This window comes from Mycobacterium sp. (assembly GCF_040509115.1).
GTDB lineage: Bacteria > Actinomycetota > Actinomycetes > Mycobacteriales > Mycobacteriaceae > Mycobacterium.
The window spans coordinates 1-51,883 of record NZ_JBEVLO010000344.1; the positions used below are offsets into that span (position 1 = coordinate 1).

Here is a 51,883-nt window from a genome sequence, read left to right on the forward strand (position 1 = left end):
TCGTCGGAGGTCACGCACACCTACGAGGAGCTCATCGAGCGGATGCTGGACGCGGGATTGGCGTACACGGACATCGTCGATCAGCAGACGTCAGTCGTGATCTGCGACGAGCCGCGGCCCGATCAGGGACGTGGCTACCAGGCGATCGAGATGGGGGTGCCGCTGGTCAGCGACGCCGAGTTCATGCGTCTGCTGGACCGCGTGGTCGGCGGCACCGACGTGGAGCAGTTCACCGATGCCACGCTCGCCGGTGATCAGTTCACCCTCTTCTAGGGCTAGCCGCGAGTTCTAGGGCTAGCCGCGAGCAGCCCGGTTCACCGCGGACACCACGGCCCGCAGCGACGCCGTGGTGATCGACGTCGCAATGCCGACTCCCCACACGGTCTTGCCGCCGACGGATGCCTCGACGTACGCCGCGGCCTGCGCTTCCTCGCCCGACGACATCGCGTGCTCCGAATAGTCCAACACCGACACGTCGAATCCGACCGCGCCGATGGCGTCCACGAACGCCGCGAGCGGGCCGTTGCCCGCACCGACGATCTCCCGCTCGACGCCGTTGACCTTGACCACCGCGGTGATCGTGTCGGTGCCGCCGTCCACCTCGGCAGCGTCGACGTGCTGACGGATGCGCTCGAGTGGACGAATCGGAGCCAGATACTCGTCGGCGAAGACGTCCCACATCTCCTTGGGTGACACCTCGCCGCCCTCGCCGTCGGTGATCTTCTGGATCGCCTGGCTGAACTCGATCTGCAGTCGGCGCGGCAACGCCAGACCGTGGTCGGCCTTCATGATGTAGGCGACGCCGCCCTTGCCGGACTGCGAGTTCACCCGGATGACGGCCTCATAGGTGCGGCCGACGTCCTTCGGGTCGATCGGCAGGTACGGCACCTGCCACAGGATGTCTCCAACGTCGGAGCCGGACGAGTCCGCGTCGACCTTCATGGCGTCGAGGCCCTTGTTGATCGCGTCCTGGTGGCTGCCGGAGAACGCCGTGTACACCAGATCGCCGCCGTACGGATGCCTTTCGTGTACCGGCAATTGGTTGCAGTACTCGACGGTGCGGCGGATCTCGTCGATGTTGGAGAAGTCGATCTGCGGGTCGACGCCGCGGCTGAACAGATTCAGGCCCAACGTCACCAGGCAGACGTTGCCCGTCCGCTCGCCGTTACCGAACAGGCAACCCTCGATGCGGTCGGCGCCGGCCTGGTAGCCCAGTTCGGCTGCCGCGACGGCAGTTCCGCGGTCGTTGTGCGGGTGCAGGCTCAGGATGATCGAATCGCGGCGGGCCAGATTGCGACTCATCCACTCGATCGAGTCGGCGTACACGTTCGGGGTGGCCATCTCGACCGTGGCGGGCAGATTGACGATCAGCGGCCATTCGGGCGTCGGATCGATGACGTCGGCCACCGCGTCGCACACATCCTTCGCGTACTCCAGCTCGGTACCGGTGTAGGACTCCGGGGAGTACTCGAAACGCCAGTGCGTACCAGGGTGTTTCGCGGCTTCCGCGACGCACAGCCTGGCGCCCTCGGTGGCGATGGCCTTGACGGCCTCGCGGTCGGCACGGAACACCACTCGTCGCTGCAGGATCGACGTCGAATTGTAGAAGTGGACGATCGCCCTCGGCGCGCCCGCGCACGCCTCGAACGTCCGGGTGATCAGTTCGGGCCTGCATTGCGTCAGCACCTGGATCGTCACGTCGTCCGGGATCGCACCCTCGGTGACGATCTCGCGGACGAAGTCGAAGTCGGTCTGGCTGGCCGACGGGAAGCCGACCTCGATCTCCTTGTAACCCATCCGGACCAGCAGGTCGAACATCCTGCGTTTGCGCTCGGGGCTCATCGGATCGATCAGCGCCTGGTTGCCGTCCCGAAGGTCGACGGCACACCACATGGGTGCGGTCTCGACGACCCTGTCCGGCCAGGTGCGATCGGCCAGAGTGACGGGCTCGACTTCGGCGGCAAAGGTTCGGTACCGGCTGACCGGCATCGACGTACCGCGCTGCGTGTTCCACGCGGGCTGGCCGTGGTGAGGATCGCCGGATGGCGTGTTGATGGTGCGCGCCGACGTGTATGCGTCGATGGAATGGGGGTTGGGGTTGTTCACGGTTCTCGCTCCGGATTCGTCTGGGGGATTTCAGACCGGCGCATCAAGACCACCCGCGACGGGAAGCCAGTCCTGATCAGACCCCGTCGCGGCGTCCGAGGAGGAGCACCCGCTGCACGAAGGTGACTGTACTCCGCGATCCCGCAGGTCCAAAACACCCCAGCGAACGCCCAGCTAGTCGCTGAAGACGTCGGTCGACAGGTCGGGCGAGCGAACCCCTTCCCAGCCCTGCGCGCGCTGGTATTCCGCGACGGAACGGCGGATGCATTCCCCGACTGCGCCGGGATACGTCAGATCGGCACGGTTGAACGGCAGCCCGTTCAGCAACGGTGCGGCGACGATGACGTACCCGGCCTCGATGTCGTCGGCGCTACCGTCGCGCGCCAAGGACAGCTTCAGTCGATACAGGTACGTGCCGCGAGCCGGGTCCGGGTCGGGCATCTGCAAGGCCAACTCGAATCGGTCGGCGCGGTCCGGTGGGATCTCCTGTGCGACGGCGACCGGCACCACGTCGTGCAGCGTCGGGTCCACCGGCAGGGCGACGTCGTACGTCTGGCTCGTCGTCAGCGCGCCCCCGGCTCCCCAACAGATGGGCAGGTGCGTGTAGTCGACGACCTCGAGCCGGGCGCCGGTGATCACCGACACGTGATCGCCGATGTTGCGGACCGTGATCTGCACCGTCGGCGGCACCAACTCCCACGCGCCGTTGTCGGCGTCAACCGCGCGTGAGTCGCCACTGCTGACGGCCAGGTCGACGACCTCGAGGCCGGCGGGCGCCGAGCGGGGCCACCACAACGCGGCAGCGGCCGCCGCGATCACCACGACGACTCCGACGGCGAGGGCCAACACGGTCCGGTTCCGCCACCGCGCATCGCCTTTCGTGGGCCGGTCCTGGGGCATGGCGTCGGACGTGTCATCCCCTGCGGTCGGCGTGAAGAGATCGGTGGTGGCGCCGCGGACGTGCAGTACCGGGGTGACCCACTCGAGGGTGTTCGGCGTGCCCAGCATCGAGATGCGACCGCTACGAATGGCGCCGTCGATGCCGTGGCCGGTGGCGAGCGCTCTGTAGAAGCCGCGGGCGAATGCGAGTGCGGCACCGTCGCTGACCGTGAACTGCATTGCGGCAACGGCGCTCACGCCACTGTGGACCAGAGCAGCAGCGGTGCCGGAGAACAGATCCCGCGTACCGCCAGCCCCGGAGGAGCAGGAGTTGAGCACCACCAGCCGCGGGCTCTCGTCGGCCTGGTCGAGCAAGTCGGCGAGTGCCCTTGCCCCCACCGGGTTCGGCGCCCCGTCGGGACCGACGAGGTCGATCACGCCCTCATCGGTGTCGACGTCGTAGTCTCCGTGGCCGATGAAGTGAAGCACGTGCCAATGGCCGGCGAGCAGCTTCTGGTGTACCGCATCCCAGCTTGCCTCCGGCAGCCACTCCAACTCGATGTCCCCGTCGCGAATGGAGTCGGACAGCGCCTCGGAGAGCCGCCGTTGTTCGGCTGGGACGTCGAGTTCGGGCAACCCGCGTGGAGCGGCCACCAGGCCCAGCACCCTCAGCGGCGGGACGAGTTCCCTCGGTTCGGCCGTGTAGGGCGCATGCACCCGGCGAACGAGGGGCTCCTTCCGACAGATGTAGGCGCCGATCTCGTTGTCGTAGAGCGCCTCCCACGGCAGTGCGGCCAGTTTCGGGGCGGTCAACCGCAGCACGATGCGGAGACGTTCCTTGCGGTCCCCTGCGATCCCCATGCTGGCCCGGTAGGTGCCGAGAACGGGGCCGACGAACAGCGCATCGAACAGTCGTCCGCCGATGTCGCGCAGCTTCTCCTCGCTGCCTGCGAGTCCGCCGTCGCTCGCCGACGCCAGCACGATCTCTTCGAGCGCATCCCGCTCACGGATGAGTCCGTCGACGTCCAGATGTGTTGTGGTCGAGGGTTCTCCGCCGGAGAGGGCGTTGATCACCCGGATCACGAACTCGTCCGGGCCATTGGCAGCGCCGATCTCCAGCTCGATCTCGGACACGTCGGAATCAGGTCCCGGTGCAGCCCTCCTGGCGGGCATGTCGGCTCCTCGGCGTTGCGGGTTTGGCTGTAGTCGATCATCCAGCCCGGGACGGGGAGGCCGTCAGGGTAGTGCGCTACTCGAATCCGGGGAGGCCGCGTCCGTGGTCGCATGACGGAGCTACGTCGATTCGAGTAGGGCACTACTCACGACGAAAGCTGGCCAAACTCCACACCATGAATTCAGAACGGGGCGGGCCTCCGCAACCGCCAATCGTCAACCAAGGAGATTCCAGCATGACGACGACTCGAGACGACTCACTGGATCAGCGGACGGGCTATGACCCCACGTTCGTCGGCGAGGACGTCGCCCCACCGGCGGGGATCGACGCGGACGACGCCGTCCTGGTCGACGGTTCGCCCATCGTGAACTACACGCACTTCTCGCTGGAGCTCAGCAGGAGCCGGCGTCTCTGCCGATGGGTGGCGTGGAACATCGACGGGGCCACCGTGCGGGGCCCAGGCTCCGCCGATCCGATCGGGCGTGACGATCTCGAGTTCGTCACCGACCGCCGCATCGACGTGGACCTGCAGGTCGGCGACGACGCCTACAAGAACAATCGGCTGGATCGGGGCCACATCGCCAGACGCGCCGACCTGTTGTGGGGTGAGCACGACGAGGCCGTGCGCGCCAATGAGGATTCGTTCTTCTTCACCAACATCACCCCCCAGATGGACGACTTCAATCAGTCGTCGCGCCACGGAGTGTGGGGCAGGCTGGAGAACGCGCTTCTCGAACACGTCGACGACGAGAACTCGAAGGTCACGGTGTTCGGCGGGCCGGTACTCGCCGAGACCGACCCGTCCTACCGGGACGAAGTGGCTGTGCCCCTGGAGTTCTGGAAGGTCTTCGTCTATCAGAAGGATGGCGAGATTCGTTCGCGTGCCTTCCTGATCACGCAGTCGTTGCAGGGCCTGAAGGACCGAGACGCGTTCGGCGAGTTCGTCGTGTTCGAGAAGAGCGTCGAGGAGATCGCCGCCAAGGCGAACGTCACGTTCGACCCCAAGCTGCTCGAACTCCAGAAGCGCGGCCGCCCGAGGGGGCGAGGGCCGGTCGGTCCTCGCGCGGTGCGGCGCGAGGACGACGTCGAATGGTGATGCACGCAGGGTCATTCGGAAGGACGGATGGATGACGCGTCGTCGATCGCTTCACATCGGACTGAATCGGGTTGATCCCGGACAGTACGGCGGCTGGGACGGTGCGTTGGATGGCTGCGTGAACGACGCGAACGCCATGCGGGACGTCGCGTCCGCTCGCGGGTTTTCGGCGGAGTCGTTGCTCGACGAGGGCGCCACCATCACCGCGGTGCGTGACCGTCTCGACGACGCGGCCGCGCAACTCGAGGCCGGCGACTTCTTCTTCCTGACCTACTCGGGTCACGGCGGACAGATCACCGACGTCGACCGCGACGAGAACGACGGTTACGACGAGACGTGGTGTCTGTATGACACCGAACTCGTCGACGATTCGCTCTACGGTGCGCTGTGCACCTTCAAGCGGGGCGTGCGGGTCTTCGTCATGTCCGACAGCTGCCACAGCGAGACCGTCATCCGCGGTCGTCCACGGCCGCGGCCCCGAGTGGTGGAGCGGCCCGGCCACAAACCGAAGCTGGCGCCGCTCGAGGCGACCTACGCCGAGTTCGCCAAGAACCGTGAGGTGTACGCCGCGCAGAGAGCCTGGTGGACGCCGCGCGCGAGGGTGCCGAGCGATGCCGATGCGAACGTGGTGCTGATCTCTGGCTGCCAAGACCAGCAGACGTCATTGGACGGTCCGGTCAACGGCGCATTCACCACCGCCTTCCTCGACGTCTGGAAGGGCGATTACCGCAAGGGCTACCGAGACCTTCGCGACGACATCGTCGCTGCGGTGAACAACCCGGACCAGACTCCCGGCATCTTCTACTACGGCCAGGACGTGGCGGGCATGCTGCCGCAGATTCCGCTCAGCGACGAAGAAGCCATGCCCGCAGTGCCGTCGGGGTTCCGGGGGATATTTCCGAACGCCAATCTGCCGCAAGTCAATTGAGTACACGAACAATCGGAGGGATAGAGATCATGAGTACCCGCAAGTCACTTCACATCGGTTTGAACTACGTCGATCCGGAGCAGTACGGCGGCTGGGACGGTGAGCTGGCCGGATGCGTCAACGATGCGAACGCGATGGAGGCGGTCGCCAAGGAGCGCGGCTTCACCACCGACAAGCTCCTCGATGGGGAGGCCACCATCGAGGCCGTTCGCGACAAGCTCAAGGATGCCGCGCGCGAGCTGGGCGACGGTGACTTCTTCTTCATCACCTATTCCGGTCACGGCGGGCAGGTGCCCGATGACGGCGGTGACGAGCCCGACGGCTACGACGAGACATGGTGCCTGTACGACACCGAACTGGTCGACGACACCCTCTATGGGGCGCTTCGCTCCTTCAAGAAGGGGGTGCGGATCTTCGTGATGTCCGACAGCTGCCATAGCGAAACCGTCACGCGTGAGGCCCTGCGCGCCGACCGGGAGAAGCGGCGGGCGTTCGTGGACGAACGTCCTGGCCACATGTCGAAGCGGGCTCCGCTGGAATTCACGGCGAAGGAATATGCGCACAACCTGGATCGGTATCAGGAGCAGAAGACGTGGTGGGCGACGAGGACAACGCCAGGGCTCTCCGATGCGAGCGTCGTCCTGATCTCGGGGTGCGAGGATGCCCAGACGTCGATGGACGGACCGGGCAACGGCGCGTTCACCTACGCGTTCCTGCAGGTCTGGAAGGATGGTGCCTTCACAGGGAGCTACCGCCAACTGAGGGACGACGTGCTTGCCGCCGTCGACAACCCCGACCAGCGACCCGGAATCTTCACCTACGGCAAGGACGTCGACGCGATGTTGCTGCAACGGCCGCTCAGCGACGACGCAGCGTGACCGGTCGCACGCACTAGCGATGCACCAACAGCTGCTCGAAGTCCCCCGTCTGCGTTCCGTAGCGGCTGTCGTACTCCTGCACCACGGCCCTCTTGAGCGTGGCGACGTCGATGAGATCGGCGCGGTTGGGCGCCGCACCCCCTGTGAACGACTCATAGGCGAAGACGATGGCGTCGATGGCGACCGGTCGTCCTAGCTGCTGCGCGCCGATCGCATCGAGGAGTGCTTGAGCAACCGCCGGATACGGCGTGAACTCCGAATTGGCGAGGTACTCGCTGAGTTCGGCGTTCCCGCCGGGCAGGGTGGTGTCCACGCCCGCTGCGGCGAGGGTCCGGACGTAGGGGTCGGCATCCACCGCCTCCGACGTGGTCTCACCCGTGGTGGGCGGGACCGCCACCGACGAGCTCGACGAGGGGCCCGCGGACTCCGTGTGCGATACCGAATCCGGTTGCGGCGAACCGAACACGGCCACCATGACGACGGCGGCGATGACGACCGCTCCGGCGACGGCGGCGATGACGGTCAAGGTGGTCTTGTTCATTCGTGGCCGTACTGCGTCGGCCGACGGTGGGGCGGCCGTCACCGGCGGCGGTGTTGCCGGACCGTTGATGGTGAACAACGTCGAGGTGTCGCCCCGCACGTAGAGCACCGGCGTCACCCACTCGAGGGAGCCCGGGGTACTCAGCAGGCCGACGCGGCCGCTCCCGATGGCGTCGCCGATGCTGCGGCCGCTGGCCAACGCGCTGTAGAGCCCGCGGGCGAACTTGGTGGCACCGACGTCGCTGATCGAGAACTGCATGGCGGCAACGGCGTTGATGCCCCGTCTGACGAGGGTCGCCGCGGTGCTCGAGAACAGATCCTGCGTACCGCTTCGGCCGGACTGACAGGAGTTCAACACGACCAGCCTCGGTGTCGGCCTGGCCTCATTGAGCAGTCCAGCGAGGCGGTCGGCCTCGACCAGGTGGATGCCACCGTCGTCCCCGACGAGCGCGATGACACCCTGGTCGGTTCTCTGGTCGTAGTCGCCGTGACCGATGAAGTGCAGCACGTGCCATGTGCCGGAGAGCATTTCGTCCTGGACGTTCTCCCAGGTGGCCTGCATCAGCCAGCTGAGCTCGATCCGGCCGTCGGCGATCGGTTCGGCAAGCGCCTTGGACAGCTTCTCGCGCTCGGCCTCCACGTCGAGGGCGGCGAGACCGCTGGGGGAGGAGACCAGCACTAGCACCTTCAGCGGCGGGGCGATAGCGAGCGGCTCGGTGTCCGCGGACGCGATGTGGCGTATCAAAGGGTCGGTGAGACTGATGTATTCGCCGTTCTGCGCGTCGTACATCGCCTCCCACGGGATCGCGGCAAGGCCGGGAACGTCCAACCGAAGCACCACTTGCAGCCGCTCGCCACGCGCGCTGGCCGCGTCGGCGCTGGCGCGATACGCCTCGCCAACCGGTCCGCTGAACAGAGCATCGAAGAGTTGCTGACCGACGATGCGTAGGCGCTGTTCGCCGGGTGAGAGGATCCTTCGGCTGGTCACCGCCGAGGCCAGCACCGCCGTCTCCAGATCGTCCCGCGAGTCGACGTAGTACTTCGGGTCCAGTTGCATCGTCGCGGTGGAGTCTCCGCCTGCAACGGAACGCACCACGCGCACGGTGAACTCGCCGTCCCCCGGTGCCGCGGTCACTTGCAACTCGATGACGCTCGCCATGGTGAACCCCTCCCTGCATGATGCCTCACGAAGGCTGATCGGGGCCGCGCATGAACAAACCGACCCAGAGAGCCTGGCCCGGCACGCTGTGACAGCGCACCGGGCCAGGCGAGTCGCTGCGCGCTACGCCGACACCTTCTTCGTCGTCGATCTCTTGGCGGTGGATCGCTTGGCCGTCGATCTGCGCTTCGGCGCGGCAGCGTGCACCTCTGGCACAGCCGATACCTCACCGGATACCTCACCGTTGGGCGCCTCCGCGTGGATGGCCGAGACGTCCTCGACGGCGCTCGTCGCCAGCGGTGCCGATGACGGCGCCTCCTCCGCCGTCGCGGCGAGGAAGTCCACCAGAGACTTGCCGCCGAGCTGTGGCCATCCGTTACCTTCTGGCCCCCGCAACACGGTCCAGATCTCCTCCAGCAGAACGCGATCCGAACGGGGGTTGGCCGGCGCTGGCAGCGTGCACGGGTCGATGACGACGGGTTGCGGCGCCACCGTCGGCGCTGCCTTGCCCCGGAAGTCGCCGCGCATGTCCTTGGCCACCTCTGAGCGGAACCAGTTCATGTCGACGTTGCCGGGATCCCACTTGCCCTGAATTCCCGCGTACTCCTTGTGTCCGATCACCCGTTCGGCGTCGACGCCGAGTCTGAGTGCAAGCGCGGCGCAGGTATCCCGCATCGAAATGATCTGGGCGTCGGGCCACCGCTCGTTCTTGTCGTAACTGCCGCCGGGATGAATTGTCGGCCAGGCACATTCGATGCCGATCATGTGCCAGTTGGCGTTGTTGGTCGGCAGCCACGGGTAGCTTCCTCGGCCCGCATGCCAGCAGACGCCGACCGCGACGATGGTCACGGTGCCGTCGGGTCCGATGTGCAGATTGGCGAGCGGGCCGTCGAGATCGGGCCTGCCGTTGCGGATCGACTGAGCCGACTCACGCGAGTTACCGGTGTGGTGCACCATGATGCCGCGGATGTCCTTGAAGTCGCCGTGACCACTGTTCTGCCATCCCGGCAGCGTCTTCAGCCGATCGCCAAGTGCGGGTCGCAAGGCGTCTTCCAGCCAGGTCGGATCACCCCGGTGGGTACCACGGTGGGCGTCCTTCCTGCTCCGCGTACGCGACACGGGTCCCTGCGCGAGGGCCCGCTGAAGCACGGTCTTCGCTTCGTCCCACTGCTTCTCGTAACGATCGCCGAACCCGCTCTGCTGTACCCTCTGGGCGAATTCGCCTGCCAGCCTTGGGTTGTCGTGTGCGCGGGTGTAGTCACTGGCCAGGGCCGCCAGGAACATGTCCGCACTCTCGGCCAGGTCCATGCGCCTGCGGTTGCCATTGACGTCGCCGAACAACCCACCCCAGCCCCACGGGCGCCCAGGGGCACCGGGGCGCGAGACCTGCTGCTGGAAGTAGCCGGAGGACAGCCCGTCGTCCGACTGGCTGTCGTGGGGAAACATCTCGGACTGCGGATCCTTGCGATTGAACGGGCACCACCACTGCCGGTTGCCCTGGCGATCCTTCGCGCCCACCTCGGTCGAGATGGTCATCAGTGCGATGATGGTGGCGAGCTCGTCGAGTCCGCGCCGCAACGACACCGCGTGCACCTCACGCGCGATCTGCTCGCGGGTCCGCAATGGGCTGTCGTTGAACTTGTTGAAATTCTTCGATTCCACTTGAACTGCACCTCCTGTGTGCGCTCACGGACCCGGTTGGTCGCGACGGTTGCGCTGCAGTGGAGTCGAAGCTAGATGTGTGCACCGCCCAGCACGCGAGTAGTCGACTACCTGTTGCGCGAACGAACCGTGGCCGGGGTGAGCGAATTCGGTTACACCGCAGAGTCGGGGAACGCGACCACCGATAGGAAGCGAATCGGCAGCGCAATGAGGTCGACGGGACCGTGCGCGCCCTCGCCGTCGAGCTGGAGCGAGTCGCCGGGGCTCAGCCGGTACACCGAGCGGCTGTGGCCGTAGTCCATCACGCCGTCGAGCATGTAGATGAACTCGGTGCCGGGGTGCTGGAACAACGGGTACGTCCGGCTCGTCGCCGTGAGCGTGACCTCGAGGCACTCCAGGCGTTTGTGCTCGCCGCGCAAGGATCCCAGCAGCTGGTAGTCGTGTCCCTCACGGCTGCCATTGCGGACGATGCGCGCACCGGTGCCCGCCTTGACGAAGGCCGCCGGGCGTTCGACGTCCGCTCCGCGGAACAGGCTGGTGACGGGCACGTCGAAACCCTTGGCCAGCAGCGCCAACGTGGCCAGGCTGCACGACGTCTGGGCGTTCTCGATCTTGCTCATCATCGCCTTGGAGATTCCGACGCGGGCCGCCATCTCCGCGACCGTCAGGCCCTGCCGCGCGCGGAGCTGGCGCACGTTGCGGCCGATGGCTGCCTCGAACTCGAGCTCTTCCAACGCCTCGCGCGGATCGCGGTCACGGGCGGTCCCTGACTCGTTGCGGAGCAGTGGAACAGCGCTTTCGGGGGACGCGCCTTCGGGCGAGGACACGGTCGCCTCCTAGCGCATCTCGCCGGCGCCGGCATACGGGTATGGGGACTTCAGCAGCTCGTCCTCGGCGAATCGCGACAACCGGAAGTCGGTCTCCGGGATGCGGGGGTCCGCGCTGCGCCCGTCGGTCACCAGGTCGGCGACCAGCCTGCCGACCGCAGGGGCGATCTTGAAGCCATGCCCGCTGAACCCCGCCGCCACGATCAGCCCGTCGACGCCGGCCGGTGAGATCACCGGGTTCCAGTCCGGTGTGACGTCGTAGCAGCCGGCATAGCTGCCGGTGATCGCGGCGTTGGTGAAAGCGGGGAAGCGGGTGCCGACGCGGTCGACCGTGACGTCGATGAAGTCGTCGCCTGCACGGTTCGGGTAGTCGTCGGGGTCGGCCTCCTCGACGTGCGAGAGGTCGCTGTTTCCGAACAGCAGCTGCCCGCCCGGCTCTGGCCGCACGTACTGCAGCGACACCAGGTCGGAGAACACCGGAACCGGACCGAGTTCGACGCCGGGGGCGACCATCACGATCTGCTCGCGCACGGCCCGAATCGGCACGTCGATCCCGTAGGGCTCCAGCAGCTCCCGCGTCCACACCCCGGTGGCGATCACCACCGTCCCCGCCGACACCTCGGTGCCGTCGGCCAGGCGCACGCCGGTGACGCGGCCACCGTCGAGCAGGAGGTCGGTCATCGCGGCGCCCTGGCGGATGCGCACCCCGGCGGCGCGAGCGGACACCGCGAAGGCCTGCGCGGTTTGGTAGGCATCCCCGAAACCGCCGCGGGCCTCGTAGGCGAAGGCGGCGAACGGGTCGAGGTCGGCGAACGGCCACAGCGTCGCGACCTCGGCGTGGTCGATTTCCTCGGTCTGCACGCCGACGGCGCGCTGGGCGGTCAGGCTCTTGCGCAGGGAGCCGACGTTGACCTCACCGACCCCGACGACGTAGCCGGTCTGTCGGAAGCCGATGTCGGTGACGTCGGCGCCGAAGAACTGCTCCGGCCTCTCGAACACCTCGAGGCTGGTCGCCGCCATCGCCGCGAGCGAGCTGACGCCGTAGTGGCAGCGGACGATGCCGGAGGACTTGCCCGTCATCCCCGATCCGACCGTATTGCGCTCGGCGAGAACGACATTCGTGACTCCGCGCTGGGCAAGCGCCCAGGCTGCGGCCGCACCCTCGATGCCGCCGCCCACGATGACGACGTCCGCGGTGTCCGTCACGGGCGCAGTCCAGGAATCCAGTCGGTGCCCGCCAGTGGCACCCGCGCCATCGCGGCCGCTTCGATCGTGACGGCGACGAGGTCCTCGGGCTCGAGGTGGCGCACGTGGGCCTTGCCGCAGGCTCTGGCGATGGTCTGCGCCTCCATCGTCAACACCCGCAGATAGTTGGCCAGCCTTCGGCCGCCCTCGATCGGATCGAAGCGGGCGGCGAGCTGGGGGTCCTGCGTGCTGATCCCCGCCGGGTCGGAGCCGTCCTGGAAGTCGTCGAAGAAACCCGCTGCGCTGCCGAGTGCTTCGTATTCGGCGGCGTAGCGCGGATGGTTGTCGCCCAGTGCGATCAGCGCGGCGGTGCCGATGGAGACGGCGTCCGCGCCGAGCGCCAGAGCCTTCGCGACGTCGGCACCGTTGCGGATGCCACCGGAGACGATCAGCTGAACTTCCCTGCCAGCCGCGCCGCTGCGATGTACGCCGAGCTCGGCCAGAGCCTGCACCGCCTGCGGAATCGCGGCCAGCGTGGGGATTCCGACGTGTTCGATGAACACCTCCTGCGTCGCCGCGGTGCCACCCTGCATGCCGTCGACCACTACCACGTCGGCGCCCGCGTGGACGGCGAGCTTCACGTCGTAGTACGTCCGGGACGCGCCGACCTTGACGAAGATCGGCTTCTCCCAGTCGGTGATTTCCCGCAGCTCGTTGATCTTGATGGTCAGATCGTCGGGCCCGGTCCAGTCGGGATGTCGGCAGGCCGAGCGTTGGTCGATGCCCTCCGGGAGCGTCCGCATTCCCGCAACGCGTTCGGAGATCTTCTGCCCAAGCAGCATTCCGCCACCGCCGGGCTTGGCGCCCTGGCCGAGGACGATCTCGATGGCGTCGGCCTTGCGCAGGTCGTCGGGGTTCATCCCGTACCGCGACGGCAGGTACTGATACACCAGGTACTTGCTCTGGCCCCGTTCTTCGGACGTCATGCCGCCGTCGCCAGTGGTGGTGGACGTGCCCGCCTCGCTTGCGCCGCGCCCGAGCGCCTCCTTGGCAGGTCCGGAAAGCGCCCCGAACGACATGCCCGCGATGGTCACCGGAATGTCCAGATGCAGAGGATGTTTGGCGTTTCGATCGCCGAGGACGACGTCGGTGCCGCAGCGTTCGCGATAGCCCTCGAGCGGGTAGCGGGACACCGAGGCACCGAGGAAGAGCAGGTCGTCGAGGTGGGGTAGGGGTCGCTTGGCGCCCCACCCGCGGATGTCGTAGATGCCGGTCTCGGCCGCGCGCTGAATCGCCGCGATGGTCCGGCGGTCGAACGTGGCGGATTCACGCAGACCCAACTGGGCTCTGGTGTCGGGATTCTCGTTCATCAGTATCTCGATGCGTTGTCGACGTGGAAGTGGTACAGATTGCGGGCCGAGCCGTAGCGCGTGTAGGCGCTGGTGTCGTCGCCCTCGTAGCCTGCGGCCTTGAGCAAGGTGTTGAGTTCCTGGTGATGCTCGGGTCGCATCTCCTTGGCGACGCAGTCGGCACCGAGCGAGGCGACCGACCCTCGGACGTAGAGGCGGGCCTCGTAGATCGAATCGCCAAGGGCGTTACCCGCATCGCCGCGGATGACCATGCGGCCCGCCTGCGCCATGAACGCGCTCATGTGCCCGACGTTTCCCCCGACCACGATGTCGACTCCCTTGATCGAGATGCCGCACCGCGCAGCGGCGTTGCCGTCGATCACCAGCAGACCGCCGTTGGCGGTGGCGCCCGCGGACTGCGACGCGTTGCCCTTGACCCACACCGTGCCGCTCATCATGTTCTCGGCGACGCCGGTTCCCGCATTGCCGTCGATGGTGATCTCCGCCCGCTGGTTCATACCGGCGGCGTAGTAGCCGACGTGCCCGAGCACGGTGACCTTCACGTCCGCGTCCACCCCGACCGCGACGTTGTGGGCGCCTGCGGGATTGGCGATGACGAACTCGCCGGCCAGGCCTGGCGCGTGCAGCGCGGAGTTGACCTCCCGCAGCGGGGTCGTGGCGAGATCGAAGTGGACGGCTGAGGAGCGCTCCCGCGAGGGGTTCGTCACCGCGTCCATGCGTAGACCACCTCCGGCTCCGGTTCCCAGATCTTCGCCTTCTCGACACCCGGCAGGCCGGACAGCGCGCGGTACTCGCTGCCCATGGCGACCCAGTCGTCGGTCTCGGCGATGACGGCGGGCTTGCACGCGATGGCGTCGCGCACCACCGCGAAGGAATCGCGGTTGGACACCAGAAGCGTGTAGAAACCGTCGAAGGTGGCGCAGAGCTCCTTCAACGCGGTCTCCACGTCACGGCCCTCGGCCAGTCTGCTCGCCACGAACCGCGCGCCGACCTCGGTGTCGTTCTCGCTGTCGAATCGCACCCCGGCGGCGCGCAATTCACGGCGGATGGTGGCGTGGTTGGCGAAGGAGCCGTTGTGCACCAGGCACTGCTCGGGTCCCACGGCATAGGGGTGCGCCCCCGATGGCGTCACGGCCGACTCGGTCGCCATCCTGGTGTGCCCGACGCCCTGCCAGCCGCTGGCTTCGCTCAGACCCCACGACGCAGACAGCGTTGCGGGGTCGCCGACGCCCTTGAGCACGGCCAGGTCGGCGCCGAAGCCGGCGACCAGCGCGCCGGGGTACTCGGCCCTTACGGCGGCCAGCAGCGCCTCGGAGTCGACGTCGGCCGTGACGACGAAGGTGTCGCCGACCATCTTCACGTCCACCGATGAGCCGAGCTCGGAACTGACTGCAGCACCGAGGCTTTCGTGGTCCGCGCCGGTGTCGAGAAGTGACACGCAACCTCGGCCCGGCGGCGTCCACCCGGGATGACCGTACACGGCGACGCCTGCGGAGTCGCTGCCGCGGTTGGACATCTCGCACAGCATTCCGCTGAGCAGTTCGCCGAGCCGGGGATACAGGTCGGGCGTGCGCAGGTGCAGCCCCACGATTCCGCACATAGCTTGCCTCTCTTCGGTTTCGGTGGTCAGAATGCGGTCAGGTACTGGTCGACCTCCCACGGGCTGACCGCGCTGTGGTAGGCGAAGAACTCGTCGCGCTTGAGGTTCGCGAAGTAGCTCGCGACGCCGTCGCCGGACGAATCGAGCACCCCGGTGATGATGCCGTCGCGCTCGAACTCGTCGACGGCGTGCAGGAGGGTCGGCGGCAGCGTGGGGCGGTCACCTGCCGTGCCGAGCGGCCCGGGGTCGAGGGTGCGCGCGATCCCGTCGAGGCCCGCGCCGAGTGAGGCGGCGATGGCCAGGTAGGGGTTGGCGGATCCGTCCCCGCCCCGCAGTTCGACGCGCTGGTCGTCGGGCACGCGGATGTAGTGGGTCCTGTCGTTGCCGCCGTAGGTGGGCTGCTTGGGGGCCCACGAGGCTCCCGACGCGGTGGTCAGTGCACCGGTTCGCTTGTAGGAGTTGACGGTTGGGCCGACGACGGCCTGTATGGCGCACGCGTGATCCAGAATGCCCGCGATGAACGAGTAGGCGGTCGCCGACAGGCCGAGGCCGCGGTCGTCGGAGGCCGAGGCGAAGACGGCCTTCCCGTCGCTGGTCAACGACAGATGCAGGTGCAGGCCGGTTCCCGTTCGGTCGCTGAACGGCTTGGGCATGAACGTCGCGATCATGCCGCGGTCGGCCGCGATCATCGACAACAGGTACCGCAGGGTGATCACCCGGTCGGCGGTGGTGAGCGCTTCGGCGAACTGGAAGTTCTGCTCGAACTGGCCGTTGCCGTCCTCGTGGTCGTTGGCGTAGTTGGCCCAGCCCAGCTGGTTCATCGCCGACGAGATGGTGGTCAGGTGGTCGTACATGCGGGTGACCCCGCGGGCGTCGTAACAGGGCTGCGCCGCGGTATCGGCCGGGTCGGCGGTCGCCAGGCTGCCGTCGGGATTGCGGGTGAGGAGGAAGTACTCCACCTCGGCGCCGACCCACGGTTGGAAGCCCGCGTCGGCGGCGCGCTGGATCAGCGACTTGAGGATGACCCGGGGGGCGAACGGCCACGGCTTGCCGTCGACGTGCGGGTCGCAGTGCACGATGGCCAGCCCCTCCTTGATGAAGGGGATCGGGGTGAAGGACGCCGGATCGGGGATCGCCACCAGGTCGGGATCCTTGGGTTCCTGGCCGATGGCGCCGACGGCGTAGCCGGCGAAACCGACGCCTTCGGTCGCCAACAGATCGATGGCCTCGACCGGCACCAGCTTGGCGCAGGGCTTGCCGCGAAGGTCGACGAAGAGCGCGAGAACGAACGTGGTGCCCGCATCGCGCGCGAGCCCCGCGAGGTCGAGGGTTTCGTTGGAGGCCTCGGCAGTCATCGTGGTCCTTGTCTCTTGCAGGGAATCAAAGTATCACGGTAGGAAACCCATCTCGCAACCGGAGGTGGACCCCGCGACTGTGGGTTCGGCACCGAACTGTGTCAGCATCGACGCGTGAGACGGGTGCGGCCATTGACGACGGTGGTGGTGATGGTGGCCATCGTGGTGGGGACCGGTGTCTGGTGGTTGTTCTTCCGCGGTCCCTCGTCAGCGGATTGCGCGCCCGTGCGAGAAATGCTGACGTTCAACAAGACTCAGATCGACGCGCTGAACGCCAAGACTCACGTCCCCGACGAGGGATCCTTCGAGGCGGCGACCGAGCCCAGTGAGCTCGAGTACCGAGCCTGGGTCGACGGGCTGGCCGACCGCGCAGCGAAGGTCACGGCAGAGGGCTTGGCCGCGCAGGCGCACGAAACCGCGCAGGCCGCGCAACGGCTGATTGAAGCCCGACTCGACTACGACGTCCAAAGCGAGCACATCGCGCCCGGGGGCCCGATGCCACCGGCGGCGATGCTGGTCGTCGCGTTCAACGACGACTTCGAGGGCCGCGTCAGACAGCTGGCGACGACGTGTCCGGCGTGAACGCCGACCCCCAGCCGCCGGAGAAGGCGATCTCGCTCAACGGCAACCGCTCCCGGGGGAGCGAGTCGCGCTCGACGATGTCCTGCGGTGCCCCCGCGTAGTCACCGAGTGAGCCAACGGCGACGACCACAAGGGCGCGCACGCCGTCGGGAAGGTCGAATGCGGCCTTGGCGGCATCGGGATCGAACCCGGCCATCGGGTGCACCACCAGTCCCCTGGACACCGCCTCCATGCTCAAGTTGGCCAGCGCCGACCCCGTGTCGAGGGCCGAATACCGTGCCGTGACCTCGTCGGGCCCCTCGTCGGCGGCCAGCAGGACGAGCGCGCTCGCGGCATGCGCGTAGGCATTGCCCCGTTTCAGCGTCCCGGCCAACCGGTCGAAGGTGTCGTCGCCGCGCAGGCCGACCACGAACCGCACCGGCTGGCGTCGACCCCAGGTCGGAGCCCATCTGGCCGCCTCGAGCAGCGCGGCAACGTCTCCCGGCGCCACGACGGCGGCGGGGTCGAAGGCGCGCGGGCTCCACCGTGCGGCGATGTCTCGGTGGATGGGAACGGAGGTGTCGGCCAGCCGGCCGCTGGGATGGTCGGTCACTGGCCCAACGCTACCGCCGGGCAGGAGGGAAAACCGGGTGGGCAGACCCCTTATCCTTTATGGGACTCTCCCCTGGCCGTCGGGAACAGAAGGAAGGCAGACAGTGGCGCTCGTCGTGCAGAAATACGGCGGATCCTCGGTGGCGAACGCCGACCGCATCCGCCGCGTCGCCGAGCGCATCGTCGAGACCAAGAAGGCGGGCAACGACGTCGTCGTCGTCGTATCGGCCATGGGGGACACCACCGACGACCTGCTGGACCTGGCCCGTCAGGTCAGCCCCGCGCCTCCGCCCCGCGAGATGGACATGCTTCTGACCGCGGGTGAGCGCATCTCCAACGCGCTGGTGGCGATGGCCATCCACTCGCTGGGCGCCCAGGCGCGGTCGTTCACCGGCTCGCAGGCCGGCGTCATCACCACCGGCACCCACGGCAATGCCAAGATCATCGACGTGACGCCGGGGCGCCTGCGGGCCGCGCTCGACGAGGGCCTCATCGTCCTGGTCGCCGGATTCCAGGGCGTCAGCCAGGACAGCAAGGACGTCACCACGCTCGGTCGCGGCGGTTCGGACACCACCGCCGTCGCGTTGGCGGCTGCGTTGGACGCCGACGTGTGCGAGATCTACACCGACGTCGACGGCATCTTCACCGCCGACCCGCGCATCGTGCCCAACGCCAGGCATCTCGACACGGTCAGCTTCGAGGAGATGCTGGAGCTGGCCGCATGCGGCGCCAAGGTGCTGATGCTGCGTTGCGTGGAATACGCGCGCCGCTACGACGTTCCGATTCACGTCCGGTCGTCGTACTCGCAGAAGCCAGGCACGCTCGTCAAAGGATCGATGGAGGACATCCCCATGGAAGACGCCATCCTCACGGGAGTGGCCCATGACCGCAGCGAGGCGAAGGTCACCGTCGTCGGGCTGCCGGACGTTCCCGGCTACGCGGCCAAGGTGTTTCGCGCCGTCGCCGACGCCGACGTCAACATCGACATGGTGCTGCAGAACATCAGCAAGGTCGAGGACGGCAAGACCGACATCACCTTCACGTGTGCCCGCGACAACGGCCCGACGGCCGTGGAGAAGTTGACGTCGCTGCAATCCGAGATCGGGTTCACCCAGGTGCTTTACGACGACCACATCGGCAAGGTGTCGCTGGTCGGCGCCGGGATGCGCAGCCACCCCGGCGTCACCGCCACCTTCTGCGAGGCGTTGGCCGCGGTCGGCGTCAACATAGAACTCATCTCGACCTCCGAGATCCGAATCTCGGTGCTGGTCAAGGACACCGAGCTAGACAAGGCGGTGTCGGCGCTGCACGAGGCGTTCCACCTTGGCGGCGACGAAGAGGCCATCGTGTATGCGGGAAGCGGGATTTGATGCTGGGGCGAGCGAAACGACGGGTGATCTAAGTGGTAAACATTGGCGTAGTCGGCGCAACCGGTCAGGTCGGCCAGGTGATGCGTCGCCTGCTCGACGAGCGGGACTTCCCCGCCGACAGCGTGCGGTTCTTCGCCTCGGCGCGGTCCCAGGGCAAGAAGCTGGAGTTCAAGGGTCAGCAGATCGAGGTCGAGGACGCCGAGACGGCTGATCCGTCGGGCATCGACATTGCGCTGTTCTCGGCGGGTGCCACCATGTCTCGCGTCCAGGCGCCGCGCTTCGCCGCTGCGGGCGCCGTCGTCGTCGACAACTCCTCGGCGTGGCGCAAGGATCCCGACGTCCCGCTGGTGGTCTCCGAGGTCAACTTCGAGCGCGACGCCGGGCGACGGCCGAAGGGCATCATCGCCAACCCGAACTGCACCACGATGGCCGCGATGCCGGTACTCAAGGTGCTGCACGACGAGGCAGGCCTGGTCCGGATGATCGCGTCGACGTACCAGGCGGTCTCCGGTAGCGGACTCGCCGGCGTCGAGGAGCTCTTCGAGCAGGCCCGCGCGGTCGTCGAGGACAGCGAGCGGCTGGTGCACGACGGCGCGGCGCTGACGTTCCCCGCACCCAGGAAGTACGTCGCCCCCATCGCGTTCAACGTCGTGCCGCTGGCCGGTTCCCTGGTCGACGACGGCTCGGGGGAGACCGACGAGGACCAGAAGCTGCGCTTCGAGAGCCGCAAGATCCTCGGCATCCCCGACCTCCTCGTCAGCGGAACGTGTGTGCGCGTGCCGGTCTACACCGGACACTCGCTGTCGATCAACGCCGAGTTCGAGAGGGCGATCTCCCCGGAGCGGGCCCGCGAACTCCTCGACGGCGCCCCCGGCGTGACACTCGTCGACGTGCCGACCCCGTTGGCCGCCGCAGGCGTTGACGACTCCCTCGTCGGCCGCATCCGCCAGGATCCCGGAGCGCCAGACGGCCGTGGGCTTGCGCTCTTCGTTTCGGGGGACAACCTCCGAAAGGGCGCGGCGCTGAACACCATTCAGATCGCCGAGCTACTCGCCGCTCAGTTGTGATCCGGGCGGCAGGCGCAGCGCTTTGCTGCGTGCTGATCCTGCCATCGGCCGTCGCGCGCGCCGATCCGCCGTCTCCGATGCCTGGCCCGGTCCTTGCGCCGCTCGCCCCCGGTCAGGTGATCCGCATCGGACCCAGTGCCGGAACCGGCACTCCGACAAGGGATTACGGCATCGGCGCCACTGATCTCTGCGAGTTCGTGGAGTTCCCGAGCGGCCTGCTTCAGGTGTGTGGCGACAGCTTCGCCGGACAGGGCGTGGCATTCGGGCCGCACTTCTCGCCGATCGCCCTGCACGTCGACATGGACTCCGTCGGCGATCCCGGCGGCGTGCGCTACTTCGGCGTCACCGGTACCGACGGACCGCTGCTGGCCGACCCGACTCCTCCCGGGTCGTCTCAGCTACCCGCGGGCGTCGTCGCGATCAACCGCGAGAACTACCTGCTGGTCACCACCACCAAGGATCTGGTGCCCGCCACCTCGCGTTTGGTGAAGGCCTCACCCTCGCAAGGGAATTGGCCGACCGTGCCGAAGTCGCAGCGGCCTGCGGACTTCGCGGGCGGTCGGCAGTCGCAGATCAGCGGGTACTACGACCCGGTTCCGACGCCGGATTCGCAGAGCGGCTGGGTGTACGTCGTCGCCAACGACTTCGACCGCACCGGGCCCGTCGAGCTGTACCGCGCCACCCCGCAGAACTTCACCGACCGGTCCAGCTGGCAGCCCTGGTCGGCGCAGGCGGGCTGGAGTACGTCGCCCACACCGTTGTGGGGCGACAAGGTGGGCGAGATGAGCATCCGACAGATCGACGGCAAGACGGTGCTGTCCTACTTCAACGCGACCACCGGGAACATGGAGGTGCGCGTCGCCAACGATCCCACCAGCCTCGGCGTCGCGCCGGTGACGACGGTGGTGTTCGCGGCCGGCTGGCCCGACGTCCCCGACGAACTGCCGCCACCCGAGGACAACCGCTTGGCTCAGCCATACGGCGGCTACATCTCGCCGGGCTCGACACTAGACGAGGTGCGGGTGTTCATCAGCCAGTGGAACACGTTGCCGCAGGCCGACAATGCGCCATACCGGGTGATCCAGTACGCGGTGAACCCGTTCAAGCCGTAGCGCACAGTCGATTCACGAGCGCGAGCACGATCATGGGCTGATGCCCGAAACACTCGACTATCCCCACGACGCCTTCGTCGGCCCACGCCCCCCTGGGCCGGACGGCCTCGACGCGCCCGTCCCGCAGCCTTACGCGTTCCAGCCGGGTCCGGTGCCCGCGCAGCGCTTTCCGCCCGCCAAGCCGAATCGCCTCACCAAGGCGGCCGCCCTGGTGGGCCTCTTGGCCGGCTCGCTGGTCATCGTCGCCGTGCTGTTCGGCGGAGGCTTCTACCTCGGCCGCGCGACGGCACCCGCACCGCAGGTCCGCACCGATCGCAGCGCGGGGAGCCTTGAGCAGAGTGGGCCGATGATCATCCCGATGCCGCGCGGGCAGTTCCAGCAACAGGAACCCGGCATCACGATCCCCAATGGTCCCACCATCGAATTGCCGAACATCTTCCCGCAGATGCCGATGCCGTCACAGGAGCCGTCGACCCAGGTGCCTGGTCAACCACCGAGGTAGCCGCTCATAGCCGATTCACAGCTGGCTCATGATCGGCGCATCGGGGCCGTCAGCATGATCGGTGACATGAGCGAACCAACGTCAACAAGCGAACCAACGACCACTCCGCTGGACACCGCGACTCCACCGGCCACGACGACTCCACCGGCCACGACCACCGTCGTCGCCGAGCGTGACCGACACCGGCCGAGCAGGCTCAACGTCGTTGCCGCGTGGGTCGGCATCGTGGCGGGCGTCGTGTTCATCGTCGCCGTCATCTTCGGTGCGGGTTTCGTCCTGGGGGCCTCTGCCGCAGGACATCACGGCGGCGGCGACCGCCACCACGACGGTGGTGGCCCGATGCACCACGACGGGCCGATGTTCCGGCCGGGTCCTGGCGGTCCTGGCGGCCCTGGCGGTCCTGGCTTCGGTCCCGGTGGCCCCGGTGGCTTCGGCCCGGGTGAACAAGGCCCCGGTCAGGGCGAGCCCCGCGGTCCCGTCCCGACACCACCGTCCGGTGCGCCCGCACCACCCACCCGCTGACGTCTGCGCCGGTGTGCGCTCAGACCGGGTGGCCGCCGACGACACGCGGTTTTCCTGAGCTGAGGGCACACCTGGTGTCGATCACCGAATGAAAGCCGTCTCGATGGGTACCTTTCTTGGCAGTGGTGAAGGCCCAGTCCCTAGTGGTCGCACCGCGAAAAGAGATGAGGATTCAATGACGGAGAAGATCGCAACAACCGACGGTGGCGCCCCCGTACCGAGCGTCGAGCACTCACTGTCCGTCGGCCCCAACGGCCCGATCCTGCTTCAGGACCACTACCTGATCGAGCAGATGGCCAACTTCAACCGGGAGCGCATCGCGGAGCGCCAGCCGCATGCCAAGGGCGGCGGCGCGTTCGGCCACTTCGAGGTGACCAACGACGTCAGTCGGTACACCAAGGCGGCCGTGTTCCAGCCCGGCGTCAAGACCGAGGGCGTCATCCGGTTCTCCACCGTGGCAGGAGAGCGTGGCAGCCCAGACACCTGGCGCGACCCGCGCGGCTTTTCGTTGAAGCTGTACACCAGCGAGGGCAACCTCGACATCGTCGGGAACAACACCCCGGTGTTCTTCATCCGCGACCCGATGAAGTTCCAGAACTTCATCCGCAGTCAGAAGCGGATGGCCGCCAACAATCTGCGCGATCACCACATGCAGTGGGACTTCTGGACATTGGTGCCGGAGTCGGCGCACCAGGTCACCTATCTCATGGGCGACCGGGGCATCCCCAAGACGTGGCGGCACATGAACGGGTACTCCAGCCACACCTACAGCTGGGTCAACGCGAGCGATGAACTCTTCTGGGTGAAGTACCACTTCAAGACCGACCAAGGCATCGACTTCCTCACTCAGGCGGAGGGCGACAAGCTGGCAGGCGAGGACGGTGACTATCACCAACGCGATCTGTACGACTCGATCGAGGCGGGCAACTACCCGAGTTGGACGCTCAAGATGCAGATCATGCCGTTCGAGGACGCCAAGACCTACCGGTACAACCCGTTCGACTTGACCAAGGTGTGGCCGCACGGCGACTATCCGCTGATCGACGTCGGCAGGTTGACGCTGGACCGCAACGTCGTCGACTACCACGCGCAGATCGAGCAGGCCGCATTCGAGCCGAACAACATCGTGCCCGGCACCGGCCTGTCGCCGGACAAGATGCTGCTGGCCCGCGGGTTCTCTTATGCCGATGCCCACCGGGCCCGACTTGGCGTGAACTACAAGCAGATTCCCGTCAACGAGCCCAAGGTCGAGGTCAACGCCTACTCCAAGGACGGGGCGATGAGGATCAAGCTCGCCACCGACCCGGTGTACGCGCCGAACTCGGTGGGCGGTCCGGTCGCCGATCCGGCCCGTGCCGCCGAAGTGCACTGGACCTCGGACGGCGACATGGTCCGAACGGCGTACACGCTGCGACCCGAGGACGACGACTGGGGCCAGGCCGGGCTGCTGGTGCGCGAAGTGATGGACGACGGTCAGCGGGAGCGGTTGGTCTCCAACATCGTCGGTCACGTCTTGGACGGGGTGAAGGAGCCCGTGTTGTCGCGGGTGTTCGAGTACTGGCGCAACGTCGACCCGGACATCGGCAAGAAGGTCGAAGAGGGCGTGCGCGCCGGCGACGGCTAACGGACGACCCGTCACTGTGAACGTGGCGACGCTTCACCCGCACATTGCGTCGCCACGTTCACAGTCGAGGGGCGACACGCCGTAACGAATCCCAAAGCTGTGATTCTCCTGGGGTCTGTGGGACTATTGAGAACTTTGGGGATTGTGTGGCGTCAGTTCGCGACTCGTGAGAGTGTCGCTAACCATGACGCGCACGCCCTCGAGCCGACTCGTGCTCTTGGCCGTCCTGTCCGCCGTCGCGTTGGCGATCTCGACGGGTTGCTCGCTGAGGGCCCCCGACGCGCCCCAAGGGCTGACGCAGATCTTCTCCGTCGGCGACTGCGTGGAGATTCCCTCGAAGGGTCTTGAGACGGCCCCGCAACTGCGCGCCGACAAGGTGCCATGCAGCGTCGACCCCAGCTACACCGTGGGTGCCATGGCCGACGAGTCGGGCGCCTGCCCCAGCGCTGAATATCAGCATCTGCCAAGCCAATCCGCCGAGGGCTCGACGGCCCGGCTGTGCCTGGTGCCCAACCTCGTCGCCGACCACTGCTACGTCCTCGACATGCCGATCGGCATGCTGCAGCTTGCCGACTGCGCGCAGCGTGGCCAGGACGGTCTGCTCGTCCAGGTCACTCAACGGCTCGACGTGCGAGACCAGAGGGCGTGCCCCGCGGATGCCGGCCACTACGCATGGCCCTACCCGTCGCCCCCGCGCACTTACTGCACCTTGACGTTGTTCTAGATCCGCTGCGCTCGGTGTACTAGATCCGCTGCGCTTGGTGCCTCACCGCACGAAACTTGGCATGATCGAGTGCATGAGCATCGAAGTCGTTTACACCGCTGAGTCCACTGCAACGGGCGGGGGCCGCGACGGCCACGTGACGTCGTCCGACGGAAAGATCGACCTCGACACCCGCCCGCCCAAGGAGATGGGCGGCAGTGGCGAGGGCGTCAACCCCGAGTTGTTGTTCTCCGCAGGCTGGTCCGCGTGCTTCTTGGGGGCGCTGCGGCTGGTCGCGAAGAACGAGAAGGTCTCCATCGACGACGCCAGCGGCATCACCGCCCAGATCGGTTTCGGCAAGGACTCCGAGGGCGGGTTCGGGCTCACCGCCCACCTGATCGGTTACCTCCCCGGGCTCGAGCAGGCCGCCGCCGACGAGTTGATGGAGAAGGCCCACGCCTTCTGCCCCTACTCGAAGGCGACGCGGGGCAACATCGACGTCAAGCTGACGGCCAAGGTTCTTTGAGCCGGATGCCGGTCAAGGCCGGCGCCGTGGCGATCGCCATCGGTGCGGGCCTGACACTCGGTAGCGCCGAGGCCGCGGCCCGCCCCTCCGATCCGGGCGTCGTGTCCTACGCGGTGCTCGGCAAGGGATCGGTGGGCAACATCGTCGGTGCCCCGATGGGCTGGGAGTCGACGTTCACGGCGCCGTTCCAGGGCTTCTGGGTCGACGCCGCGGACTGCAACAACTGGGCCGACATCGGGCTACCCGACGTGTACGCCGATCCGGACCTGGCGTCGTTCAACGGCGCCGTTGCGCAGCGCGCAGCCAACGACGACACCAACCTGGTCAAGCAGGCCGTCGGCGTGTTCGCCACCAACGACGCCGCCAACAGAGCCTTCCATCGCGTGACCGATCGGACGGTCGGATGCTCTGGGCAGACCACCGCGATGCATCTCGAGGACTTCGTCACCGAGGTGTGGACGTTCACCGGCGCCGGGCCGACGGGCAACGACGCGGTGTGGACGAAGCAGGAAGCGGGTACGGATCGGCGGTGCTTCGTTCAAACCAGACTGCGCGAGAACGTTCTGCTTCAAGCGAAAGTTTGTCAGCCTGGGAACGGCGGGCCTGCGGTGAACGTGCTGGCGGGCGCGATGCAGAACTCTCTGGGGCAGTAACGGCCGCCGCTTTCGGAACCACCTACCGGGTGTTCGCAGAAAATTCGCGCGACTTTGTCGGTGCCCTCTGGAAGATAGGAAGGGCACCGGAGGTTGAGGGCGAGTATCGCCGTGCGCGGCGAATGAGAGGGATGGTGACGTGACCACCACCGCGGATCTGTACGGCGCCCGCCCCGGCGACGCTGCGGACACCATAATCGTCGATTCCGACAGCGCGGCCGCACGCATCGGCGCCGAGTGCCTGGTCGACGGCCCGATAGGTCAGGTCGGTCTCGAGATCGAGGCGCACTGCTTCGACGTCGCCGATCCGATGCGGCGGCCCACTTGGGACGAGCTCACCGACGTGATCGCCCAGGTCCCGCCGCTGCCCGGCGGAAGCTCCATCACCGTCGAACCGGGCGGTGCCGTCGAACTCTCCGGGCCGCCAGCCGAGGGCGCACTCTCCGCGATTACCGCCATGCAGGCCGACCGCGCCGTCCTTCGGCAGGCTTTCGCCGGGAACGGGCTCGGCCTGGTGCTGCTCGGCGCCGACCCGTTGCGGGCCGCGCAGCGGGTCAACCCCGGCGAGCGGTATCGCGCGATGGAGCGGTTCTTCGAGGCCAGTGGCACCAGTGCCGCGGGCGCCGCGATGATGACGTCGACCGCGTCGGTGCAGGTGAACATCGACGCCGGGCCACCGGAGGGCTGGTCCGACCGGGTACGCCTGGCGCACGCGCTCGGCCCGACGATGATCGCGATCTCCGCCAACTCGCCGTTGCTCGGAGGCGAGTTCTCCGGCTGGCGCAGCGCCAGGCAACGCGTGTGGAGTCAACTCGATGCAGCGCGCTGCGGCCCGATCCTCGGTGCCAGCGGCGGCGCCCCCGCCGACGATTGGGTCCGCTACGCGCTCAAGGCGCCAGTGATGCTGGTGCAGGGCCCCGAGACGGTTCCGATGACCGAGGTCGTTCCGTTCGCGGACTGGGCCGACGGACGCGCCCTTCTCGGAGGTCGACAACCGACGACGGCCGACCTCGACTACCACTTGACGACGCTCTTCCCGCCGGTTCGGCCCCGCGGGTTCCTGGAGATCCGCTACCTGGACAGCACTCCTGACGACGTCTGGCCCGCAGTGGTCTTCACGCTGGTGACGCTGCTCGACGATCCGATCGCCGCCGACGTCGCAGCGTCGGCGACGGAGGCAGTGTCCACCGAGTGGGACAGGGCCGCGCGGGTGGGACTGGCCGACCGGCGCCTGCAAGAGGCCGCCCTGCAGTGCGTCGAGGCGGCCGCCGAGCGTGCGCCCGTCGAGTTGCACGAGTCGATGCAGCGACTGCTGAGTCAGGTGGAACTCGGACGCAGCGCCGCTGACGACTTCTCCGACCGTGTCGTCGACACTGGAATCGAGTCAGCCGTGCGGCAATTGGCGGAGGGACGGGCGTGACCACTCGGGAGGAGCTGGCCCGCGATCTCACGCTGGCCCGGGAGCGCACGCTGCGACTGGTCGAGATCGACGACGCGGAACTACTGCGGCAGTACGACCCGTTGATGAGTCCGCTGGTGTGGGACCTCGCGCACATCGGCTGGCAAGAGGAGATGTGGCTGCTCCGTGGCAATGATCCACGCAGGCCCGGCATCCTGCCAACGGCCGTCGAGGGACTCTATGACGCGTTCGTGCACTCACGCGCCAGCCGGGCCAGCCTCCCGCTGCTGCCCCCGGAGGATGCCCGGGTGTTCTGTGGGACGGTCCGCGCGAAAGCCCTTGACGCACTTGAGGTGTTGCCCGAGGAAGACGGCACGGGTGTCGACCCGGCGTTCGTCTTCGGGCTGGTGGTCAGCCACGAGAATCAACACGACGAGACCATGTTGCAGGCGTTGAGCATCCGCACCGGTCCGCCGATTCTCGGGCGCGGCGCTCCGCTGCCTCCCGGCCGCGCTGGGGTGGCTGGCACGTCTGTGCCGGTGCCCGGTGGTCCGTTCGTCCTCGGCGTGACGGCAGCCGAAGAGCCGATGTCGCTGGACAACGAACGCGACGCGCACGTCGTCGACGTGCCGTCCTTCCGCATCGGCCGTGTTCCCGTCACCAACCGCGAGTGGCGAGAGTTCATCGACGACGGTGGCTACGGCGAGCCGCGCTGGTGGTCGGACGCAGGTTGGTCGCATCGCGTGGAGGCCGGGTTGACGGCGCCGAAGTTCTGGAAACCCGACGGGACGCGGACGCGGTTCGGACACGTCGAGGACATCCCCGCCGACGAACCCGTCCAGCACGTGACGTACTTCGAGGCCGAGGCGTACGCCGCGTGGGCGGGGGCCCGACTGCCCACCGAGATCGAGTGGGAGAAGGCCTGCGCGTGGGATCCCGCGACGGGGTCGCGCCGCCGATTCCCTTGGGGTGCATCCGAACCCACGGAAGCGCTGGTCAATCTCGGCGGTGAGGCGCTGCGGCCCGCCCCGGTCGGCGCCTATCCGGCCGCGGCGTCGGCCTACGGTGCGGAGCAGATGCTCGGTGACGTGTGGGAGTGGACCACCTCGCCGCTGCGCCCATGGCCGGGTTTCACGCCGATGCTCTACGAGCAATACTCACGCCCCTTCTTCGAGGGTTCCGGCGCCGGCGACTACAAGGTCCTGCGTGGTGGTGCCTGGTCGGTCGCCCCGAGCATCCTTCGGCCGAGCTTCCGCAACTGGGACCATCCGATCCGCCGCCAGATCTTCTCGGGCGTGCGCCTCGCGTGGGATGCGTGATGAGCGCTTGCGCGAAGAGCAGAGGGCCCCGATGAGCGCTTGCGCGAAGAGCGGGTGGGCCTGATGTGTCGTCACCTCGGCTGGCTCGGCCAGCCCGTGTCGCTGGCCTCGTTGATGCTGGATCAACCGTACGGCCTTGTCGTGCAGTCCTATTCACCGCGCAGGCAGAAGCACGGCCTGATGAACGCGGATGGTTGGGGCGCAGGCTTCTTCGACGGGGGTGAGGCGCGGCGCTGGCGCAGCGCGTCACCGCTGTGGGGTGACGCGTCGTTCGCGTCGGTGGCGCCCGCGCTGCGGAGCGGGTGTGTCGTCGCGGCGGTCAGGTCGGCCACCGTCGGCATGCCCATCGAACCGACGGCGTCGGCGCCCTTCACCGGCGATGGGTGGCTGCTGTCCCACAACGGTGTCGTCGACCGGTCGGTGCTGCCTCCGGCCAGTCGCGCCGAGTCGGTGGTCGACAGCGCGGTGCTCGCCTCGCTGATCTTCGAGCGCGGCCTCGACGCGTTGGGCGACACCATCGCCGAGGTGGGCGCCGCCGATCCCAACGCCCGGCTGAACATCATCGCCGCCAACGGTTCCCGGCTTCTGGCCACCACGTGGGGTGACACCTTGTCCGTGCTCCGTCGGGACGACGGCATCGTCCTCGCCAGCGAGCCATACGACGACGACCCGCGCTGGGAGGACGTGCCCGATCGGCACCTGGTCGACGTCGTCGACTCGCGCGTCGAACTGATACCGTTGAAAGGACTCCCGTGAGCGTGTCGCTCTCCAACTTCCTCGCCGCCGACTCAGCCGCGCACGCGCTGCGCGCCGACGTCCGCGAGGGTCTGTCGGCCTCACCGAAGTCGTTGCCGCCCAAGTGGTTCTACGACGCAGTCGGCAGTGACCTGTTCGATCAGATCACCCGCCTCCCCGAGTACTACCCGACGCGCGCCGAGGCGCAGATCCTGAGGTCCCACGCTGCGGACATCGTGAAGTCCTCCGGGGCTGACACTCTGGTCGAACTGGGAAGTGGCACGTCGGAGAAGACGCGGATCCTGCTGGACGCGCTCCGCGACGGCGGCTCACTGCACCGCTTCATCCCGTTCGACGTCGACGCGTCGATCCTCGAGTCGGCGGCCGCTGCCATCGACGCGGAGTACCCCGGTGTCGAGATCGAGGCCGTATGTGGGGATTTCGAAGAGCACCTCGGCAAGATCCCCACGGTCGGGCGCAGGCTGGTCGTGTTCCTCGGCTCGACTATCGGCAACCTCACCGCGGGCCCTCGCGCGGCCTTTCTCGCCGCCCTGTCCGGAAGCCTGCAGCCCGGCGACACGCTGCTGCTGGGCACCGATCTCGTCAAGGACCCCGACCGCCTGGTACGCGCCTACGACGACAGTCAGGGCGTCACCGCGAAGTTCAACAAGAACGTCCTCGCGGTGGTGAACCGCGAACTCGACGCCGACTTCGACCTCGATGCCTTCGACCACGTCGCCCGCTGGAACGCCGGGGAGCAGCGCATCGAGATGTGGCTCAGGGCAAGCACACCGCAGCGGGTGCGGATCGGCGACCTCGATCTGACCGTCGACTTCGCGGCAGGTGAGGAAATGCTGACCGAGGTGTCATGCAAGTTCCGGCCCGACGGCGTCGCCGACGAACTCGCTGCGGCGGGGCTGCGCCGAATCGAGTGGTGGACCGATGAAGCCGGTGACTTCGGGCTGTCGTTGGCGGCCAAGTGACGGAACTCGCCGCGGCCTGGCGGGAGGCCAGACCGCCGGTGGCGGGCCTGCACCTCGACAGCGCCGCGTGTTCCCGGCAGTCCTTCGACGTGATCGACGCGGTGGCCGCGCACGCCAGGCACGAGGCCGAGGTCGGCGGTTACGTCGCGGCCGAGGCGGCGGCACCGGTGCTCGACGCGGGTCGCGCCGCGGTCGCCGCGTTGACCGGATTCGCGGCCGCCGACGTCGTCTACACCACGGGATCGAGCTACGGGCTTGACGTGGTGCTGCGCGATTGGCGCGGACCCAGGACGGTGGCGTGCCTTCTCGGCGAATACGGTCCGAACCTCTCGATCATGGCGCGCAACGGTTTCGACGTTCGGCCGCTCCCGGTCGACGGTGCGGGCCGCCTCGACGTCGCGGCTGCCGAAGACGCGCTGAAGGCCGACCGACCCGCGCTGGTGCACCTCACCGCGCTGGGCAGCCACCGCGGCATCGTCCAGCCGGTGTCGCCGGTCGCGGCGATCTGCCGGGACCTCGGCCTGCCCCTAGTGGTCGACGCCGCGCAGGCCTTCGCGCACCTGGACTGTGCGGCGTTCGATGCCGACGTCGTGTACTCGTCGTCGCGCAAGTGGACGGCGGGCCCTCGCGGCGTCGGCATCCTCGCTGCCAGGGCGGGCGTGCTGAGCGAGGAGGCATTGGCCTGGGTGACCGACGCCGAGGCCAACGCCGCCGCCAGGGTCGGTTTCGCCCTGGCCGTCGGCGAGTACGTCGCCGCCGGGCCCGAGCGGGTCAGGGGACGGCTCGTCGAAGTCGGCGCCACGACGCGCGCCGCCCTGGGGGGCGTGGCGGGCTGGCAGGTGGTCGAACCCCCCGACGAGCCGAGCGCCATCACGACGCTGATCCCTCCCGACGGCATCGACCCTGCCGTCGTGCGGGCCAAGCTGATCGCCGAGCACCGGATCGTCACCACCTGCGCGGGTGTCGTACGCGCCCCCCGCGAGATGACGCGACCGGCGCTGCGCGTGTCCCCGCACGTCGACGTCACCGAAACGCAGCTCGAGACCGTCGCGGAGGCGTTGGCCGCCGTGACGAAGGCCGAGTAGTTCGACCTATCCGATCGGGTAGGGCCGCCGCTGTCCGATCGTGCCGAATTCCACTGTCGATCGATGGGGGTTGGCTCGACGCTGTTCCCTGGATCACACCTGCTGCCTAGCTTTGGGTCCGACACCCGCTAGACCCAGACGCATGTGCACCCGATGCACTCAGCAGGAGAGGACGGCCGCCATGAAGGTCGAAGATCTACTCAAGCCATTCCCCATCAAGGAGTTCCATCCGTTCCCCCGCGCCATGATGGGACCCGGGGCGCACGAGATGGTCGGCCCGGAAGCCCTCAAGATGGGGTTCAAGAAGACCCTGCTGATGTCGTCGGGTCTGCGCGGCACCGACATCGTGCACAACATGGCTGAGTCACTGAAGTGGCACGGACTCGAAGTCGTCGTCTACGACAAGGTCGAGTCCAACCCCAAGGACTACAACGTGATGGACTCGGTGAAGCTCTACCAGGAGAACGAATGCGACAGCTTCATCTCCATCGGTGGCGGGTCAACCCACGACGCCTGCAAGGGTGCGCGCATCTCCGTCGCCCACGATGGTCGCAACGTCAACGACTTCGAGGGCTTCAACATGTCCGAGAATCCCAAGAACCCGCCGCACATCGCCATCTCCACCACCGCGGGCACGGGCTCGGAGACGTCGTGGGCCTACGTCATCACCGACACCACCACCGATCCCGACAACCCGCACAAGTACGTGGCATTCGACGACGCGTCGGTGACGTCGCTGGCCATCGACGACCCGGTGCTCTACTTCGACTGCCCGGTCGACTACACCGCGCAATGCGGTTTCGACGTGCTGGCCCACGCGTCCGAGCCGTACGTCTCCCGACTGAACTTCGAGCCCTCGCTGGGCAATGCGATCCGGGCGATCAAACTGACCGCCGAGAACCTGCGCGAAGCCACCTGGAACGGCCAGGACCTCAAGGGCCGGGAAGGCATGATGTACGCCCAGTACATCGCCGCCCAGGCGTTCAACTCCGGTGGCCTCGGCATCATCCACTCCATCTCGCACGCCATCAGCGCGTTCTACGACACCCACCACGGCCTGAACAATGCGATCGCCCTGCCGCGGGTGTGGGCGTTCAACATGCCGACCGCCTACAAGCGCTTCGCGGACATCGCCGAGGCGATGGGCGTGGACACCTACGGCATGACCGACGTCCAGGCCGCCGACGCGGCCCTTGCCGCCGCCATCCGGCTGCTGCGCGACGTGAACATCATCGAGAAGTTCACCGACGTCAAGCAGGACAGCTACTCCAAGAACCGGTTGGGCCAGGGCCCCACCAAGTTCTACGAGAACGCCAAGGTGATCAAGGGAGACAAGGCCGACGTCGACCGCATCACCAACCACGTGCTCGGCGACGCCTGCACCCCCGGCAACGCCAAGGAGTGCACGTTCGATCTGGTCCGTCCCGTCGTCGAGCACTGCATGAACGGCGACCTCGACGAACTTCTCCCATGAGGCGCAGCGCTGATGTTCGATAGCATCGAAGACGTCCGTGAGTCGCTCGCCGGTGAGGGTTACATCGCCGACGAGCGGCTTGCGACAACGGTTTTCCTGCAGACCAGGCTCGACAAGCCCCTCCTGATCGAGGGGCCCGCCGGCGTGGGCAAGACCGAGCTGGCGAAGGCGCTGGCGGCCGCTACCGGCCGCAGGCTGCTGCGGCTCCAGTGCTACGAGGGTCAGGACGAGACCAAGGCGCTGTACGAGTGGGACTACGGTAAACAGCTGCTGTACACCCAGATCCTGCGCGAAAAGATCGGCCAGCTGGTGGAGGATGCTGCGACGCTGGACGAGGCCGTCGACCGGATTGGCAAGCAGGAGAGCGTCTTCTTCTCCGACCGGTTCCTGGCGTCCCGGCCACTGTTGGAGGCGGTGCGCTCCGAAGAACCGGTCGTGCTGCTGATCGACGAGATCGACAGGGCCGACGAGGCGTTGGAGGCGGTGCTCCTGGAATTGCTTGGTGAATACCAGGTTTCGGTGCCCGAGGTCGGCACGTTCACCGCCAAGCACGCCCCGTACGTGGTCCTGACGTCGAACAACACCCGCGACCTTGCCGCCGCGCTGAAACGTCGGTGTCTGCATCTGTTCCTCGACTACCCCTCGGCGGAAAGGGAATTGGAGATCGTCCGGTCCAAGGACACCGGTCTCACCGAAGCGGTCGCGACCCAGCTGGTCGACGTGGTGCGCGGCCTGCGCGAGCTCGACCTTCGCAAGGCGCCGAGCATCTCCGAGACCATCGACTGGGCCCGCACCCTGGCGGTGCTCGGAGTCGACGAATTGTCGGCGAAGGTGCTTTCGGACACCGTGTCAGTGGTCGTCAAGTACGACAAGGACGTGCGCAAGGCGCTCGATGCCCTGCCGCGCCTGGTCGATCCCAACGCGAAAGTGCCCACGTCGTTGCGCAACAGCCACGACCACGGGCACGGGCACGGCCACGACCACGGTCAGGGACCACACGACCACGGTCACGGGTCACACGACCACGGCGCTCCGCCGTCGGCCCCGCCCCCGCAGCGGGACCCCGAGGAGTCGGGACCGGACGGCAAGGCGGTGCGCGCGGCCAAGGACACCCCGGGCAGGTTCGGCAACGGCTACTACGGCACGCCGAAGAAGTCGCCGTCGCTGGGCCGTCGCAGGCCCTTCTAGGACCTCATCATGGAAGCGACCCTGCACCGTTTCGTGCGGCTCCTGCGTCTCGGGGGGCTGCGTGTCTCCATTCCCGAGGCCCTCGACGCAATGCGGTGCGCTGGGCAGCCCGGTGTGCTCTCCTCCCGGGCTGTCCTGCGCACCGCATTGCGCGTGGCACTGGTCAAGGACCAGCGCGACGAGCCCATGTTCGACGAGATCTTCGACGCGTTCTTCTCGCTGGTGCGCGTGGGTAGTGGAGACGGAGCCGAGGCGGGCCATGGTCACGCGCACGACGAGCTGGTCGACACCGGCGAACTGGAGTCGTTCACGCTCTCCGAGGAGCCGAGCGACAAGCCCGACGAGGGCCACGAACACGGCAAGCCCACCAGCATCAAGGACTACTTCAAGCAGGAGGACCTGGCCCAGCAGTACAACCTGCACCAGGAGGCCAACAAGATCGACCTGGCCGCACTGACCGACCAGATCGTCTTCTCCAAGGAGAGCACCGGACTCGACGACAACAAGTACCGCGTCGAACTCTCCGCCGACCGCCTCCACGGAGCAGGCCCACCGGGAACCCTCGCTTCTGCCTCCGGTCAAGCCGCCCACGCCGACGCGTCGCTCACGATCGCCGAGCAGGACGCCCTGCTGGGCTGGCTCAACGAACTCGAGGACCTCGAGGACCTCGAGGGCGATGGCGACGAGGCTGACGCCGCCGCATTGCGCAAGCGCCTGACCGGCGTTCTGGAGAACCTGCCGGAGGCGCTCAAACGCCACCTCGAGGCGCTGCTGGCGTTGGAGAACAAGATCGTCGAGACGCGCGAGCAGCGCGAGGCGAAAGTGGACCGGATCGGCGAGAACGAACGCGCCGAGCTCGAGGAGTCCCTGCGTCGGTTGGCGCGCACCTTGCACGGCGCCCTGACCCACCGTCGTCGCACGGCTGCGCGGGGCCGCGTCGACTCCGGTCAGACCATGCGGCGCAACATGCGCTTCGACGGCATCCCGTTCGTGCCGGTGACGGTGCGTCGCGCCGAGGACCGGCCGCGGCTGGTGATCCTGGCCGACGTCAGCCTGTCGGTGCGGGCCACGTCGCGGTTCACCCTCAACCTGGTGCACGGCCTGCAGGACCTGTTCACCCAGGTGCGCTCGTTCGCCTTCGTCGCCGACGTCGCCGAGACCACCGAGTTGTTCCGCGACCATCCCAGTGAACGCGCGCTCGGACTGATCTTCGGCGGTGACGTGGTGGACGTCGACGCGAACTCCGACTACGGCAGCGTGTTCGGCGAGTTCCTGGCCGAACATTCCTCGGCGGTGACCCGCCGCACCACGCTCGTCGTCCTCGGCGACGGCCGCAACAACGCCAACGACGCCAATCTCGCTGCGTTCGAGGAGATCACCCGGCGGGCGCGGGAAACGGTGTGGCTGACCCCGGAGCCGCGCTACTCGTGGGGTCTGGGCAGCTGCGACCTGCCCGCCTACGCCGAGTACTGCAGCAGGGTCAGGGTGGTGCGGGATCTCAGCGGATTGGAGCGGGCGGCGCACGAGTTCGCGACCTCCGCGGTGTCGCGATGAGCGCTTGCGCGAAGAGGAGTGTGTCGCGATGAGCGCTTGCGCGAAGAGGAGTGTGTCGCGATGAGCGCCACACCGCCTCGGTTGGCCCAGCAAGGGGGAGGTCGTAGTGTAGATCCCGAGGTGTCGTCTGGGTCACAATCGGTGTGCCCGACGCACGGTATCCGAGGCAGGACTGTGGCGAAGCTGGATTCCGAACGGGCGCGGTACCCGGCGGCTGCTCCGGGGTTGTCCCCCGAGTATCAGCGCGAGGCCGCCGCTTTCGCGCCCGGTCGCGTGCTGAAGTTTCACGCCCCGGAGATCGTCTTCGGCCTCGACTCGATGGTGGAGGCCGCTCACGCCGCCGTCAGGCTCGGCGCGCTGCGGCCGATGCTCGTGACGGATTCCGGTCTGATTGCGGCGGGGTGGGCCGACGAGATGATCGGGCACCTGACTGAACAAGGGGTGCAGTGCCACCCGTGGAGCGACCTCACGCCCAACCCCAAGGACCACGAGATCGCCGCAGGGTACGAGGCGTACCGGGCCCGCGGCTGTGACGTCTTGGTGGCGGTGGGCGGCGGTTCGGTGATCGACGCTGCGAAGGGCGTGGCGATCCTCGCCGCAAACGGCGGCAACATCCTCGATTACGAGGGTGTTGACAAGGCGCCGATGCCGATCCCACCCCTAGTGGTCGTGCCGTCGACGTCGGGAACGGGTGCCGACGTCTCCCAGTTCTGCATCGTCACCGACACCACGCGCAACACGAAGATCACCATCCTGGGTCGTGCGCTGGTGCCGGACATCACCGTGATCGATCCGCGGCTGCTGACGACGATGCCGGCCTGGCTCAACGCCGCCACCGGTCTCGACGCGTTGACGCACGGCATCGAGGCCTTCGTATCGCTGGGCCACAATCAGCTCACCGACCACCACGCGCTGCGTGCCGTGCAGATGGTGATCGACAACTTGGCCTGCACGATGGAGCGACCGGCCGACATGACGGCGCGAATCCTGATGGCGCAGGCCGCTCTTGAGGCCGGGTTGGCGTTCACCAACGCGATTCTCGGGGCGGCCCACGCGATGAGCCATCAAGTGGGGGGGCTACTGGACCTACCGCACGGCGTCATCAACGGTGTGCTCCTTCCCCACGTCATCCGATTCAACGCCGAGGCAGATCCGCAGCCCTACAAGGTGATTGCGACATCGCTTGGAATCATCGATCCGCGCACCCCGGCCGCCGAAGCTGCGCTGGCGCTCGCCGACCGGATCGAACAACTCGCCGTCCGGGTGGGCGTCCCGCGGGGTCTCGCGCAGCTCGGCGTCAGCCCCGACGATCTACCGATTCTGACTCGCAACGCCTTGCAGGACGCCTGCATGACGACGAATCCGCGGCAGGCCGACGAGGCGCAGATCCAGGCGCTGTTCCAGGCAGCGATGTGACCGTCGCGCGCGACCGTCACGGCGGTCCTCCCGACCTCGAGCGCCTCACCGGGCTGCGCTCCAGCAAGGGCACCTTCTACCCCGAACTGCGGGTCGCCGCACAGCGATTGGATCGAGTCGTCGCAGCGTTCGACACCATCTCGCGCGCGCTGGTTCAGACCATCGAGGGCCCTGAGAACCTCGTCCGCGCGGTCGCCGAGGCCGCGAGGACCCATCTGGATGCCGAATGGGTGCTGATCGCCCTGGCCGACGGCGCCCTGCCGGAAGCCAGCCCGCGACACCTGATCCTGGACTCGGCGGGCATCGCGTACGCCTTCGAGGGTCTTTCCGGCGCGGTGGATCCCGGTCCGCACCTCCCCGACGTCGTCCTCAACAGGCTCAACGACATTCTGCGGGGGCAACTCGCCCAGTTCCGGCTTCCGGTGATCGAGCGCCAGCATGCCCACGTACCGATCGAACTCGACGGCGACGTGATCGGGGCGTTCGCGGCGTGGACACCGCGCAGCCGCGCCCTCGACGGTTCCGATGAAGTCGTCATGCGGATTCTGGCCAGCCAGACGGCCGTGGCGTTGCAGAACTGCGCGTTGTTCTCGAAGTCGTTGACGCTGTTGGCGCAGTCCGAGGCGCGCAACGCCGAGCTGCTGGCCACTCAGCGTGAACTCGGCGCGGCGCAACGGCATCAGGTGCTGGACTCCGAACGGCACCGCATCGCACGCGAACTGCACGACAGTGTCGCGCAGACGGTGCTGTCGGCGGGGATGCAGATCGAGGTATGCCGCAGGGAGGTCGAATCACACCCCTCCGCAGAGGAACTCATCGGCAGGCTGGACCTTGCGAAGGACCTCAGCCGGTCGGCAGTGGAGCAGTTGCGGTCCGCGATCTATGCGCTGAACCATCCCGACGACGACCACCGGTCGAGTCTGTCGGAGATGCTGGAGCAACTCGCCACGGTGCACATGCCGGAAGATCTGAGGGTGGTGCTGCGGGTAACGGGTGCCGCCGCCGAACTGCCCGGCGACGTCGAGCACGCCCTGCTGCGCATAGCAGGCGAGGCCCTGTTCAACACGGCGATGCACGGCAATGCCGCCAAGGCGGAGATCCATCTCGCCTATCACGCCACGGCGGTCACGCTTTCCATCGCCGACGACGGTACCGGCGAGCCGGACAAGATGCGGCTGATGTTGCGGCTCACCGAGGCTACCGACGTCGACGGCCATCATCGGGGACTGGCCAACATGCGTGCCCGTGCCGCCGAGCACGGCGGGACCTTCGAGGTACAGCGCTCCCGTCTCGGGGGAGTCCGGGTGGTCGCGAGGATCCCCCGCCTAACGGAACGGCCGGTCACGTGAACCCATCGATCAGGCTAGTGCTCGTCGACGACCACGCCATCCTCCGGCAGGGGCTGCGCGCCGTACTGGAGCGTGAGACCGATCTGGAGATCGTCGGTGAGGCAGCCTCGGAGGCCGAAGCCGTCGCGGTGGTGGCCGCCACCACGCCCGACGTGGTGTTGCTGGACCTGAAGCTGTCCGCGGGATCGGACTTCGAGGGATTGGCGTTGTGCAACAAACTCTCTCACGCTCACCCTGGACTCGGGCTGCTGGTGTTGACGACGTTCCTCGATGAGGACCTGGTGGTGCGCGCGATGCACTCCGGCGCGCTCGGCTACGTGGTCAAGGACGTGGACACCACCGAACTGGTGAGGGCCATTCGGGCGATCTCGAGGGGACAGAGCGCGTTCGACTCGCGCAGCGCCGGTGCCGTGGTGCGGGCGATGTCTGGACGGGGTGAGCCGCGCCAGCAGCTGACCGATCGCGAGGTCGAGGTGCTGCGTCTACTCGCGGCGGGAATGTCCAACAGCAAGATCGGCGAGGAACTCTTCATCTCCGCGACCACGGCCAAGTTTCACGTCAGCAACATCATGCGCAAGCTGGACGCGACTCGTCGCGCCGAGGCGGTCTACGCGGCGAGCAAGCGCGGTCTGATCTAGGTCTTGCTCCTTGCCGCGGATTCAGGGGATGCGTTGCGTCACTGGTCGAGAATCAGCCACCCGCCGTGAAATTCGTGAACGTCGGCGCGCAGACCTGGGTGCTGCGCGCATAGCCGGCCTGCCATTTCGCGCAGCGCATCCGTGTCGTACCTGGCGATGTGCCCGTAGCACGCGCGGGGCTCTTCTTCGTAGGGGACGGCGATCACGACGCGGCGGTGGGCCACGCGTAGCGCCTCGGCGATGACGGCGTCCGCGGCCGCGGGCGGCAGGTGCTCGAGAAGGTGTAGGGCCGTGACGGTGTCCGCGGCGTCGTCGGGCAGCGGAACGTCTGCAGCATCGCACGATGCCGTGCGTACCGAGCGGTGCAGCAGCGGGGCGATGTCCGCCAGCAGGTCCATCGTCGGTCGACTCAAATCCGTTGCCAAGACGTCGAATCCACGCTTGGCGATCCGAAGCGGAAAGAAGCCGAAGCAGGAGCCAAGGTCGACTACGCGCGAACCCACCAGCAACGCCTCGGCGTGCTCGTGCACGGGCGCGAACGATGCCTGTCCGCGCTCCAGGCGGTCGAGCGAGTTTCGGTAGAACTGCAGCCACTCCGGCGAGTAGCCATCTTCCGTGGACGCCACGATCCCAACGAATACCTGCTCGAACTCGTCCTGTCCCCGCAGCACGCCGCGGTCGTCGAGCTCGCTCGCCAGCAGGTCGGCGATCTCGTCGGAGACCTCGGTGGCCGAGAAGTCGTGCTCGACCTCGAGGACGCCGTCGAGCCGGACAGCGCAGAATCGACTGGTGCAGAATGTGTTTCGACGATCGTGCGCACGATGCGGGCCGACCCGACGGGTGACGCGAACTCCCGACGCGAGCGTGCTGGTCACGGCCGTCCCCCTTCTCGGAAAGTGTTCTGTGAAAGGTATTCCCACCATCGGTGTTGGCACGAGCTCCGAAAGGGCGCGATTGCCGACCCGCCCGGGTGGGTAGGTGACTGCCCGTTCGGTGAGTGTTCTTGGTGCACTCGGTGCCATAGCGTGGTGAGGTACGTCACGACGACTCTGGAGGATCCAGTCATGGACCACAACGAAATCGACACGACCACAGAGGAACTCGTCACCGAGTCGCTGGTCGAGGAAGTCTCGATCGACGGCATGTGCGGGGTTTACTGACCATGTTCGACCTCGACGCGCGCTGGTGCCTTCACCCGCAGGTGGCGTTGCGCCCCGAACCCTTCGGTGCGCTGCTCTACCACTTCGGCACTAGGAAGTTGTCGTTCCTCAAGAACCGAACGGTGGTCGACGTCGTTCGGGCGCTGCCCGAACACGCCACCGCCCGGGAGGCATTGCGCGCCGCCGGGGTCGACGACGACGGTCAGTACCCCAAGGCCCTTGGCGTGCTTGCCGACTCGCACATGCTGGTGCGGGCGTCATGACCGCCGTCCTGCCGGGAAGACTCATCGATCAGTTCGAGCACGGCCTGGACGCGCCGATTTGCCTGACGTGGGAACTGACCTATGCGTGCAACCTGTCCTGTGTGCACTGCCTGTCGTCGTCGGGTAAGCGCGATCCGCGTGAGCTGTCGACCCAGCAGTGCAAGGACGTCATCGACGAGCTCGAGCGCATGCAGGTGTTCTACGTCAACATCGGTGGCGGCGAGCCGACGGTGCGGTCGGACTTCTGGGAGTTGGTCGACTACGCCACCGAGCACCACGTGGGGGTGAAGTTCTCCACCAACGGGGTGCGGATCACGCCCGAGGTGGCCGAGAAGCTGGCGGCGAGCGATTACGTCGACGTGCAGATCTCGTTGGATGGCGCTACAGCCGAGGTCAACGACGCCGTGCGTGGCCCGGGCTCGTTCGCGATGGCGGTACGGGCACTGGAGAACCTGTCGGCGGCGGGTTTCCAGGACGCCAAGATCTCGGTCGTGATGACGCGGCACAACGTCGACCAGCTCGACGAGTTCAAGGCGCTGGCCGACCAGTACGGCGCGACGTTGCGGATCACCCGGCTTCGGCCGTCCGGTCGCGGCGCCGACGTCTGGGACGACCTGCACCCCCAGCCTGCCCAGCAGCGCGTGCTCTACGACTGGCTGGTCGCGAATGGCGACGGCGTCCTCACCGGTGACTCGTTCTTCCATCTCTCCGCCTTTGGCAAGGCCCTCCCCGGCCTCAATCTGTGCGGAGCCGGTCGCGTGGTCTGTCTGATCGATCCGATCGGCGACGTCTACGCCTGCCCCTTCGCCATCCACGAGTCGTTCCTCGCGGGAAACATCCTCAGGGACGGCGGATTCAGCACCGTCTGGGGCGAGTCCGAGCTCTTCCGCGAGCTGCGGTCTCCCACGACCGGCGGCGCATGTGCCAAGTGCACGTTCTTCGACACGTGCCGTGGCGGCTGCATGGCCGCCAAGTTCTTCACCGGCCTGCCGCTCGACGGGCCCGACCCCGAATGCGTCCAGGGCTACGGCGAAGCGGCACTGGCGGCCGAACGCTCGGTGCCCAAGTCGTCCGTCGACCACTCCCGGGCGATCCCCCTGACCATTCTGAATGGAGCCAGCCGCCCCCCGAGGCGGGCGTGCGACGAGAACCCGGTGAGTGAATTGACGTTAGGGGGCCGTAGTGGCTAAGACCGGATGGTTCGAGACGGTTGCCGAGGCGCAGCGGCGCGCCGCCAAGCGCCTGCCGAAGAGCGTGTACAGCGCGCTGGTGGCGGGGTCCGAACGGGGCATCACCGTCAACGACAACACCGCGGCGTTTGGTGAGCTGGGCTTCGCGCCGCACGTCGCAGGCCTGTCCGACAAGCGCGAGATGTCGACGACCATCATGGGACAGTCGATCTCGCTTCCGGTCTTCATTTCGCCGACCGGCGTGCAGGCCGTCCACCCCGACGGCGAAGTCGCCGTCGCGCGCGCCGCCGCCGCGCGGGGTACCGCGATCGGCCTGTCCTCGTTCGCCAGCAAACCGGTCGAGGAGGTCGTCGCCGCCAACCCGCAGACCTTCTTCCAGATGTATTGGACGGGCGGACGGGACAAGCTGGTGGAGAGGATGGAAAGGGCAAGGGCCGCAGGCGCCGTCGGTCTCATCGTGACGTCGGACTGGTCCTTCTCCAGTGGTCGGGACTGGGGCAGCCCCGCGATCCCGGAGAAGATGGACCTGCGGGCGATGCTGCGCTTCGCACCCGAGGGCATCACCCGGCCGCGCTGGCTGATCGACTTCGCCAAGACCCGACGGGTGCCCGACCTCACCGCGCCGAACCTGACCCAGGACGGCGGCCCGGCGCCGACGTTCTTCGGCGCCTATGGCGAGTGGATGCAGACGCCGCTACCCACCTTCGCCGACATCGCCTGGCTGCGCGAGCAGTGGGGCGGCCCATTCATGCTCAAGGGCGTCATGCGGGTCGACGACGCCAAACGTGCGGTGGACGCCGGCGTCACGGCGATCTCGGTGTCCAACCACGGCGGAAACAACCTCGACGGCACGCCGGCACCGATCCGGGCGCTGCCCGCCATCGCCGAGGCGGTCGGGGACGACGTGGAGATCGTGCTCGACGGCGGCATCCGCCGCGGCAGCGACGCCGTCAAGGCGCTGGCACTCGGTGCGCGCGCGGTGATGCTGGGCCGGGCGTACCTGTGGGGCCTGGCCGCGGGCGGTCAGGCCGGGGTGGAGAACGTAATCGACATCATGCGCAGTGGAATCGACTCGGCATTGCTCGGACTCGGGCATTCCTCGGTGCACGACCTCGGCCCGGACGACTTGATCGTTCCCGACGGCTTCTCCCGCACGCTCGGAGCCGTATGACCGCCCGATGGCGGCACATCGTCGCGTCGCGCCAGGTGACGACGAGGTAGGTCGGCCGACAAGAGAAGGTAATCCCACGGAAACCAATCGGAAATGCCGAATTCCTAACGTTCTCTACGTCTTCCGCGACTGGCGCGGCAGGCACAGAGAGGAATCGGGCCGATGAAGACGCCGTCGAATCAAATCGAACTGACTGTCGCCGACTCAAGTCGCATGCCATGGGGCACCTTCGTGGTACCTCAGATCGGTGCCGAGATCCCCGCCAAGGAGTTGTTCTCGGACCCCGACACCGGCATGCAGGTGTTCATGCTGCGCTACGCCGCTGGCTTCACCAACGTCTGGCACACGCATACGCATGGCCACGGGATGTACGTGCTCGACGGGGTGCTCAAGACGCACAAGGGTGAGTTCGGACCCGGAAACTACGTGTGGTTCCCCGAAGGTGGCTGGATGGAACATGGCGCCACCGAGGACAACGACGTCACCTTCCTGTTCATCACGAACAAGCCCTTCGCGATCTGTTACGAATCGGACCCGGACCATCCCTACCCGATCGACGTCGCCGAGTAGCCCCGACCGTCAGCCGTGTAGTCGGCGATATGCGTCGACGGCCCCTTGGTGCAGTGGGATCTGGCCGGTTTGGATCATCGATGGAGCGTCGAGGTACTGCAATCCACGGACATAGGGCGGGACCAGGTTCGGCGCCTCGGTGGCCAGCACGTCCACCACTGCGCCGACCAGTTCGGCCGAGGTCTCTCGACGGCACAGCAACAGATTGGGCACTCCGAGCGAGCGGATCTCCGGTGGGACGTACTGGCCCGTCGGCACCCGATGGACGACATAGGGGTATCCGGCCAGTCGACTCATCGGCACCGCCAGCGAGCGGACGTCGATCATTCGCAGCGGCGTCACAGCGTCCACGTCGGTGATGGCGGGGGTCGGCACCCCGCCGGACCAGACGATGGCGTCGAGGCGACCGTCCGCCAGTGCCGACAGGCCGTCCCCGAGGCGGTAGCCGACGATGTCCACCTGGTCTCGGATGGCGGCCGCAGTGAACAGCACCTCGCTTGTCGTCGCGCCGCCAGACCCGCTAGGTCCGATCGATACCCGCCTGCCCCGCAGATCCGAAAGATGCTGCACGGCAGCGGAATCACGGACGACTACCTGAAGGTAGTTTTCGTACACCCTGGCCGCGGCCCAAGGTGCCGACCCGTCGTCGACGGTGTCGCGGTCCCTCTCGGTGACGTCGGCAAGGGCCAGCCCGAAGTCGGCGTCTCCCGACCGGAGTCGCGCCAGGTTCTCCACGCTTCCCTCGGTGGGAAGGACGTCGACGACGATGTCCGGGTAGCGCCGGTGCAGCTGCTCGGAGAGGATCGTCGCGAACGCGAAGTACAGCCCGCCCGGATCCCCCGAGGCCAACCTCACGCGCCCGCGCGGGTCACTGCGGCCGCAGCCGACCGACAAGACTGCCGTCGCGAGAAGGAAGGTGCGACGGCTGATCTCAGCGGGGCGCCGGTTCAACACGTCGACCCATTCGCGCCAGGCAGCCGATAACGGACCAGAACCCCGCCCTCCGGGGACCGCAGGACGGCTATCGTCCCGCCATGCCCCGAGGTGATCTCGCCCGCGATGGCCAGCCCGAGACCAGTGCCTGCTGCGTCGTCATGACCCCGCCAGAAGCGGGTGGCGGCCATGGCGAGGTCCTCGTCGGGCAACCCTGGACCGTCATCGCTGACCACCAGGTGCATGGTCTCGCCTGCCTCCGCGGCCGACACGGTGATCGTCGCGCCGGGCCCGGCGTAGCGAAGCGCGTTGTCCAGAGCGACGTCGATCAGCTGCTCCACGTCATGACGTGCGATCTGCGCGGCCAAACCCGGTCGATCCCAATGGCTTTCCAGACGTTGGTGCTGTCGGTCGGCAACCGGCCGCCAGAACGCGAGGCGCTGCGCAATGACGTCGTCGAGATCCGTCGACTCGGCCACCTCTGGCGAGAGGCCGACCTGGCGGCTGCCGCTGACCTGCTCCGCGCGAGCCAGGCGGAGTAGTTGCTGCAGCAGGTTCTCGAAGCGATCGAGCTCCGCGCTCATCGAACGGTAGGTGGGACGTCCCTCGTCGGCCACGTAGTCCTCGAGGCTATCGGCACGCAACCGCACCGCGGCGAGCGGATTCCGCAATTGGTGTGAGGCATCGGTGACCAGACGCCGTTGCCGTTCGAGCGAAGCACGTACCGCGTCCGCCATGGTGTTGAACGCCGACGTGAAGTGACGAAGCTCCGGCGGCCCCACCACGTCGGCGGGTGGCCCCGCGATGCCCTCGGCCATGTTGGCGACGGCACGTTCCAGCCCCGTGAGCGGGTGCAACACCCACCGCGTCAGGGCGAGACCCGCTAGCGCGGCGACGACGAGCACGACGAGACAGCCGGCTCCAATCCACCACCAGCCGTCCGCGACATCGTGTGCTGCACGGGAGGTATCGGCAGCCAAGGTCACGGCGCCGATCAACTCCCCGTCGTTGCGGATGCCCGACGCGGTCAGCAGAGGGCCTCGGTGCCACGGCAGAATTCGACCCCACCGAGGAGGCGCCGTATCGACCAACGCATGGTTGACCATCGCTGCGACGCCGGGATCGGAGAGGCTCAGCCCGCGCGACGCCAGCGTTCGCCCATCCGAGTCGACGACGAGCAATCCCTCCCCGTAGACCAGGTGATAGCGGTCGACCAGAGCCTGCAATGGAACGTCGGGAACGGCGGCGGCGTCCGACAGTGCCGAAAGCTGTTGACCGCGCTCGGTGGCGAGCGCCGTCGTTCTGCTGTCGGCGAGGCTCAGTGCCAGGGGAACTGCCAGCGCCGCGACCACCAGCAGTGTCAGGACGACAAGGACGATCCGAACACGCGGTCCCATCTCAGGTGCTCAATCGAAAGCCGAAGCCCCGCACGGTCTGCACTGGTACACCCGACAACTTCGCCCTGATCTGCCCGATGAAGAAGTCCAACGACCTCGACCGGCCGACCATCGCCGTGCCCCACACCGCGAGCATGAGTTCCTCGCGGCTGACCGCTTCGCCCTGGCGGGCAGCCAGCACGGCGAGGATTTGGAACTCGGTCCTGGTGAGCTCCAAGGGGTTTCCCGACAGGGTCACGAGATGCCGCCCCCGGTCGATGGTCACCGGCCCTGCGGTGACCACGGCCGGCGTGGCAGGGGCGTGGTCCTGGGGACGCCGCAGCCGCCGCATGACGGCCTCGATCCGCGCCAGCAGCACGGCCTTTCGCACGGGCTTCACCAGATAGTCGTCAGCTCCGGCGCGCAGCCCGAGTACCACGGCTCCGTCGCTGTCCCTGGCGGTCATGATGATCACCGGCACCTCCGATGCGCGACGCAGGGTGCGCAGCACGTCCAAGCCATCCATGTCCGGCAGGCCTAGGTCCAAAAGCACCAGATCGCAGCCCTTGACGCGATGAAGCGCGTCGGTGCCGCGCGCGGCTTGGACCACCGCCGCGCCGGTCTGCCCGAGGAGTTCGGTCAGCGCCGACGCGACCCCCTCGTCGTCCTCGACCACCAGCACCCGCATCAGGCTGATGCTAGGAACGGATGCCCGAGACGGCGGCGATCTCGCCGAAATCGAGCGATTTCATCGTTTCCCGCCTGCGAGCATCGCGGATGCCGTCCTGATGGTCGCGGCTCTGGCGAGATCGACGCCCCAGGGTTCCGCCACACCCACGCGTTGATCGAGATCCCATAGGACACAGGCTTCGCCGGGCCGTGCGACGACCGACCAGGCGCGGATGGTGCGGAAGAACTGCTCGTCCCTGGAATCGGTCGCCCCTCGGACGCCCGGTGGGGTGCCCCCTGCGGGGTGGTGATGCAGGAAGGTGCCGTACGCTCTTTCGCAAAACGTCGAATACGTTGCGGTGCAAAGGATCAGTCCGTGCCACGCCTCGTCGACGGCACGCGATGGCATGCCGATCATCCCACCTTGGCCCAGTCCCGGCGTGCAGCACCGCAACCATTGCCGCAGGCCCGTCACGATGAGATCCCGAGGCTGCCAGGGGCATGTCCTGAACACGACGGGAGGAAGCTCCAGCGCGGCCACGGCCGCCGACGCCCGAGCCACGCGTCGACGGGCATTAACCACCGCAACCACCGCAACCACCACAGCCGCCACACGCGATGGACGCGACCGAGGCCCAGACGACGCCTTCCCTGGTCTTCGACCTGGTGACATCGACGGTGGACTCGATCGCCTGCTGCAGACCCAAGATGGGGGGAGCGGCGGTTGCAATCAGTTCCGAGAGCACGACGGAGCGCCGGACGCGGTATTCGTCGCTGAGTACCGTTGGGAGCTCTGTCAGAACGGCGAGCAAGCCCAGATTCAACAACCGTGGATCGGTCGAACGGCCGCCGATCGCGTGACGAACCGACCGCGCCACGGCCTCGGCGAGCGCTTCGACCAGGTGTTCGTCGCCCAGGTCGAGCCGCCGCCGAGCCGGGATGCCGAACCCATGGCGCCGTCGCGGGCGCACCCAACCGTCGCCTTGGAGCTGGCCGCGGACCAGTGCGGGGGCCTGCTCGGCGTCGGCGGCGGTCAGCCACGCCCAGGTCTTGGGCTCAGCGGCATCGACCGACGACGCCACGGCGCGCAGGGCCGGATCGACTTGGCGGACACCGCGCACCGGGCACACCGTGCCCTTCACGTCTGCAATGGATCCGGACAGATACAGGTCGGTGAGCATTGCGGCGCGCAGGGCGTAGCCGAACCACCACAGTCCGTCCAAGGCAAAGCGGTGGCGGTCGCGGTCGTAGGCCAGCAGGTAGAGCTGGCCGTGTAGAGAATCTGGTAGATACACCGGACGCCTCCTTCACCGATTCGCTGCCACGCGATGCAGTGATGGTGAGGAGTGCGCCTCGCCAACGGAAGGGCAATGGGGCCGATCGGGGAGTTTCCTCGCACAATCCACAGATTCGGGCGGCCTTGGGTGTCAGGCGGCCTTGGGTGTCAGGTGGCCTTGGGTCTCGGACGGCCTTGGGTCTCGGACGGCCCACGCTTCCTTACTGCGGCCCGTCCCAGGTGTGCACCGGTTCGTTGTCGTGCATCCGCTCGCAGTACAGGTGCAGCATCTCGGCGAGGGCCTGAGGCCGCGCCAGCCCCCGCTCCTGCAGGGCGCGCACCGTCTCGACTTGCCAGACGGCGCCGTTGCGGCCGGTCTTCGCACGGCCTTCGATGACGCCGAGGAATCTATCCGACACCTCCGCGGAAACCCCCCACCGCCGCAGGCCCTCCTGGGCCAGCGGCAGCAGCTCCCGAAGCACCAACTCGTCCGGCGTCACGTCGCCAAGACCGGGCCAGTACAGTCGCGCCTCCATGCCGTGGCGCGCCGAGCTGAGGAAGTTCGCTTCTGCCGCAGCGAAACTCAGCTTCGTCCAGACCGGCCTGTCGTCTTCCGAGATCGCGCGCAGCGCGCCGTAGTAGAAAGCCGAATTGGCGAGCATGTCCACCACCGTCGGTCCGGCGGGCAGCACCCTGTTCTCCACCCGAAGATGGGGCCGACCGTCGACCACGTCGTATACCGGGCGGTTCCACCGGTAGATCGTGCCGTTGTGCAGACGCAGTTCCGACAGCGTCGGGGTGCGGCCCGCCGCCAACTCGGCAACGGGATCCTCGTCGGACATCTCCGGGAGCAGCGACGGGAAGTACCGCACGTTCTCCTCGAACAAGTCGAAGATGGAGGTGATCCAGCGCTCACCGAACCACACCCGCGGCCGCACTCCCTGCGTCTTCAGCTCGTCGGGTCGGGTGTCGGTCGCCTGGGCGAACAGTTCGATGCGCGTCTCCGCCCACAGCTGATGGCCGAAGAAGAACGGCGAATTGGCGCCCAGCGCCAGCTGTGGGCCGGCCAGCACCTGCGCCGCGTTCCAATTCTGGGCGAACTCGGCGGGCGAGACCTGAAGGTGCAACTGCATGCTGGTGCAAGCGGATTCGGGTGCGATCGACGCCGACTGCAGGCTAAGGCGCTCGGGCCCGCCGATGTCGATCATGATGTCCTCGCCGCGTGCGGTGAAGATCGAGTCGTTGAGTGCCTGATACCGGGTCGACTCACTCATCCAGCCCGCCGCCAGATGCTCCGGCATCAACGTCGGAAGGATGCCGATCATCACGATGTGCGCACCGCGTTCGTTCGCCTTCGTCTCGGCGGCGTTGAGGCTGGCGCGCACGTCGGACTCCAGCTCGAGGCCTGAGTGGCCCGGCAACGGGCGCGGTGGCACGTTGAATTCGATGTTGTAGGCGCCCAATTCGGTCTGATAGGCCGGATCGGCGATCGAGGCGAGCACTTCCCGGTTCGTCATCGCCGGCTGATACTCGGCGTCGACCAGGTTGCACTCGATCTCCATGCCGGTCAGCGGGCGGTCGAACTCGAAGCTCGCCTGATGCAGCATCGTCTCGAAGACGTCAAGGGACAGCGCTACCTTGCGTCGGTACTGCAGCCGGTGTTCCCGGCTGTACTCGGTCTGCGTGACGTCATCACCCATTGGGGGTACCCACCGCATGAGCCTATCGACGTGAGGCCACCACGACCTGCGGACTCGCAAGACCGCCCCGAAGTTCGACCGAAATGGCCGGATCGGCGTGCGCCGCCAGTGCGCGCAGAGCCGAGGGGCTGTAACAGCGCAGCGAGCTGATGACACCGTCGTGCACGAACGGAACGAACGGTGCGAACGGCAACATCGTCGCCAACCGCACCAGGTGCAGCGGGGACGGGGGCCGTGGCAGATCGATGATCAACAGCTTGTCTGCGACGCGAGTGCCCTCGGCGATGACGCGGGAGGCCAGCGTCGGCGGCAGATGATGAAACGACAGGGCGAAGACGGCGAGGTCGTATGCGCCGTCGTCGGCGTCGATGTCCGTGGCGTCCATCGGTTGCACGGTCACCCGCTGGTCGTTGCCGGGGTCCGCGGCGAAACCGGCGGCAATCGCGGCGACGGAGTGCTCGTCGACGTCCGTGACCGTCACGTGCGCCGTCGGATGCATCTCGACCAACTTTGCGGACAGTTTTCCGTGCCCCGCACCGAGCTCCAGAATGCGCGGGTCGGGCACGTCGGCGACGACGTCGAGCGCGATGTGGGCGAACCGCTCGTGGTTGCCGAACAGGTCACCGGTGCGGTCCAGCGCCCGGATCACGCTGCGCCTGCGCGCTTCGTTGACGGGGTCGCCGCCGGAGTCGCGGTCCAGGTACTCCAGTCGGCTGGTCTCCAGAAAGCGATCGAGACACGACGCGTTCGGCCCGCCGCGCGGCATGCGGTCGATACGGTCAGGAGCTGAAGCCATGTAGTCCATGATGGACGATCCCGCCAGATGACCCCGCCAGATGACCCCGCCAGATGACAAGGAGCAACGCGTGGCCGACTTCGTCGCAGCCATCGACCAGGGCACCACCAGCACCCGGTGCATGATCTTCGATCACGACGGTGCCGAGGTGGGCAGGCATCAGCTCGAACACCAGCAGATCCTGCCGAAGGCGGGGTGGGTCGAGCACGACCCGGTGGAGATCACCGAACGCACGGCGTCGGTACTGCAGTCGGCGCTGAACAAGACCAAGCTCGAGTCATCCGATTTGGTGGCGCTGGGCATCACGAACCAGCGCGAGACGGCGCTGGTGTGGGACAAGCGAACCGGCAGGCCCTACTACAACGCGATCGTCTGGCAGGACACCCGCACCGATCGAATTGCCTCCGCGCTGGATCGCGACGGCCGTGGTGACGTCATACGGCGGAAGGCCGGACTGCCACCCGCGACGTACTTCTCGGCGGGCAAGGTGCAGTGGATCCTCGACAACGTCGATGGGGTGCGCGAGGCCGCGGAGAAGGGCGACGCGATCTTCGGCACGGCCGACAGTTGGGTGTTGTGGAACCTCACGGGTGGCTCGCGGGGCGGTGTGCACGCCACCGACGTCACCAATGCCAGCCGGACCATGCTGATGGACCTCGAGACGTTGGACTGGGACGACGAGCTGTTGTCGTTCTTCGGGATCCCGCGTCAGATGCTGCCGCGGATCGTGCCGTCGTCGTCGCCGGAGCCGTACGGGACGACGCTGGCGCAGGGACCGCTGGGCGGCGAGGTCGCCGTCACCGGCATCCTCGGCGACCAGCAGGCCGCAATGGTCGGGCAGGTATGTCTGAGCGCGGGCGAGGCAAAGAACACCTACGGCACGGGAAACTTCCTGCTGCTCAACACCGGTGAGAAGATCGTCCGCTCGGAGAATGGGCTGTTGACGACGGTGTGCTACCAGTTCGGGGACGCGAAGCCCGTTTACGCCCTTGAGGGTTCGATCGCCGTGACTGGTTCGGCCGTGCAGTGGCTGCGCGATCAACTCGGCATCATCAGCGGCGCGTCGCAGAGCGAATCGCTGGCCCGTCAGGTGGACGACAACGGCGGGGTGTACTTCGTGCCCGCCTTCTCCGGACTGTTCGCCCCGTACTGGCGCTCCGATGCCCGCGGCGCGATCGTCGGTCTGTCGCGGTTCAACACCAACGCCCACGTGGCGCGCGCGACGCTGGAGGCGATCTGCTACCAGAGCCGCGACGTCGTCGATGCCATGGAGGCGGATTCCGGTGTGCACCTTGAGGTTCTGAAGGTCGACGGGGGCATCACCGCGAACGACCTGTGCATGCAGATCCAGTCCGACGTGCTCGGCGTCGACGTGGTCAAGCCCGTCGTGGCCGAGACCACCGCGCTCGGCGCGGCCTACGCGGCGGGCCTCGCCGCAGGCTTCTGGGACGGGCCGGACGATCTGCGGGCCAACTGGCAGGAGGGCAAGCGGTGGACGCCGTCGTGGAGCGACGACGAGCGGTCCGCAGGCTACGCAGGCTGGCAGAAGGCGGTGCAGCGCACGCTCGACTGGGTCGACGTCGAGTGATCTGCGTGGTGGAACCCGAACAGAACACCGCGGTGAGCGC

At 67.5% G+C, this 51,883-nt stretch carries 49 protein-coding genes and 1 pseudogene; 31 read left to right on the top strand and 19 right to left on the bottom strand.

Annotated elements, in window-relative coordinates; genetic code table 11:
- On the top strand, positions 1–273 hold a 273-nt coding region (locus ABW137_RS24075), incomplete at its 5' end, for a BRCT domain-containing protein (protein WP_526403971.1).
- A 21-nt stretch (positions 274–294) separates the two neighbouring features.
- On the opposite strand, the gene leuA is transcribed toward ABW137_RS24075, so the two are convergent.
- On the bottom strand, positions 295–2,106 hold the full coding sequence (gene leuA / locus ABW137_RS24080; RefSeq protein ID WP_526403972.1) for a 2-isopropylmalate synthase: 1,812 nt from the start codon (positions 2,104–2,106) through the stop codon (positions 295–297).
- Between the two features lie 174 nt (positions 2,107–2,280).
- Positions 2,281–4,158, bottom strand: coding sequence for a CHAT domain-containing protein (locus ABW137_RS24085; RefSeq protein ID WP_526403973.1), 1,878 nt, complete (start codon positions 4,156–4,158; stop codon positions 2,281–2,283).
- A gap of 236 nt (positions 4,159–4,394) precedes the next feature.
- On the opposite strand from ABW137_RS24085, the gene ABW137_RS24090 reads away from it, so the two are divergent.
- From ABW137_RS24090 to ABW137_RS24100, 3 genes are read left to right on the top strand one after another with little or no spacing between them, the layout of a single operon-like run.
- Positions 4,395–5,255 (top strand): DNA/RNA non-specific endonuclease, encoded by an 861-nt coding sequence (locus tag ABW137_RS24090; protein WP_526403974.1) that lies wholly within the window; start codon positions 4,395–4,397, stop codon positions 5,253–5,255.
- Between the two features lie 31 nt (positions 5,256–5,286).
- Positions 5,287–6,183 (top strand): caspase family protein, encoded by an 897-nt coding sequence (locus tag ABW137_RS24095; RefSeq protein WP_526403975.1) that lies wholly within the window; start codon positions 5,287–5,289, stop codon positions 6,181–6,183.
- Between the two features lie 29 nt (positions 6,184–6,212).
- Positions 6,213–7,061 (top strand): caspase family protein, encoded by an 849-nt coding sequence (locus ABW137_RS24100; RefSeq protein ID WP_526403976.1) that lies wholly within the window; start codon positions 6,213–6,215, stop codon positions 7,059–7,061.
- A 13-nt stretch (positions 7,062–7,074) separates the two neighbouring features.
- On the opposite strand, the gene ABW137_RS24105 is transcribed toward ABW137_RS24100, so the two are convergent.
- The 8 genes and pseudogenes from ABW137_RS24105 to glnT all read right to left on the bottom strand — a co-directional run bounded on the left by ABW137_RS24105 (position 7,075) and on the right by glnT (position 16,759).
- Entirely contained in the window at positions 7,075–8,760 is a 1,686-nt protein-coding gene (locus tag ABW137_RS24105) for a CHAT domain-containing protein (RefSeq protein ID WP_526403977.1), read from the bottom strand.
- 300 nt (positions 8,761–9,060) lie between these two features.
- A pseudogene (locus ABW137_RS24110) lies at positions 9,061–9,879 on the bottom strand (peptidoglycan recognition protein family protein); the annotation flags it as partial.
- 695 nt (positions 9,880–10,574) lie between these two features.
- Positions 10,575–11,249: a helix-turn-helix domain-containing protein gene (locus ABW137_RS24115; protein ID WP_526403978.1), complete on the bottom strand. Its 675-nt coding sequence runs from the start codon at positions 11,247–11,249 to the stop codon at positions 10,575–10,577.
- Positions 11,250–11,258: 9 nt separating this feature from the next.
- Positions 11,259–12,455 carry an NAD(P)/FAD-dependent oxidoreductase gene (locus ABW137_RS24120; RefSeq protein ID WP_526403979.1) on the bottom strand — a complete coding sequence of 399 codons (1,197 nt, stop codon included), beginning with the start codon at positions 12,453–12,455 and terminating at the stop codon, positions 11,259–11,261.
- Entirely contained in the window at positions 12,452–13,804 is a 1,353-nt protein-coding gene (locus ABW137_RS24125) for an FMN-binding glutamate synthase family protein (protein ID WP_526403980.1), read from the bottom strand. Before ABW137_RS24125 ends, ABW137_RS24120 begins: the two co-directional genes overlap by 4 nt.
- Positions 13,804–14,520: a protein glxC gene (locus ABW137_RS24130; protein ID WP_526403981.1), complete on the bottom strand. Its 717-nt coding sequence runs from the start codon at positions 14,518–14,520 to the stop codon at positions 13,804–13,806. Before ABW137_RS24130 ends, ABW137_RS24125 begins: the two co-directional genes overlap by 1 nt.
- Positions 14,508–15,404 (bottom strand): class II glutamine amidotransferase domain-containing protein, encoded by an 897-nt coding sequence (locus ABW137_RS24135; RefSeq protein ID WP_526403982.1) that lies wholly within the window; start codon positions 15,402–15,404, stop codon positions 14,508–14,510. Before ABW137_RS24135 ends, ABW137_RS24130 begins: the two co-directional genes overlap by 13 nt.
- Positions 15,405–15,430: 26 nt before the next feature.
- Positions 15,431–16,759 carry a type III glutamate--ammonia ligase gene (gene glnT, locus ABW137_RS24140; RefSeq protein WP_526403983.1) on the bottom strand — a complete coding sequence of 443 codons (1,329 nt, stop codon included), beginning with the start codon at positions 16,757–16,759 and terminating at the stop codon, positions 15,431–15,433.
- Positions 16,760–16,873: 114 nt separating this feature from the next.
- On the opposite strand from glnT, the gene ABW137_RS24145 reads away from it, so the two are divergent.
- The gene (locus ABW137_RS24145) at positions 16,874–17,341 is read left to right on the top strand and encodes a hypothetical protein (RefSeq protein ID WP_526403984.1); all 468 of its coding nucleotides are present in this window, start codon (positions 16,874–16,876) and stop codon (positions 17,339–17,341) included.
- Here the strand turns inward: ABW137_RS24145 and ABW137_RS24150 are convergent.
- Positions 17,310–17,933, bottom strand: a complete 624-nt coding sequence (locus ABW137_RS24150) for a nitroreductase family protein (RefSeq protein WP_526403985.1) — start codon at positions 17,931–17,933, stop codon at positions 17,310–17,312. The two genes, ABW137_RS24145 and ABW137_RS24150, sit on opposite strands and share 32 nt — an antisense overlap.
- Positions 17,934–18,036: 103 nt before the next feature.
- Between ABW137_RS24150 and ABW137_RS24155 the strand changes: the two genes are divergently transcribed.
- The 20 genes from ABW137_RS24155 (at position 18,037) to ABW137_RS24250 (ending at position 39,151) form a co-directional block, all read left to right on the top strand.
- Complete coding sequence (locus ABW137_RS24155; protein ID WP_526403986.1) at positions 18,037–19,302, top strand: aspartate kinase; 1,266 nt, start codon at positions 18,037–18,039, stop codon at positions 19,300–19,302.
- A 32-nt stretch (positions 19,303–19,334) separates the two neighbouring features.
- On the top strand, positions 19,335–20,369 hold the full coding sequence (locus ABW137_RS24160) for an aspartate-semialdehyde dehydrogenase (protein WP_526403987.1): 1,035 nt from the start codon (positions 19,335–19,337) through the stop codon (positions 20,367–20,369).
- 77 nt (positions 20,370–20,446) lie between these two features.
- Positions 20,447–21,481 carry a DUF4185 domain-containing protein gene (locus tag ABW137_RS24165; protein ID WP_526404016.1) on the top strand — a complete coding sequence of 345 codons (1,035 nt, stop codon included), beginning with the start codon at positions 20,447–20,449 and terminating at the stop codon, positions 21,479–21,481.
- A gap of 40 nt (positions 21,482–21,521) precedes the next feature.
- On the top strand, positions 21,522–21,983 hold the full coding sequence (locus ABW137_RS24170) for a hypothetical protein (protein ID WP_526403988.1): 462 nt from the start codon (positions 21,522–21,524) through the stop codon (positions 21,981–21,983).
- A 66-nt stretch (positions 21,984–22,049) separates the two neighbouring features.
- Positions 22,050–22,505, top strand: coding sequence for a hypothetical protein (locus ABW137_RS24175; protein ID WP_526403989.1), 456 nt, complete (start codon positions 22,050–22,052; stop codon positions 22,503–22,505).
- A 175-nt stretch (positions 22,506–22,680) separates the two neighbouring features.
- Entirely contained in the window at positions 22,681–24,129 is a 1,449-nt protein-coding gene (locus ABW137_RS24180; protein ID WP_526403990.1) for a catalase, read from the top strand.
- Positions 24,130–24,313: 184 nt separating this feature from the next.
- Positions 24,314–24,853 (top strand): hypothetical protein, encoded by a 540-nt coding sequence (locus tag ABW137_RS24185; RefSeq protein WP_526403991.1) that lies wholly within the window; start codon positions 24,314–24,316, stop codon positions 24,851–24,853.
- A 73-nt stretch (positions 24,854–24,926) separates the two neighbouring features.
- Entirely contained in the window at positions 24,927–25,358 is a 432-nt protein-coding gene (locus tag ABW137_RS24190) for an organic hydroperoxide resistance protein (protein ID WP_526403992.1), read from the top strand.
- Between the two features lie 5 nt (positions 25,359–25,363).
- Positions 25,364–26,011, top strand: a complete 648-nt coding sequence (locus tag ABW137_RS24195) for a sensor domain-containing protein (RefSeq protein WP_526403993.1) — start codon at positions 25,364–25,366, stop codon at positions 26,009–26,011.
- Between the two features lie 157 nt (positions 26,012–26,168).
- On the top strand, positions 26,169–27,431 hold the full coding sequence (gene egtA / locus ABW137_RS24200) for an ergothioneine biosynthesis glutamate--cysteine ligase EgtA (RefSeq protein WP_526404017.1): 1,263 nt from the start codon (positions 26,169–26,171) through the stop codon (positions 27,429–27,431).
- Positions 27,428–28,729 (top strand): ergothioneine biosynthesis protein EgtB, encoded by a 1,302-nt coding sequence (gene egtB, locus ABW137_RS24205; protein WP_526403994.1) that lies wholly within the window; start codon positions 27,428–27,430, stop codon positions 28,727–28,729. The genes egtA and egtB overlap by 4 nt, the downstream gene beginning before the upstream one ends.
- A 63-nt stretch (positions 28,730–28,792) precedes the next feature.
- Positions 28,793–29,485, top strand: a complete 693-nt coding sequence (egtC, locus tag ABW137_RS24210) for an ergothioneine biosynthesis protein EgtC (protein WP_526403995.1) — start codon at positions 28,793–28,795, stop codon at positions 29,483–29,485.
- On the top strand, positions 29,482–30,447 hold the full coding sequence (egtD, locus tag ABW137_RS24215) for an L-histidine N(alpha)-methyltransferase (protein WP_526403996.1): 966 nt from the start codon (positions 29,482–29,484) through the stop codon (positions 30,445–30,447). The genes egtC and egtD overlap by 4 nt, the downstream gene beginning before the upstream one ends.
- The gene (gene egtE / locus ABW137_RS24220; RefSeq protein WP_526403997.1) at positions 30,444–31,532 is read left to right on the top strand and encodes an ergothioneine biosynthesis PLP-dependent enzyme EgtE; all 1,089 of its coding nucleotides are present in this window, start codon (positions 30,444–30,446) and stop codon (positions 31,530–31,532) included. The genes egtD and egtE overlap by 4 nt, the downstream gene beginning before the upstream one ends.
- A gap of 181 nt (positions 31,533–31,713) precedes the next feature.
- Entirely contained in the window at positions 31,714–33,006 is a 1,293-nt protein-coding gene (gene mdo, locus ABW137_RS24225) for an NDMA-dependent methanol dehydrogenase (protein ID WP_526403998.1), read from the top strand.
- 12 nt (positions 33,007–33,018) lie between these two features.
- Positions 33,019–34,194, top strand: coding sequence for an ATP-binding protein (locus ABW137_RS24230; RefSeq protein WP_526403999.1), 1,176 nt, complete (start codon positions 33,019–33,021; stop codon positions 34,192–34,194).
- A gap of 9 nt (positions 34,195–34,203) precedes the next feature.
- Positions 34,204–35,748, top strand: a complete 1,545-nt coding sequence (locus ABW137_RS24235; RefSeq protein ID WP_526404000.1) for a VWA domain-containing protein — start codon at positions 34,204–34,206, stop codon at positions 35,746–35,748.
- 225 nt (positions 35,749–35,973) lie between these two features.
- Entirely contained in the window at positions 35,974–37,164 is a 1,191-nt protein-coding gene (locus ABW137_RS24240) for an iron-containing alcohol dehydrogenase (RefSeq protein ID WP_526404018.1), read from the top strand.
- Positions 37,161–38,513, top strand: coding sequence for a MadS family sensor histidine kinase (locus ABW137_RS24245; protein WP_526404001.1), 1,353 nt, complete (start codon positions 37,161–37,163; stop codon positions 38,511–38,513). Before ABW137_RS24240 ends, ABW137_RS24245 begins: the two co-directional genes overlap by 4 nt.
- Positions 38,510–39,151: a MadR family response regulator transcription factor gene (locus tag ABW137_RS24250; protein ID WP_526404002.1), complete on the top strand. Its 642-nt coding sequence runs from the start codon at positions 38,510–38,512 to the stop codon at positions 39,149–39,151. The genes ABW137_RS24245 and ABW137_RS24250 overlap by 4 nt, the downstream gene beginning before the upstream one ends.
- 38 nt (positions 39,152–39,189) lie before the next feature.
- Here the strand turns inward: ABW137_RS24250 and mftM are convergent, their stop codons facing one another.
- On the bottom strand, positions 39,190–40,026 hold the full coding sequence (mftM, locus tag ABW137_RS24255; RefSeq protein WP_526404003.1) for a mycofactocin oligosaccharide methyltransferase MftM: 837 nt from the start codon (positions 40,024–40,026) through the stop codon (positions 39,190–39,192).
- Here mftM and mftA point away from each other — a divergent pair.
- The 5 genes from mftA to ABW137_RS24280 all read left to right on the top strand — a co-directional run bounded on the left by mftA (position 39,973) and on the right by ABW137_RS24280 (position 43,505).
- Entirely contained in the window at positions 39,973–40,311 is a 339-nt protein-coding gene (gene mftA / locus ABW137_RS24260; RefSeq protein ID WP_526404004.1) for a mycofactocin precursor MftA, read from the top strand. The two genes, mftM and mftA, sit on opposite strands and share 54 nt — an antisense overlap.
- A 2-nt stretch (positions 40,312–40,313) precedes the next feature.
- Positions 40,314–40,574 carry a mycofactocin biosynthesis chaperone MftB gene (gene mftB / locus ABW137_RS24265; RefSeq protein ID WP_526404019.1) on the top strand — a complete coding sequence of 87 codons (261 nt, stop codon included), beginning with the start codon at positions 40,314–40,316 and terminating at the stop codon, positions 40,572–40,574.
- Positions 40,571–41,764, top strand: coding sequence for a mycofactocin radical SAM maturase (mftC, locus tag ABW137_RS24270; RefSeq protein ID WP_526404005.1), 1,194 nt, complete (start codon positions 40,571–40,573; stop codon positions 41,762–41,764). Before mftB ends, mftC begins: the two co-directional genes overlap by 4 nt.
- Entirely contained in the window at positions 41,757–42,935 is a 1,179-nt protein-coding gene (gene mftD / locus ABW137_RS24275; protein WP_526404006.1) for a pre-mycofactocin synthase MftD, read from the top strand. Before mftC ends, mftD begins: the two co-directional genes overlap by 8 nt.
- A 162-nt stretch (positions 42,936–43,097) precedes the next feature.
- The gene (locus ABW137_RS24280; RefSeq protein ID WP_526404007.1) at positions 43,098–43,505 is read left to right on the top strand and encodes a cupin domain-containing protein; all 408 of its coding nucleotides are present in this window, start codon (positions 43,098–43,100) and stop codon (positions 43,503–43,505) included.
- A 9-nt stretch (positions 43,506–43,514) separates the two neighbouring features.
- Here ABW137_RS24280 and ABW137_RS24285 read toward each other — a convergent pair whose 3' ends face one another.
- The 7 genes from ABW137_RS24285 to ABW137_RS24315 all read right to left on the bottom strand — a co-directional run bounded on the left by ABW137_RS24285 (position 43,515) and on the right by ABW137_RS24315 (position 50,264).
- Positions 43,515–44,459, bottom strand: a complete 945-nt coding sequence (locus tag ABW137_RS24285) for a TAXI family TRAP transporter solute-binding subunit (protein ID WP_526404008.1) — start codon at positions 44,457–44,459, stop codon at positions 43,515–43,517.
- Positions 44,453–45,835 carry a HAMP domain-containing sensor histidine kinase gene (locus ABW137_RS24290; protein WP_526404009.1) on the bottom strand — a complete coding sequence of 461 codons (1,383 nt, stop codon included), beginning with the start codon at positions 45,833–45,835 and terminating at the stop codon, positions 44,453–44,455. The genes ABW137_RS24285 and ABW137_RS24290 overlap by 7 nt, the downstream gene beginning before the upstream one ends.
- Position 45,836: 1 nt before the next feature.
- Positions 45,837–46,502, bottom strand: coding sequence for a response regulator transcription factor (locus tag ABW137_RS24295; RefSeq protein ID WP_526404010.1), 666 nt, complete (start codon positions 46,500–46,502; stop codon positions 45,837–45,839).
- A 60-nt stretch (positions 46,503–46,562) separates the two neighbouring features.
- On the bottom strand, positions 46,563–47,156 hold the full coding sequence (locus ABW137_RS24300; RefSeq protein ID WP_526404011.1) for a UCP032817 domain-containing protein: 594 nt from the start codon (positions 47,154–47,156) through the stop codon (positions 46,563–46,565).
- Positions 47,059–47,778 (bottom strand): GPP34 family phosphoprotein, encoded by a 720-nt coding sequence (locus tag ABW137_RS24305; protein ID WP_526404012.1) that lies wholly within the window; start codon positions 47,776–47,778, stop codon positions 47,059–47,061. Before ABW137_RS24305 ends, ABW137_RS24300 begins: the two co-directional genes overlap by 98 nt.
- Before the next feature lie 202 nt (positions 47,779–47,980).
- The gene (locus ABW137_RS24310) at positions 47,981–49,459 is read right to left on the bottom strand and encodes a glutamate-cysteine ligase family protein (protein WP_526404013.1); all 1,479 of its coding nucleotides are present in this window, start codon (positions 49,457–49,459) and stop codon (positions 47,981–47,983) included.
- A gap of 22 nt (positions 49,460–49,481) precedes the next feature.
- Entirely contained in the window at positions 49,482–50,264 is a 783-nt protein-coding gene (locus ABW137_RS24315) for a class I SAM-dependent methyltransferase (RefSeq protein ID WP_526404014.1), read from the bottom strand.
- A 31-nt stretch (positions 50,265–50,295) separates the two neighbouring features.
- Between ABW137_RS24315 and glpK the strand changes: the two genes are divergently transcribed.
- Positions 50,296–51,843 (top strand): glycerol kinase GlpK, encoded by a 1,548-nt coding sequence (gene glpK / locus ABW137_RS24320; protein ID WP_526404015.1) that lies wholly within the window; start codon positions 50,296–50,298, stop codon positions 51,841–51,843.
- The last annotated feature ends 40 nt before the right edge of the window (positions 51,844–51,883 follow it).

Coding starts and splice junctions, on each gene's coding strand:
- ABW137_RS24130 (WP_526403981.1), bottom strand. CDS start 14,520: ATGGACGCGGTGACGAACCCCTCGCGGGAGCGCTCCTCAGCCGTCCAC.
- ABW137_RS24170 (WP_526403988.1), top strand. CDS start 21,522: ATGCCCGAAACACTCGACTATCCCCACGACGCCTTCGTCGGCCCACGC.
- ABW137_RS24280 (WP_526404007.1), top strand. CDS start 43,098: ATGAAGACGCCGTCGAATCAAATCGAACTGACTGTCGCCGACTCAAGT.
- ABW137_RS24195 (WP_526403993.1), top strand. CDS start 25,364: ATGCCGGTCAAGGCCGGCGCCGTGGCGATCGCCATCGGTGCGGGCCTG.
- ABW137_RS24190 (WP_526403992.1), top strand. CDS start 24,927: ATGAGCATCGAAGTCGTTTACACCGCTGAGTCCACTGCAACGGGCGGG.
- glnT (WP_526403983.1), bottom strand. CDS start 16,759: ATGACTGCCGAGGCCTCCAACGAAACCCTCGACCTCGCGGGGCTCGCG.
- mftA (WP_526404004.1), top strand. CDS start 39,973: ATGCGGGCCGACCCGACGGGTGACGCGAACTCCCGACGCGAGCGTGCT.
- ABW137_RS24125 (WP_526403980.1), bottom strand. CDS start 13,804: ATGAACGAGAATCCCGACACCAGAGCCCAGTTGGGTCTGCGTGAATCC.
- ABW137_RS24185 (WP_526403991.1), top strand. CDS start 24,314: ATGACGCGCACGCCCTCGAGCCGACTCGTGCTCTTGGCCGTCCTGTCC.
- glpK (WP_526404015.1), top strand. CDS start 50,296: ATGACCCCGCCAGATGACAAGGAGCAACGCGTGGCCGACTTCGTCGCA.
- mdo (WP_526403998.1), top strand. CDS start 31,714: ATGAAGGTCGAAGATCTACTCAAGCCATTCCCCATCAAGGAGTTCCAT.
- egtC (WP_526403995.1), top strand. CDS start 28,793: ATGTGTCGTCACCTCGGCTGGCTCGGCCAGCCCGTGTCGCTGGCCTCG.
- mftC (WP_526404005.1), top strand. CDS start 40,571: ATGACCGCCGTCCTGCCGGGAAGACTCATCGATCAGTTCGAGCACGGC.
- ABW137_RS24100 (WP_526403976.1), top strand. CDS start 6,213: ATGAGTACCCGCAAGTCACTTCACATCGGTTTGAACTACGTCGATCCG.
- ABW137_RS24310 (WP_526404013.1), bottom strand. CDS start 49,459: ATGGGTGATGACGTCACGCAGACCGAGTACAGCCGGGAACACCGGCTG.
- ABW137_RS24165 (WP_526404016.1), top strand. CDS start 20,447: ATGCCTGGCCCGGTCCTTGCGCCGCTCGCCCCCGGTCAGGTGATCCGC.
- ABW137_RS24175 (WP_526403989.1), top strand. CDS start 22,050: ATGAGCGAACCAACGTCAACAAGCGAACCAACGACCACTCCGCTGGAC.
- ABW137_RS24235 (WP_526404000.1), top strand. CDS start 34,204: ATGGAAGCGACCCTGCACCGTTTCGTGCGGCTCCTGCGTCTCGGGGGG.
- ABW137_RS24095 (WP_526403975.1), top strand. CDS start 5,287: ATGACGCGTCGTCGATCGCTTCACATCGGACTGAATCGGGTTGATCCC.
- ABW137_RS24300 (WP_526404011.1), bottom strand. CDS start 47,156: ATGTCACCAGGTCGAAGACCAGGGAAGGCGTCGTCTGGGCCTCGGTCG.
- ABW137_RS24090 (WP_526403974.1), top strand. CDS start 4,395: ATGACGACGACTCGAGACGACTCACTGGATCAGCGGACGGGCTATGAC.
- ABW137_RS24105 (WP_526403977.1), bottom strand. CDS start 8,760: ATGGCGAGCGTCATCGAGTTGCAAGTGACCGCGGCACCGGGGGACGGC.
- mftB (WP_526404019.1), top strand. CDS start 40,314: ATGTTCGACCTCGACGCGCGCTGGTGCCTTCACCCGCAGGTGGCGTTG.
- ABW137_RS24290 (WP_526404009.1), bottom strand. CDS start 45,835: ATGGGACCGCGTGTTCGGATCGTCCTTGTCGTCCTGACACTGCTGGTG.
- ABW137_RS24315 (WP_526404014.1), bottom strand. CDS start 50,264: ATGGACTACATGGCTTCAGCTCCTGACCGTATCGACCGCATGCCGCGC.
- ABW137_RS24085 (WP_526403973.1), bottom strand. CDS start 4,158: ATGCCCGCCAGGAGGGCTGCACCGGGACCTGATTCCGACGTGTCCGAG.
- ABW137_RS24295 (WP_526404010.1), bottom strand. CDS start 46,502: ATGCGGGTGCTGGTGGTCGAGGACGACGAGGGGGTCGCGTCGGCGCTG.
- ABW137_RS24230 (WP_526403999.1), top strand. CDS start 33,019: ATGTTCGATAGCATCGAAGACGTCCGTGAGTCGCTCGCCGGTGAGGGT.
- ABW137_RS24135 (WP_526403982.1), bottom strand. CDS start 15,404: ATGTGCGGAATCGTGGGGCTGCACCTGCGCACGCCCGACCTGTATCCC.
- ABW137_RS24180 (WP_526403990.1), top strand. CDS start 22,681: ATGACGGAGAAGATCGCAACAACCGACGGTGGCGCCCCCGTACCGAGC.